Annotated in this window: 45 protein-coding genes and 1 riboswitch (1 of these 46 running past the window's edge); of the genes, 33 read left to right on the top strand and 12 right to left on the bottom strand. The window is 41.1% G+C overall.

Annotated features, from left to right (window positions below; translation table 11 throughout):
• Positions 1-570, top strand: the 3' portion of a protein-coding gene (gene spoIID, locus ACFSO7_RS22690; RefSeq protein WP_377879734.1) for a stage II sporulation protein D. Its footprint begins 465 nt before the window's first position; the window shows 570 of its 1,035 coding nt (coding positions 466-1,035); the start codon falls outside the window, past its left edge; the stop codon is at positions 568-570.
• Positions 571-599: 29 nt separating this feature from the next.
• On the opposite strand, the gene ACFSO7_RS22685 is transcribed toward spoIID, so the two are convergent.
• Positions 600-1,001 (bottom strand): VanZ family protein, encoded by a 402-nt coding sequence (locus ACFSO7_RS22685; protein ID WP_377879733.1) that lies wholly within the window; start codon positions 999-1,001, stop codon positions 600-602.
• 136 nt (positions 1,002-1,137) lie between these two features.
• On the opposite strand from ACFSO7_RS22685, the gene spoIIQ reads away from it, so the two are divergent.
• The 3 genes from spoIIQ (at position 1,138) to ACFSO7_RS22670 (ending at position 4,400) form a co-directional block, all read left to right on the top strand.
• Positions 1,138-2,013, top strand: coding sequence for a stage II sporulation protein SpoIIQ (gene spoIIQ / locus ACFSO7_RS22680; RefSeq protein ID WP_377879732.1), 876 nt, complete (start codon positions 1,138-1,140; stop codon positions 2,011-2,013).
• A 164-nt stretch (positions 2,014-2,177) separates the two neighbouring features.
• Positions 2,178-3,782 carry a gamma-glutamyltransferase family protein gene (locus tag ACFSO7_RS22675; protein WP_377879731.1) on the top strand — a complete coding sequence of 535 codons (1,605 nt, stop codon included), beginning with the start codon at positions 2,178-2,180 and terminating at the stop codon, positions 3,780-3,782.
• Positions 3,783-3,803: 21 nt separating this feature from the next.
• Complete coding sequence (locus ACFSO7_RS22670) at positions 3,804-4,400, top strand: pyroglutamyl-peptidase I (protein ID WP_377879730.1); 597 nt, start codon at positions 3,804-3,806, stop codon at positions 4,398-4,400.
• A 189-nt stretch (positions 4,401-4,589) separates the two neighbouring features.
• Here ACFSO7_RS22670 and ACFSO7_RS22665 read toward each other — a convergent pair whose 3' ends face one another.
• Positions 4,590-5,561 carry a BsuPI-related putative proteinase inhibitor gene (locus ACFSO7_RS22665; RefSeq protein WP_377879729.1) on the bottom strand — a complete coding sequence of 324 codons (972 nt, stop codon included), beginning with the start codon at positions 5,559-5,561 and terminating at the stop codon, positions 4,590-4,592.
• 516 nt (positions 5,562-6,077) lie between these two features.
• On the opposite strand from ACFSO7_RS22665, the gene spoIIID reads away from it, so the two are divergent.
• The 8 genes from spoIIID (at position 6,078) to ACFSO7_RS22625 (ending at position 11,494) form a co-directional block, all read left to right on the top strand.
• Entirely contained in the window at positions 6,078-6,350 is a 273-nt protein-coding gene (gene spoIIID / locus ACFSO7_RS22660; protein WP_377879728.1) for a sporulation transcriptional regulator SpoIIID, read from the top strand.
• Positions 6,351-6,562: 212 nt separating this feature from the next.
• Positions 6,563-7,564, top strand: a complete 1,002-nt coding sequence (gene mreB, locus ACFSO7_RS22655) for a rod shape-determining protein (RefSeq protein ID WP_377879727.1) — start codon at positions 6,563-6,565, stop codon at positions 7,562-7,564.
• Between the two features lie 273 nt (positions 7,565-7,837).
• Positions 7,838-8,656, top strand: a complete 819-nt coding sequence (locus ACFSO7_RS22650; RefSeq protein WP_377879726.1) for a flagellar hook-basal body protein — start codon at positions 7,838-7,840, stop codon at positions 8,654-8,656.
• A gap of 58 nt (positions 8,657-8,714) precedes the next feature.
• Positions 8,715-9,557, top strand: coding sequence for a flagellar hook-basal body protein (locus ACFSO7_RS22645; protein ID WP_377879725.1), 843 nt, complete (start codon positions 8,715-8,717; stop codon positions 9,555-9,557).
• Positions 9,558-9,570: 13 nt separating this feature from the next.
• A complete protein-coding gene (locus tag ACFSO7_RS22640) occupies positions 9,571-9,855 on the top strand; it encodes a DNA-directed RNA polymerase subunit beta (protein ID WP_377879724.1) in 285 nt (94 codons plus the stop codon).
• Positions 9,856-9,946: 91 nt separating this feature from the next.
• Positions 9,947-10,369 (top strand): 3-hydroxyacyl-ACP dehydratase FabZ, encoded by a 423-nt coding sequence (gene fabZ / locus ACFSO7_RS22635; RefSeq protein ID WP_377879723.1) that lies wholly within the window; start codon positions 9,947-9,949, stop codon positions 10,367-10,369.
• Positions 10,370-10,575: 206 nt separating this feature from the next.
• Entirely contained in the window at positions 10,576-10,878 is a 303-nt protein-coding gene (locus ACFSO7_RS22630) for a hypothetical protein (protein WP_377879722.1), read from the top strand.
• Positions 10,879-11,104: 226 nt separating this feature from the next.
• Positions 11,105-11,494, top strand: a complete 390-nt coding sequence (locus ACFSO7_RS22625; RefSeq protein ID WP_377879720.1) for a hypothetical protein — start codon at positions 11,105-11,107, stop codon at positions 11,492-11,494.
• A gap of 202 nt (positions 11,495-11,696) precedes the next feature.
• Here the strand turns inward: ACFSO7_RS22625 and ACFSO7_RS22620 are convergent, their stop codons facing one another.
• Entirely contained in the window at positions 11,697-12,128 is a 432-nt protein-coding gene (locus ACFSO7_RS22620) for a YwpF-like family protein (RefSeq protein WP_377879719.1), read from the bottom strand.
• 323 nt (positions 12,129-12,451) lie between these two features.
• Here ACFSO7_RS22620 and ssb point away from each other — a divergent pair, with 323 nt between their 5' ends.
• Both ssb and ACFSO7_RS22610 read left to right on the top strand, forming a co-directional pair.
• The gene (ssb, locus tag ACFSO7_RS22615; protein WP_377879718.1) at positions 12,452-12,895 is read left to right on the top strand and encodes a single-stranded DNA-binding protein; all 444 of its coding nucleotides are present in this window, start codon (positions 12,452-12,454) and stop codon (positions 12,893-12,895) included.
• Positions 12,870-13,055, top strand: a complete 186-nt coding sequence (locus ACFSO7_RS22610; RefSeq protein WP_377879717.1) for a hypothetical protein — start codon at positions 12,870-12,872, stop codon at positions 13,053-13,055. Before ssb ends, ACFSO7_RS22610 begins: the two co-directional genes overlap by 26 nt.
• A gap of 234 nt (positions 13,056-13,289) precedes the next feature.
• On the opposite strand, the gene ACFSO7_RS22605 is transcribed toward ACFSO7_RS22610, so the two are convergent.
• Positions 13,290-13,697, bottom strand: coding sequence for a helix-turn-helix domain-containing protein (locus ACFSO7_RS22605; protein ID WP_377879716.1), 408 nt, complete (start codon positions 13,695-13,697; stop codon positions 13,290-13,292).
• Between the two features lie 199 nt (positions 13,698-13,896).
• Between ACFSO7_RS22605 and ACFSO7_RS22600 the strand changes: the two genes are divergently transcribed.
• A complete protein-coding gene (locus ACFSO7_RS22600) occupies positions 13,897-14,298 on the top strand; it encodes a hypothetical protein (protein ID WP_377879714.1) in 402 nt (133 codons plus the stop codon).
• A 393-nt stretch (positions 14,299-14,691) separates the two neighbouring features.
• Here ACFSO7_RS22600 and ACFSO7_RS22595 read toward each other — a convergent pair whose 3' ends face one another.
• Both ACFSO7_RS22595 and ACFSO7_RS22590 read right to left on the bottom strand, forming a co-directional pair.
• Complete coding sequence (locus ACFSO7_RS22595) at positions 14,692-17,523, bottom strand: DEAD/DEAH box helicase (protein WP_377879713.1); 2,832 nt, start codon at positions 17,521-17,523, stop codon at positions 14,692-14,694.
• Positions 17,516-19,114: an SWIM zinc finger family protein gene (locus ACFSO7_RS22590; protein ID WP_377879712.1), complete on the bottom strand. Its 1,599-nt coding sequence runs from the start codon at positions 19,112-19,114 to the stop codon at positions 17,516-17,518. The genes ACFSO7_RS22595 and ACFSO7_RS22590 overlap by 8 nt, the downstream gene beginning before the upstream one ends.
• Positions 19,115-19,624: 510 nt before the next feature.
• A riboswitch (cyclic di-GMP riboswitch) is annotated at positions 19,625-19,728 on the top strand.
• 91 nt (positions 19,729-19,819) lie between these two features.
• Between ACFSO7_RS22590 and ACFSO7_RS22585 the strand changes: the two genes are divergently transcribed.
• The 4 genes from ACFSO7_RS22585 (at position 19,820) to ACFSO7_RS22570 (ending at position 27,973) form a co-directional block, all read left to right on the top strand.
• Entirely contained in the window at positions 19,820-21,445 is a 1,626-nt protein-coding gene (locus tag ACFSO7_RS22585) for a DUF5667 domain-containing protein (RefSeq protein WP_377879710.1), read from the top strand.
• Positions 21,446-21,868: 423 nt separating this feature from the next.
• Positions 21,869-24,049: a 5'-nucleotidase C-terminal domain-containing protein gene (locus ACFSO7_RS22580; RefSeq protein WP_377879709.1), complete on the top strand. Its 2,181-nt coding sequence runs from the start codon at positions 21,869-21,871 to the stop codon at positions 24,047-24,049.
• 317 nt (positions 24,050-24,366) lie between these two features.
• Entirely contained in the window at positions 24,367-25,758 is a 1,392-nt protein-coding gene (locus ACFSO7_RS22575) for an N-acetylmuramoyl-L-alanine amidase (RefSeq protein WP_377879708.1), read from the top strand.
• 595 nt (positions 25,759-26,353) lie between these two features.
• Entirely contained in the window at positions 26,354-27,973 is a 1,620-nt protein-coding gene (locus ACFSO7_RS22570) for a S8 family peptidase (protein WP_377879707.1), read from the top strand.
• 45 nt (positions 27,974-28,018) lie between these two features.
• Here the strand turns inward: ACFSO7_RS22570 and murJ are convergent, their stop codons facing one another.
• The 3 genes from murJ to csaB form a co-directional block, all read right to left on the bottom strand.
• Entirely contained in the window at positions 28,019-29,551 is a 1,533-nt protein-coding gene (murJ, locus tag ACFSO7_RS22565; protein WP_377879706.1) for a murein biosynthesis integral membrane protein MurJ, read from the bottom strand.
• 85 nt (positions 29,552-29,636) lie between these two features.
• Entirely contained in the window at positions 29,637-30,809 is a 1,173-nt protein-coding gene (locus tag ACFSO7_RS22560) for a glycosyltransferase family 4 protein (RefSeq protein ID WP_377879705.1), read from the bottom strand.
• 724 nt (positions 30,810-31,533) lie between these two features.
• Positions 31,534-32,643 (bottom strand): polysaccharide pyruvyl transferase CsaB, encoded by a 1,110-nt coding sequence (gene csaB, locus ACFSO7_RS22555; protein WP_377879704.1) that lies wholly within the window; start codon positions 32,641-32,643, stop codon positions 31,534-31,536.
• Between the two features lie 492 nt (positions 32,644-33,135).
• Between csaB and ACFSO7_RS22550 the strand changes: the two genes are divergently transcribed.
• From ACFSO7_RS22550 to ACFSO7_RS22530, 5 genes are all read left to right on the top strand, one after another.
• Positions 33,136-34,071, top strand: a complete 936-nt coding sequence (locus tag ACFSO7_RS22550) for a C40 family peptidase (RefSeq protein WP_377879703.1) — start codon at positions 33,136-33,138, stop codon at positions 34,069-34,071.
• Positions 34,072-34,398: 327 nt separating this feature from the next.
• Positions 34,399-35,382 (top strand): nuclease-related domain-containing protein, encoded by a 984-nt coding sequence (locus tag ACFSO7_RS22545; protein WP_377879702.1) that lies wholly within the window; start codon positions 34,399-34,401, stop codon positions 35,380-35,382.
• A gap of 452 nt (positions 35,383-35,834) precedes the next feature.
• Positions 35,835-36,851: a hypothetical protein gene (locus ACFSO7_RS22540; RefSeq protein ID WP_377879701.1), complete on the top strand. Its 1,017-nt coding sequence runs from the start codon at positions 35,835-35,837 to the stop codon at positions 36,849-36,851.
• A 346-nt stretch (positions 36,852-37,197) separates the two neighbouring features.
• Positions 37,198-39,111, top strand: coding sequence for an S-layer homology domain-containing protein (locus ACFSO7_RS22535; protein WP_377879700.1), 1,914 nt, complete (start codon positions 37,198-37,200; stop codon positions 39,109-39,111).
• 183 nt (positions 39,112-39,294) lie between these two features.
• On the top strand, positions 39,295-41,316 hold the full coding sequence (locus ACFSO7_RS22530; protein ID WP_377879699.1) for an S-layer homology domain-containing protein: 2,022 nt from the start codon (positions 39,295-39,297) through the stop codon (positions 41,314-41,316).
• A 59-nt stretch (positions 41,317-41,375) separates the two neighbouring features.
• Here the strand turns inward: ACFSO7_RS22530 and ACFSO7_RS22525 are convergent, their stop codons facing one another.
• Positions 41,376-41,576 carry a hypothetical protein gene (locus ACFSO7_RS22525; RefSeq protein ID WP_377879698.1) on the bottom strand — a complete coding sequence of 67 codons (201 nt, stop codon included), beginning with the start codon at positions 41,574-41,576 and terminating at the stop codon, positions 41,376-41,378.
• 1,778 nt (positions 41,577-43,354) lie between these two features.
• Positions 43,355-44,950, bottom strand: a complete 1,596-nt coding sequence (locus tag ACFSO7_RS22520) for a putative periplasmic lipoprotein (protein ID WP_377879697.1) — start codon at positions 44,948-44,950, stop codon at positions 43,355-43,357.
• A 433-nt stretch (positions 44,951-45,383) separates the two neighbouring features.
• Here ACFSO7_RS22520 and ACFSO7_RS22515 point away from each other — a divergent pair, with 433 nt between their 5' ends.
• The 9 genes from ACFSO7_RS22515 (at position 45,384) to ACFSO7_RS22475 (ending at position 56,490) form a co-directional block, all read left to right on the top strand.
• A complete protein-coding gene (locus ACFSO7_RS22515) occupies positions 45,384-46,661 on the top strand; it encodes a nucleotide sugar dehydrogenase (RefSeq protein WP_377879696.1) in 1,278 nt (425 codons plus the stop codon).
• 19 nt (positions 46,662-46,680) lie between these two features.
• Positions 46,681-47,394: a WecB/TagA/CpsF family glycosyltransferase gene (locus ACFSO7_RS22510; RefSeq protein ID WP_377879694.1), complete on the top strand. Its 714-nt coding sequence runs from the start codon at positions 46,681-46,683 to the stop codon at positions 47,392-47,394.
• A gap of 441 nt (positions 47,395-47,835) precedes the next feature.
• Positions 47,836-48,936 (top strand): glycosyltransferase family 4 protein, encoded by a 1,101-nt coding sequence (locus ACFSO7_RS22505; RefSeq protein ID WP_377879692.1) that lies wholly within the window; start codon positions 47,836-47,838, stop codon positions 48,934-48,936.
• A 78-nt stretch (positions 48,937-49,014) separates the two neighbouring features.
• A complete protein-coding gene (locus tag ACFSO7_RS22500; protein WP_377879690.1) occupies positions 49,015-50,391 on the top strand; it encodes an O-antigen ligase family protein in 1,377 nt (458 codons plus the stop codon).
• Between the two features lie 549 nt (positions 50,392-50,940).
• Entirely contained in the window at positions 50,941-54,663 is a 3,723-nt protein-coding gene (locus ACFSO7_RS22495; RefSeq protein WP_377879688.1) for an S-layer homology domain-containing protein, read from the top strand.
• A gap of 310 nt (positions 54,664-54,973) precedes the next feature.
• Positions 54,974-55,315, top strand: a complete 342-nt coding sequence (locus ACFSO7_RS22490) for a transposase (RefSeq protein WP_377879687.1) — start codon at positions 54,974-54,976, stop codon at positions 55,313-55,315.
• Between the two features lie 20 nt (positions 55,316-55,335).
• Positions 55,336-55,482, top strand: a complete 147-nt coding sequence (locus ACFSO7_RS22485) for an IS3 family transposase (RefSeq protein WP_377879685.1) — start codon at positions 55,336-55,338, stop codon at positions 55,480-55,482.
• A gap of 328 nt (positions 55,483-55,810) precedes the next feature.
• Positions 55,811-55,984: a hypothetical protein gene (locus tag ACFSO7_RS22480; protein WP_377879684.1), complete on the top strand. Its 174-nt coding sequence runs from the start codon at positions 55,811-55,813 to the stop codon at positions 55,982-55,984.
• A gap of 20 nt (positions 55,985-56,004) precedes the next feature.
• The gene (locus ACFSO7_RS22475; RefSeq protein ID WP_377879682.1) at positions 56,005-56,490 is read left to right on the top strand and encodes a recombinase family protein; all 486 of its coding nucleotides are present in this window, start codon (positions 56,005-56,007) and stop codon (positions 56,488-56,490) included.
• Positions 56,491-56,840: 350 nt separating this feature from the next.
• Here ACFSO7_RS22475 and ACFSO7_RS22470 read toward each other — a convergent pair whose 3' ends face one another.
• Entirely contained in the window at positions 56,841-57,248 is a 408-nt protein-coding gene (locus ACFSO7_RS22470) for a hypothetical protein (protein ID WP_377879680.1), read from the bottom strand.
• Positions 57,249-57,671 lie beyond the last annotated feature (423 nt).

Genomic DNA, 57,671 nt, shown 5'->3' with positions numbered 1-57,671 from the left:
AAAATCCAAGAGGCAGTGCTTGCGACAAAAGGACAAATATTAACTTATGAAGGGTCACCTATCTTTACGACTTTCTTCTCGACAAGCAATGGCTATACAGAAAACTCTGAGGATTACTGGCAGAATGCCTTTCCATATTTACGAAGTGTGAAAAGTCCTTGGGATGTGGAGGAGTCACCGAAATTTACAGATCAAGTAGTCATGACCATCGCAGATTTTGAGCAAAAGCTTGGAGTTAAATTAAATGGAAGTGAACAAATTGGTCAAATTATTGAAAAAACAGAAGGTAATCGGGTAGCAAAAGTAAAATTTGATGGCAAGACGTTGAGTGGTAGGGATATACGGGATAAATTAGATTTAAAATCATCAGACTTCTCGTGGGTAAGAAAAGGCAACCATATTGTGATTAATACAAAAGGCTATGGACACGGCGTCGGCATGAGCCAATACGGCGCCAACGGAATGGCCAAAGAAGGAAAAAACTATGAACAAATCGTTAAATACTACTACCAAGGCGTTAACATCCAAACAGCAGACCAGCACCTCAACACCATCACCGCTAAAAAATAAACTAGTTTAGTGCTTTAAAGGAATGGGGGTCAGTCCCCCGACACGTTAATGCGGTGAAGTGTGCGAATGTTCTTTTTTATGATGTAGTAGGCGATGGCGACGCCGGTGAGGTCTTTTATGACGTCGATGAGGGTGGCGGAACGGGCTGGGACGAAGGATTGATGGATTTCGTCGGTGATTCCGTATAGCCCCGCAATGACCGCAAATGAAAGATTTATCGCTGGTGTCAACCTTCTATTGAAAAATGCCGCTAACACGAATAAAAGATAAAGAATGGCGAATTCGACTAAATGTAGCGATTCTTTAATCATTCGATCGGTTTTTGAGTCTGGCAGCTCAACAAATGTGTTATCGGGCAGGCTCGACATGATCCAAACCATCGCCATATAAAAAATCGGTAATATCCATAAACCCTTTCTCAATAACTTCAAAAAAATCCCTCCAAAGTAATTATTCAAATCATGCATAAAAGACTTCTCTTTGTCGAAAAATAAGTCTAAAAAAAATTTTTAGAACATTGTATATAATCACCAAAATGCGTTAAGACTGATTGCTGAGGTGATGAAAATGAGAGAGGAAGAAACTAAACGATCTTCTCAAGACTCCAGCATGAAACGCTTTATCAAAAAGCGTTGGGTATTTCCAGCCATTTATATTGCAAGTGCAGCCATTATTTTAACAGCGGTCCTTTGGTACCAAACGAGTAGCAATAATGCTGCTAAAGACAAAGATTACGACTATAATGCTACGGACATTGCAGGTAAAAAATACAATCAGCCAGCAATCGAAGTAAACAGCAAGTTAGAAAATATCGGTTGGCCTGTGAATGATCCGGCAACAGTTGTGATTCAAAAAGAATTCTACGATGCAGATGCTAAGCCTGAAGCGCAAGAAGCTGCATTAATATCTTACAACAACTCGTTCCGTCCGAACACTGGTATCGATATTACGATGGAAAATGGTGAAACATTTGACGTCGTAGCAGCACTTAGTGGTACTGTCACAAATATTCAAGAAGATACCCTTCTTGGAAATGTCATTACCATTGAACATGACAAAAATGTAGTGACACAATATTCATCGGTTAAGGATTTTGCCGTTGAGGTTGGCGCTCAAGTAAAACAAGGACAAGCCATTGCTAAGGCTGGGCAAAGCTTGTACAATGAAGAGGCTGGAGTACATGTACACTTTGAAATCCGTAAAGATAATAAACCTGTAAATCCAAATGCTTATTTCAATAAGCCGGTAAGTACTTTACAGGAAGAGAAGCCTGCGGAAGACAAAGCAACAGATGAATCGAAAAAAGAAGAATCTGCTGATGAGTCAGACAAAGCAGAAGAAGGCGCTGAAACTGATAAAAATAAAGATCAGGACGGCGAAACTTCTGAAGATCCATCCAAAGAAAAAGAAGAATCTACAGATTCAACGACAAACCCATCTTAATATATTCGAAACAGTGAATACAAAGAGTAAGTACCCATGTGTACTTGCTTTTTTTTGCTTTTATAGGAAAACTCTACACATTTCCCCTATTCAAAATCTTTCGACAAATCTTTGCTAGCTTGGTATAATATTTCGCAAGACGAAGAAAATGAAAGGGGATTTATATGACATACCATAACTATCCATATGCCTCACAGAGAATGGCGACAATATCGCGAAACGGAATGGTCGCTACCTCGCAGCCTCTAGCGGCTCAGGCTGGTCTAGATATACTTAAGAAGGGTGGAAATGCCATCGATGCTGCCATCGCTACAGCGGCTTGTTTAACGGTTGTAGAGCCAACCTCCAATGGAATTGGCGGCGATGCTTTTGCCCTCGTTTGGGTGAAGGATCAGCTTTATGGGTTAAACGGAAGCGGTCCTGCTCCGATGGACATCTCGATTGAAAAAGTAAAGCAGCTGGGGCATGAGAAAATGCCTGTACATGGCTGGATACCTGTAACAGTTCCAGGTGTTCCTTCGGCCTGGGCAACCTTGTCTAGTCGCTTCGGACGTCTTCCGTTAACGAAAGTATTAAAGCCAGCGATTGATTACGCAAGGGGCGGATTCCCACTTTCACCGATTCTTGCGAAGTATTGGAAGCGTGCGTTTGAAATTTATAAACAGCGATTACAAGGTCCAGAGTATGAAGAGTGGTTCCGTGTGTTTGCACCGAATGGAAAGGTACCAGAGGTTGGCGAGATGTGGAGTTCGGAGGACCATGCAAATACGTTAGCAGAAATCGCGGAAACGAATGCGGAAAGCTTCTATCGTGGCAACCTTGCGGAAAAAATAGTGAAGGCTTCTGCGTCGGCTGGCGGATTTTTAAAAAAGGAAGATCTTGAAGCTTATCAAGCGGAGTGGGTCGATCCGATTTCGGTTCACTATAAGGGCTATGATGTGTGGGAGATTCCGCCGAATGGTCAAGGTTTGGTTGCTCTTATGGCGTTGAATATATTGAAAAATGATCGCTTTAGTCACCGTGAGGATGTTCAGACGGTCCATCTCCAATTGGAAGCGATGAAACAGGCGTTTACGGATGGAAAGGAATATATTACGGACTCGAAGTTGATGAAGACAAGGGTGGAAGATTTATTGTCAGAGAAATACGGTCAGGAGTGTCGTGACCAATTCACGGATGAGGCTCGTTTGCCGGTACCTGGAACACTTCCAAAGGGTGGAACGGTATATTTAGCAACGGCTGATGGAGAAGGAAATATGGTTTCCTTTATTCAAAGTAATTATATGGGCTTTGGTTCGGGGATTGTTGTTCCTGGTACAGGGATTGGCCTGCAAAACCGTGGACATGATTTTTCACTGGATTCTTCGCATGAAAATTCGTTACAGCCAGGGAAAAAGACGTTCCATACGATTATTCCTGGATTTTTGACTAAGGGGAAAGAAGCAGTCGGTCCGTTCGGTGTTATGGGTGGATATATGCAGCCGCAGGGACATGTTCAGGTAGCGATGAATATGATTGACTTCGGATTAAATCCACAAGCAGCATTGGATGCACCAAGATGGCAGTGGCTGGAGGGAAATAAAATTGAAGTGGAGCATCATTTCCCGAATCATCTTATAAAGCAGCTTGTTCAAAAAGGGCATCAAATGACTGTTGCACATGACTCAGGCGGGTTTGGTAGAGGACAAGTTATTGTTCGCAATCCTGAAACAGGCGTGCTAGTAGGCGGAACAGAGCACCGTACAGATGGAAGTATTGCAAGTTACTAGAATGACAGGGAGGTTTACACATTGAAAAAGCTTTTGTTAAGCGGTTTTGAGCCGTTTTTAGGGTTTCCTATTAATCCAACTGAATCGATCGTAAAGGAGCTAGATGGGAAGGAAATCAGTGAGTATGTGGTTCATGGTTTACTGCTTCCAGTAGATTACGAGACAGCAGGACCAAAGATTCTTGAGGAGATTGAAGAGCTTCAACCAGATGCGGTCATTTCGTTAGGGTTGGCGGCAGGTCGTACCTCAATTACTCCAGAACGTATAGCTATTAATTGTCGGGATGGGGAAGCAGATAATAGTGGAGTGGCTTTGCAGGATGCTCCGATCGTGGGCGAGGGACCTGATGGCTATTTTTCGACGCTTCCAATTCGGGAAATGGTCAATGTTTTGAATGAAAATGGGTATCCAGCCCGTATTTCCAATACAGCAGGAACGTATTTATGCAATAACATGATGTATACGGTTTTGCATGCTACAGGCGGAAAGATTCAAGCGGGATTTGTCCATATTCCTGCTTCCCATGAGCTAGCAATTGCGTCGAAAAAAGATATGGCCAGCTGGTCGTTAAGAGATTTGACAGAAGCTGTGGAAAAAATAATTGAAACTCTTAAATAGTTTCAATTTGAATCGACAATTTCTCGGGAAATAACAGAAAAAAGGCCAGGTTCCGACTTGTTTCGGATCTGGCTTTTCGTTTATTTATTATGAATGGATTGTTGGAAATAAAGTTGAACCTCGAATACTGGTTGATTAAATTGCTAGAATTTAAAATTTGTAATTAGCGATCCAGAGTGGCAAGTAGAATTATTTCACTTCAAAGGTGATAGTTTTTTTGGCGTTTGGCCAATTATTATCAATTAGCCAGATTTCAAGTTCATACATTCCTTTTGCCAATCCAAGGAATTCTCCTGTATAAGTTAATTCTTCCCCTTGCTTTAAGGTTTGTTCTTTATAAATCATGATAAACATTTTATCATCCGTATACTGTTCGACCTTTTTCCCGTCTTTTTTCAAAATATAATCAAATTGGCTGCCGCTAACATTGACGATTTGCTCTTTTTCAGTTTGATTTTTGACGGTAAAGGTCCATTTGTAATCATTGTTTTTTGTATTGCTGATGGTTGCTTTCGGCTCTAAGCTTCCAGCTATGATTCCCCCTTCTTTAGGATGAAGGAAATGATAAACCTCGTATAGGCTATAAACTAAATGTGATCGTTTTGCATCCACACGATAATCATCTTCTTTACTTAAGAATCCTTCTGTTAAGGCTGCTGCCATATAGCTTTGTGCCCAATTACTTGCAGGCAACCAAATGGATGCATAATCATTTTCATTTAGTTGAGTGGCCTTAACTAATACTTTCGCCACTTCCTCAATAGTCAGTTTTTGATTTGGATGAAAATTTTTTCCTTTTTCTCCTTCCATCCATCCCTTCTTTGTAATGGCAAGGATGGCATCCTTTGCCCAATGCTTTTTCACATCTTGATAAGGGGAAGTGTCCTTAACTTCTTCTAGCTTAAATAAACGGAAGAGACTTACCGCCAATTCAGCTCGTGTTAAAGAGGAATCAAACTGTGCTTTTCCATCCTTTTTTCCTTTTAATATCCCATTTTCAAGTAAAAAGGCATAACGTTCCTCTAATGTCACGGCGTGAGGAGCCTTCACCTCTAAACGAGAGCCCTCTCTTTTGATTGAAGTCCCTTCTCCACTGGCAAAACCAGAAGTAGCTGGAACGAGCATAACCATAGTCGAAAACAAAACAAACCACCTTTTCAACCTACAACACCTCCGAGTATTTACACCAATAGACGAAACCCAAGCATAATCAGTTACAAAAAAAGATAAAAAATTCCTTTACCACATTAACGTGCCGGGGGTCAGTCCCCCGGCAGATTAACGCTTCACCGTAATGGGGGACTGACCCCCAGTGCTTTAAAGGGGTGAAGCGAAATGGCTTTTGGTGTCCAATTTTCAAAAAACTTTCATTAAACCTTGTCCCTATTGACTTTTTTGGGCATATATCGCGAACCAAGCTAATAAAATGTTACAAACCTTACAAAGAGGGGTTTGAGGTGAGGGGTCGTTTAAATCAAACGGGTATCCAGTCGGGGACATGATTATTTATGGCAATATCGGAAAGTGTTGGTTTAAGTAGGCACTTTCTGCCGCATGTACGAAAGAAAAGGCTATTCTAATAAGCTAAAGGCCATGCGGAACGGTAGTAGGACGTCGGAGCGAAGAGCGAGTCTCATTTCACACTTCTCACATCCGAAACCAGGGAGGGCGAGTGGTGTGCACGATTACATCAAAGAGAGAACTATCAAGATTGGAAAGTATATCGTGGAGACGAAGAAAACAGTTCGCACTATTGCGAAGGAGTTTGGCGTATCCAAAAGTACAGTCCATAAAGATTTAACGGAAAGGCTTCCTGAAATTAATCCTGAATTGGCAAACGAGGTAAAGGAAATATTAGATTATCATAAATCAATTCGTCATTTACGTGGTGGTGAAGCAACAAAATTAAAGTATCGTCGTGAAGAAAAAGAAGGGGAAATTGTAAAATAACCTGAAATTCGCTTCGAACAGACAAATTTCCACAATAATTAACAAAAAATTAGGGTATTCCTCCTGAATATGATAAAATATTCAATTAGGATAATCACGGTTCGTCTAGATCATTGAACAGACTAAAATGGAACATAAATGGATTAACTTAAGTAGAGCCTTTCATAAGTTCTAGCAGCTAGACAACCCGTTTCAAGGAGGAAAGAAAGACAATGTTTGCTAGAGATATCGGTATTGATTTAGGAACAGCCAATGTTCTCATCCATGTAAAAGGACGTGGAATCGTTTTAAACGAGCCTTCTGTTGTGGCCATTGATAAAAATACAAATAGAGTCTTGGCAGTTGGAGAAGAAGCTCGTCGCATGGTGGGACGTACGCCTGGAAACATCGTAGCGATTCGACCATTAAAAGACGGTGTAATCGCAGATTTTGATGTAACAGAAGCAATGTTAAAGCACTTTATTAATAAATTAAATGTGAAAGGCTTTCTCTCTAAGCCACGCATTTTAATTTGTTGCCCAACGAATATTACAAGTGTCGAGCAAAAAGCAATTAAAGAAGCGGCTGAAAAAAGCGGCGGGAAAAAGATTTATTTAGAAGAAGAGCCAAAGGTTGCTGCTATCGGCGCCGGGATGGATATTTTTCAACCGAGTGGAAATATGGTAGTTGATATTGGGGGAGGAACGACCGATGTAGCAGTTCTGTCAATGGGTGACATCGTAACCTCTTCCTCCATCAAAATGGCTGGCGACAATTTCGATATGGAAATATTGAATTACATCAAGCGTGAATACAAGCTATTGATCGGGGAAAGAACGGCTGAAGATATTAAAATAAATATCGGTACCGTATTCCCTGGTGGTCGTTCAGAGGAAATGGAAATTCGCGGTCGTGATATGGTAAGTGGTCTGCCACGTACATTAACTGTACGTTCCAAAGAAATTGAACAAGCACTTCACGAATCAGTGGCTGTTATCGTTCAAGCAGCGAAAAGCGTCTTAGAGCGCACTCCACCAGAACTATCCGCAGACATCATTGATCGTGGTGTCATCCTAACAGGTGGTGGGGCATTGCTGCATGGTATTGATATGCTCCTTTCTGATGAACTGAAAGTGCCAGTCCTTATCGCAGAAAATCCGATGGACTGCGTAGCAATCGGTACAGGAATTATGCTTGACAATATTGACCGCCTACCACGAAGAAAACTTGGATAAAACTGAAACCCTGTGGCAACAGTCACAGGGTTTTTTGTATGGAAAAACGCGCTTTAACGCATTAACGTGTCGGGGGTCAGTCCCCCGGCACGTTAATGCGTTAAAGAGGTTGGCAATATTTAACGATAGTGGCTAATGGCTTATCGTTTCTACAATATTTATGGTTTTAGGGAGATCTTTTTCAAAAATTGACGTTTTTCGATAAATAGTTAATGTCGAAACGTGATTTTTTTTCTATAATAGAGAGTAAGTAAATGGACGGGGTGAGTGGCAATGTTTAGAGGGTTTTATACGGTGGCTTCGGGAATGCTTTCCCAGCAGCGCCGCACTGAAATGTTAACGAATAATATGGCCAATGCGAATACACCTGGTTTTAAAGCGGACCAGTCGGCAATGAGGGCTTTTCCTGAAATGCTTTTAAAGCAAATGGGTAAAACGACCATTCCGACGGATAAACCTCTTAACTTGCCCTATAACCAATTAGTTGGGCCAATTAATACGGGAGTGTATATGCAGGAAACGATTCCGCAATTTAGGCAGGGTGATTTGCAAGAGACAGGGAATAAAACAGATATTGCCCTTGTAAACGGAAATCTTCCTGATAATGGTTCCATCTTTTTTGCGGTTCAAAATTCAAGTGGGGATATACGTTATACGAGAAATGGAAATTTTACGGTCGATGGCGCGGGATATTTAACGACATCGAGTGGCCAATATATTTTAAACGAGCAAGGCGAACGGATTGCTTTAACAAGTGACCAGTTCACAATAAGTGAAAACGGAATTTTGACAGATGCAAATGGGCAACAAACACGTCTAGGTGTAGGGTTTGCTGAGAACTCTTTACGGATGGTGAAAGAAGGAGACGGTCTATTCCGAACGGAAAATGGGGCTGTCCTTCCGAACGCTTATACGACAGTTGACGGTCAATTTAAGCTTCAACAAGGATTCCTTGAGCGATCGAATGTGGATGTAAGTAGGGCAATGACGGATATGCTAAGTGCCTATCGTGCCTTTGAAGCGAATCAAAAGGTACTTCAAGCCTATGACCGAAGTATGGAAAAAGCGGCCAATGAAATTGGAAAGCTTTAAACTAAAGACTTAAATATCGTATAAAAAATTGATGACCAATCGTAAAGGGGGGATACGGATGAATCGTTCCATGATTACAGCAACTAACACACTTGCCCAGCTGCAGAAACAGATGGATATTATAAGCAATAACATGGCCAATGTCGATACGAACGGTTTCAAAAGAAGAGAAGTTCAATTTACTGATTTGTTAGTCCATGAATTTCAAAATCAACGAAAGGCTGATGCGGAGACGAATCGCTTAACGCCCAATTTTATCCGCCAAGGAACAGGTGCGAAGCTAGGCCAAGTTCAATTGAATATGACGCAAGGCTCTATAAAGCCGACAGAACGTTCTTTAGACACAGCTTTTACCAAAGAGGGACAGTTTTATCGTGTACTTGTACAAAATGAGAATGAAAGTGAAATTCAATACACTCGTAATGGTGCATTATATTTAAGTCCTATATCCGATACAGAACTCATGCTAGTGAATGCAGATGGACATCCTATACTTGATGAGAATAATCAACAAATTATCGTTTCAGGTGATGCAAAGGATTTCACGATTACTGAAAACGGGTCCTTCTTTGCAAAATCTCCAAATGGTCGTGAACAGTCCTATAACCTAGGTGTTGTTCAGGTGAATAAACCTCAGTTTTTAGAGCAAAAAGGGAATAACTTATTAGGATTGCCAGCAAACTTTGCTGAACTTGGGGTTACAGTGGATGAAATTTTGACAGCTTTAAATGGTCCACAACGAGGGCAAATAGGCATTAATCAACGTGCATTAGAGCAGTCAAATGTAGATATGTCAAAAGAGATGACACAACTCATGAATGTTCAACGTTCCTATCAGTTTCAAGCTCGGTCCATCACTATTTCGGATCAAATGATGGGGCTTGTAAACGGAATTCGTTAAAGGAGTACAAACCATGACTTTAGACCGTAAACAGGTAAAGACCCGTGAGGAAATGAGAAAAATTCGTGCAGAGGAAAAGGGAAACCTTACCTTGCGTGAATTGCGCGAAAGACGGAAGAACATTCGTGTCCGTCTCATTCCTGTGTGGGTGAAAGTCATTATGGTTGTTCTTTTACTATTTGTGAGTGTTATAGCTGGAACTGTCGTAGGCTACGGCTTTATTGGGAACGGTAAACCGTCCGAAGCCCTTCAAAAGGAAACATGGACTCATATTCTTGATATGATTAATAAAAATTAATTTGATGGCAGGAAGGGAATTTTCCCTTCCTTTTTGTATGATTATTTTAGTACAATAAAATGGAACCTAATATTAGGAGGAGGTCATAAAAATGTTAGATGTGACTCAAATAAAAGAAATCATTCCACACCGATATCCATTTCTATTAGTTGACCGTATTTTAGAAATAGAAGAAGGCCAAAGGGCGATCGGAATTAAAAATGTAACAGCCAACGAAGAGTTTTTCAATGGACATTTTCCAGACTATCCAGTTATGCCTGGGGTATTAATTGTCGAAGCGCTCGCACAAGTAGGAGCGGTAGCGATGTTAATAAAAGAGGAAAACCGAGGACGCTTAGCCTTCTTTACAGGCATCGATAATTGCCGTTTTAAAAGACAGGTCAAACCTGGTGATCAGCTGCGCCTAGAAGTCGAAATCATTAAAATCAAAGGACCTATAGGTAAAGGAAAAGCCATCGCCACCGTAGACGGCGAACTTGCCTGCGAAGCAGAAATTATGTTTGCCTTAAAATAATGCCTACTTTAGCACACCACCGCGCTGGGGGTCAGTCCCCCAGTATGGTAACGCATTAACGCGCCGGGGGACTGACCCCCGGCGCGTTAATGCGTTAAAGTGCGCAAAAAATTCGTAAGCAAATGCAATTTTTTTAAAGTTATGGGGCAATATAACAGCAGACCAATTCTTAGGTCGAACATTCAATAAGAAAGGAGCTGTTATACATGGGCAAAAAGCTTTTAACTTTGATTGGAGGATCCGCATTAGCTGCGATGCTGCTTGTGGGTTGCGCAAACAATGATGACGACCAAAACCCTCCTCCAGAAGATGTGGATAATGGTGTTGTAGATGATAATAATTTAGATAACGATGTAAATGATAATAATTTAAATAATGACCATTATCCTGAAAGTGAAGACATCAATACGGATAACGATGGGGATGCGACTAAAGACAATAATACCCCTCAAGAAGATGTTGTTGAAGACAGAATTGATATGAATGATAAAGACAATAAAGATGAATAAAATTGAGGGGGCAGGCTAAATACCTGCTCCTTTCTTATTTTTTACTTGGGTTTAAATATACTAGATGAATAATATTTGTATATTATTTGGAATTTTTAAAAATTTTATTTAAAAAGCATACCATTATTCGAAACTTTTTTTGTACCTTGTCGATTTTTGTGGTAAGGTATATATAGTTTCATGGTTGGCAGGGTAGAGATAAAGTTTGGGAGGTACTTTTACAAGTATGTTTAAAGATCTTTCACCAGGCATTAAAAGTAGTATTACACGCTCGATTACGACAGCGTTTGAACAATATATGCACAGTATTGACTGGAAGGAATCGAAATTTGATTTGCCAGCCTTTATTGCTGACTGGCGTGATTATATTCAAAATCAAGCTTCTTGGTATGAAAAAGTAGATACAGAAACGAAAATCAATCCCCAATTCCATCAGGAACTGGCTGAAAAAATTAACGAAACCATTGATAAAATCCTATCCGAAAAACCAACTGAAGCTCAAATGGATGAAATTGAGAATTTGCAAAAAGAAGTACGCGAAGAATTCGATTATTCCTGTAAAACAGAAGCTAAGTATGTCATAGAAAAGCTAAAAGAAGAGCTAAAAAAAAAGTAGAGTTACTAGGGCCAGCCTCTGAAAAAGAAGTAAAGTATGCGTCTTTACTCTATTTTAAAACATTTGAAAAAGAGCTTCCGAAGCTCGATTATCGAAAGCAAGACATCGAGTATATCATTCAGCAGCTAGAAATACATTCCGGTGAAGACGTCTTTATGAGTGTCTTAGTCCATTAAATAAAACTCCCAAATCGATGGGAGTTTTATTTTTTTACTTCTTTAAGAATGGGCTTTGACTTCATTTTGTCTTTAAACTCCATTAGTAAGGTATCACCGCTGAGTCCTTTATCCAGCAGATGGTCCAGTAAAGTTTCAGCATAATTGCTTTTGGAACGTTTTAATTTCCCTTGAAAAAGAATGCTCACACGATCATCCAGTTTCTTCACAGAAGAAACTTTCGTTTGAAAAGCGGCAGGGTCGTTCTCCTTTTTCGAAATAACAACCTGTACAATTAAGTCTTGCTGACGATCAAAAGCTTGTTGGAATAAATGCTGATGTGAAAGATCTGTATAGGCTTCGATCAGCCAAGTATTCAGATCATCCTCTTTATTAATAATCAAACCGTCTACTAAAGCAATATCCACTAACCGATACTCTTCAACAACTTGTAACGAAATGAGCTTAAAGGTCTTCATCACAACCTCCTCCAACCATATTGCCCCCATTATAACACAGTAGAACAATGGAATGAATTCGCTTTCACACATTAAAGCGATGGGGGTCAGTCCCCCAGTGCTTTAATGTGCAAAAGCAGCGCGCTGTTCACCAATTTGTCACATTGTCGAAAAAAGATAAGTGGTTATAGCAAATTTGCAAAAACTGGATTTAAAATGTCATTTTCGTCTAGAGAAAATGACATTTTAAAACAAAAAATCCCTTCAAAATGACATTTTTGACATTTTACGTGATTGGGTATAACAAGCTATGATGAACACATTAAAAGGAGAGGAGAAAAGACATGATCAATCAAGTCACACTTGTAGGACGTTTGACAAAAGATCCAGATTTAAGACTGACCCCAGATGGTATACCAGTTGTAAATGTCATTTTAGCAGTCAATCGTCAATTTAAGAATCAACAAGGGGAATACGAAACGGATTTTGTCCACTGTACCCTATGGAGGAAAACGGCAGAAAACACATCTACCTATTGCCGAAAAGGATCAGTCATTGGGATTACAGGCAAGATTCATACACGAAATTATACGAATCAGGAAGGAAAGAAGGTTTATGTGACAGAGGTAGTCGCCGAGTCAGTCCAATTTTTAAGTCGTAAGCCAACAATCGAAAAAAACGGAAGTACCGATTGGGATACACCAAATGACGGAAACTTACCTTCAGGAAATTGGACAAATCATGTTCCAAGGGAGGAATCCAATGCTACAACAACAGGAAACTTTTAATCGTGTAGAAATGCTCTTAGGCAGTTTAATTAAAATGCTTGGAAAAACAAATGAAAGGGTCGATCAACTGGATAGGAGAGTCCAGCAATTGGAGTGGATTATTCGTGAATCTCAATTGCCGTCTAGGGATGAGGTGGAAAAAGATTATATGCTTATCTAGACCGCAATTAACGTTATTAGCCCCAGTATTCCTCATTAGAAAAAATCAATAACTCCTCTGTTTCCTCTAATTTGGCAACTATTAAGTAGTGCAGAGCGTTAGCTCACAATACTAGTTTGCCATTTTTTTTAAAGTAATTGCCCTATATTCTTGGTGGAAATGTAGTAAATACGTAGTTTAAAAAGAAAACAAGGTACTAAACCTTTTACGTTTTAGTACCCTGTTTTTATTGAATTAATACCTTTTCTTTATTTCTTTCATAAATGCTTGGGTTGCCCGAAGAACGGCGGTTCTTGTTTTTTCATCTAGTAAATGCAGTTCAAGAAAAACATCTTTTACTAGCTTTTCGTTTTTGGCAAGTTGACAAATAATCTCTATTTCAGGGTCCGAACCTGTTTCCGACTCTTTTAAAATGTAGGGTGCCTGTCCTGTTTGAATCATTTGGTCTAATTCTGACACTAAATACTCTTTATCCACTTTATACATATCCGAAAACTGAAGGACTGTTTGATAGGTAGGGACGTTCTTTCCAGTCTCATAACGACTGATCATGGACCGATCCATTTTTAATACTTTTGATACATATTCTTGAGACCAGCCGTGTTTTCTTCTAAGCTGTTGTAATTTTTCTGAAAGAGACAATCCATCACCACCCTACACATACTTACTTTTAGGGTAACGGTTATCTATATGAAAAATAATGATATGTGAATAATCAGCACAGTTAATTTTGTTTATATTACTCACAAATGTTACGACAAATTTCGTTGCAATTTGTAAAAATATCGTCGAATAATAAAGGGGTAGGTAAAATTTACTAATTAAGGGGGCCTTTTATAAAATGGATGATGGAAAACGAGACAATACACAGTTTGAAAAAGCTATGACTAGAATTATTTTTATTGGAGAAATCAAATCATCCTCAGAAATTCATATTCATATTCCTCCTACTTTCTATGATGCAATTCAACTATCAAGTAATCAATCCTTCATCAAAGAGCAGAAACAACCTTATCAATACTTACAATTAGATCCTAATAAGTTGCTTCGTTTTTATTATTACGATGGTACAGAAAGAAAATGCGGACAGATATATTTACAAAAAGGAACATGGAAAATTCAAATGGAACAGCCAGCTAGCACCTTTTGCACACACTTTATCCTCCAAAAAGGAGACAAACTTTTTTTCCTATTCTACCCACCCAAAAAAGGGGGAAGCCACTGCAGAAAAGTACCGCGTTAAAGCGCCGGGGGTCAGTCCCCCGATGTGGTACCGCGTTAAAGCGCCCGGGGTCAGTCCCCCAATGTGGTACCGCGTTAAAGCGCCGGGGGTCAGTCCCCCGATGTGGTACCGCGTTAAAGCGCCGGGGGTCAGTCCCCCAATGTGGTACCGCGTTAAAGCGCCGGGGGTCAGTCCCCCGATGTGGTACCGCGTTAAAGCGCCCGGGGTCAGTCCCCCAATGTGGTACCGCGTTAAAGCGCCGGGGGTCAGTCCCCCGATGTGGTACCGCGTTAAAGCGCCGGGGGACTGATCCCCAATGCAATACCGCGTTAAAGCGCTGGGGGACTGACCCCCAATGCGATACCGCGTTAAAGCGATAAAAGAGGGGCTGCAAGTTTGCGGCAGCCCCTCTTTTTATGATAGATATACTAGTTCGCGTAGGTCTTCGGTTGTGAGTTCGGTGATCCAGTTTTCGCTTTGGATGACTTGGTCGTTTAGCATTTGTTTCTTTTCGAGCATGCCGTCGATCTTTTCTTCGAGCGTTCCGGTGCTGATCAGCTTATGAACATGCACGAAACGCTCCTGACCGATGCGGTATGCTCGGTCGGTTGCCTGATTTTCGACGGCTGGATTCCACCAGCGATCATAATGCACAACATGATTGGCTGCCGTTAAATTCAGACCCGTTCCACCTGCCTTCAACGACAACAGAAACACCGGGAATTCACGGTCCTGAAAACGCCCAATCATCTCATCTCGCTTCGCCTTCGGAACACTTCCATTTAAAAATGGGACATCGACCTTAAATTTCTGCTGAATCAATTCACGAATCATTTCACCCATTTCAATATACTGGGTAAAAATAAGACAGCTTTCCTCACGATCCAATACATTCCCAATAATCTCTACCAACTTCTCCATTTTCGCAGACCGATCAATCAAATCCGCAGCAGGTCTCTCCTTCAAATACAATGCCGGATGATTACACAGCTGCTTCAACCGTCCGAGCATTTGCAGCACCAACCCTTTGCGCGCAATTCCGGACACCGTTTCAATCTCCGCAAACGTATCCTTAATCAATTGCTCATAAAGGGAAGCCTGTTCCGCCGTCAGTGGGCAATATTCCTTCTGCTCCAGCTTATCCGGCAAATTCAGCGCAACCTCTTCATCCTTCTTCGTTCGCCGCAGCAAAAACGGTCGAATCAACCCTTGCAGCTCGCGAATTTTCTTCTTCTCATCATCCTTTTCAATCGGAACAATGAAACGCTTCTGAAATTGCCCCAAACTTCCCAAATACCCGTGATTCGTAAAGTCAAAAATCGACCAAAGTTCCGCCAATCGGTTCTCCATCGGCGTCCCCGTTAAAGCAATATGATGCAGACCTTTCAGTTTTCGAACCGCCCGCGACTGCTTCGTTTGCGCATTCTTAATATTTTGCGCCTCATCAATCGCAATCGAACTCCATGTCAACTCCCCAAAATCTTCTTCATCTAAATGGGTCAGCCCATACGAAGTCAACACAATATCACTACTCGAAGCTTGCTCCCGAAAAGCCTTATCCTTCAAACGATTTGACCCATAATGTAAATACACATTCAAACTCGGCGCAAACCGTTCCAGCTCCTTCTGCCAATTGCCCAGTACCGACGTTGGACAAACAATCAGCGCCGGCCCCGTTTCGGCTTCTGCCTTCACCGCAAGCAAATACGAAATCAACTGAATCGTCTTCCCAAGCCCCATATCATCAGCCAAACAAGCCCCAAACCCATACTTTCGTAAAAAAATCAGCCAGCTCATCCCTGTTTGCTGGTAAGGCCGCAATTCCGCCTTTAAATCGTTCGGCACGGGCACAACAGGCATCTCCTTAAACTCTGATAACTGATGAATCATTTGTTTCCACTGTCGATTCAGTTCAATTTGGATCTTTGCGAACGCTTTAGGGTTTTCGTGCTCCTCGTTTTCTTCGTCTGTCACCATTTCCTGCTCAAACAAATCACGAACATGTAAGCCTTCTTTTTCCGCTTTCTTCATTAAATCTTGAATTTGGCGGATGAATGCGGGGTCCAATTTTACCCAACGCCCGCGAATATAAACAAGTCGTCTCTTTTCTGAAACGAGCTGTTGAAATTCATCCTCTGATAAATCAACGCCATTCATCGAGAAGCGCCAATCAAAATCAAGCATCGCCTGTAAGCCGACAAACGATGGACGGTGACTTGAAGCGGAACCCTTCACCCGAGCCTTCACTTTCAAGTTCGCATTTTGCATCGCTTCCCACCAAGAAGGAAGGAGAATTTCTACGCCGAGACTTAAGAGCGTTTCACTCGCTTCGGTTAAGAAAATCCAAGCATCTTCCTCTGAGAGAGTCCGTTTTAAGCCTTCTTCGCCCTGTAACCATGGGAAAATTCTCACCCAACGCATCTCAGTTTCGCGAATCGTGTCAGCATACTTTCGCCATTTCGCTGGAAGCGCCCCCGTATCAAACATTTGCTCTGGGTTCGCTCGGTCGCGTACGAAAAGGTCGAGCGTCCAATCAGGATTGGGCGACATTGATGGATCGTGTGCTTCAAGCTTCCCGAAAGATTCCTCCACAGCTGCACTAAACTCGGGTTCGTCTAATCGAAGACCAATCGTGAATGGAGCTGCATTTTCCTTCAACCCAATCCATTCAAGCCAAGTATCCTCATCAAAAAAGGCCGACAGCATGCCAGGCGGGAAGTTTTGTTTTTGCAATAAAGAAAGCTTTTCGCCGAGCCATTTTTTCGTTTCTTTATTTTGATCTAGGTGGGCATTTAATGCATCGTGAAACCAATCAGAAATATAAGCTTCGACCTCTTCTTCCCAAAAAGAAGGATCAAATTCTTCCACCACTCGTTTTGGAAGCTGCCAACGAAATTCTCCTGATTCTAATGCTGAAAAATCGGGCAGCCAGTCTTTCTCTGTAATCGCTTCGAAAATTGATGGAGCGGCAGTAAGGCATAGCTCAGCCTGTTCATCCCATTCCCATTCGATAAAGGGGTTGAACTTTTCATGGGCAAAAAGGGTCGCAAGCCGCCAGGCATCCAGCAGCACTGCTTCATTTTTCACCTCTAAAAAGGCGCCGTAATAGCTTTCGCGGTGACGCCCAAACAGCAAGTTCTTCCACTCATGGACAGGGAGGTGGACACCATCATCCAGTGCACTCACGGCAAAAACGCCGTTATCCCATTTTTCTACCGTAATCATTAGTTTCTTCGTTCTAAGCATGGATTAACTTACCCCTTTGGCATTCTTCATGAAAGGCGCGCAGACGCTTCGTTTTTTCAATCAACTGCTCGAAAAATTCGTCCCATTCTGGAGTGCGCTTCAACTTTTTGTAAACCGTCCGAAGCTTTTTTAACTGGCGGACCGCCTGGCGATAGCCTTGGCGGTTTTTTAAATCAATTTGTGCTTGAATCGATTGATGATACAGAATGACTAATATTTCAGGGTTTTGCACAGCGAGTACGTTGACACGGTCTTTTCCGACCCATTCTAAATCAACACCGATATACGCTTGCAACTCACACCAGCGCTCATAATCCCCGCCTTCAAATAGAAACGTATCATAAGAAACATAACTATATGGCAGCAAAACTTTTAGTGCTTGTTCGTATAGGTCATTGTTCTTCGTTTCCGAGCAGTAAGGAAGGATCGTTTGGATGACGGCTCTCGTAAAGTGGCGACATTGTTGGTCGTCACGCTCTACATTCATATAGGTTTTCGAGAATTCCACAAACAGCTCGATATAAGGCTTCAATCGTGACCAATCCTTTTTCGCAGTCAATAAATCAATCCAATAGAATAGGAAAGTGACAGCCGAGGGACCGACAGTTTGGATTTTTTCGAGCGCTTCAGCGTCCCGATTTAAGAGATAGAGCTGATGAATTTCCGCTAATTGATATACAAAGAGCTGGCTACCGGCAAGTTTTCCTAGCTCTTCCTCGCGCCACTCTTTTCGTTTAAAAAGATTCGTCCATAGCACACGGTACAGTATCAATCTCTCAATTGGATAGGTTGCGGCACCTTCAAGTATATGACTGGAATCTGCCCGCAAACTCGTTAAAAATTCATCAAAAGCAAAAGGCATCGTCTGAATTCCGAGCTTATGAACGAATTCCTCCGCATCTTCTATCAGTTCGTCGAGGATAGGAGAGAAGTATTTTTCGAATTGGTCTAGATCTTCAGCCAACTGGACCAGTTTTTGAAAGGAAAAGATCGTCGCAATCAGTTCATAAAGGAGCTTCCATTCTGCCTCAATTGGTGCGGATGCCCGAATCCGGCGCTGGTAAACTTGAAATAGCTCCTTTAATACATAGGGATTGGGGATCTTCTTCGGTGTTAAAATCGCCTGAAAGCTTTCATCAAAAGCTTCAATCCAGCGGTCATAGTTCGGCTTCAACGTTCCACTTGCCTTAAACAAATCCTTGGCCCGCTGCAACCCCCATTTGGCCGCCGCATTTTTTTTCATTAAAGGTTCGCGCCACTCATCAACCCATTCTGAAACACTACGTATTTTTGCATAGGCAGCAAAAAAAACAGCAAGCTTATGGCGACATAAACCGAAATTCGGGCAAGCACAATCACTCATATCAAAAAAAGACAAATCAAGCCGAACCTTCACAGGAGTGACATCTTGGACCGTCGCAAAAACTTGGTCACTTTCAAATTTCAATTGATACACCAAGCCTTGACGATACAAAAGCATCCCCTTTTGCACAAGCTTGGCATCCTCCTCTGCACCCGGCTGAAGTGTCGTCGCCACCGTCTGCGCAACAAACTTCAGCCCCTGCTCCACATTCGTAGGCAAAGCCTCCATCTTCCTGGCCCCCATTTCTGCGCCAACTCTGTTTGGCACATCCCGTTTCCTGAAAAAAATATATTCTATTATTATACCCAAAAAAAGGGTGGCTGACATCACTGAAACACGTGGCGCGGAAAATCTGTCAGGAAAATTTGTTGTTTTGCTGGAGATCGTTTGTCGGATGGGAATCAGAGTTGGGGCAGGTTGAACGCGGTAGGCAGACCGTTAAACCCTGTGATTTGTGACAAAGTCCGATAGAAATGTGAACTTGTCCGATAGGCTGGATGCTTTGTCCGATAGGAAACTAAATGAGTCCGATAGACTCGATAATTTGTTCGATAGCACCCCATTTTAGTCCAGAAGTCAGTTCGCCTGAGTCCAATAGGTATCAATTTCAGACCAAAATGCTGTCTGATAATCCCAATCTCCCTTTGTTAAATGCGCCAAAAGTACTGTTTTCTGAAGAGTGTGTCGAATTTTGTATACAGTTTAGGTCAATGGGAGTAGAATTTAATTAACATTTAAAATCCGAAAGGGCAAACCTGAGGAAATTCAGGGACGCAAAACTAGAGGGGCTAAGGTCATGATGGGGAATACACCGGAAATGATGATGCCAGCCAGTTACCGAAGATCGACCGGTTTATTGCTAGTCTTCGGAGTAGCTTTTTTTTGTTGGATTTTAATTTGTAAAAGACATGTTAAAACCAAGGGGGAATAGTGATGAAGAAAGCAATTTTGACTACCGCACTGGCGTTCACATTAAGTATGGGAACATCAGCATTTGCGGAAGAGAATGGGACAAGTACTTCTACTACCGAGGAACAAGGGGCAAATGTGGAAGTCACTGACAAAGTCGAAACAGTAACCAATCAGGAAACAGTCGTAGATTCAGAAAACACCGTTGAACCTGGAATGACGCCAGATAAATTTTTCTATACATTTGATCTTCTTATGGAAGATTTGAAGTTATTGGTGACGTTTGACTCACAGAAGGAGGCCGAGCTGCTCCTTCAATTTGCCCAAGAGCGATTAGCGGAAGCAGAAGCGATGACAGCAGAGGAAAAGAAATCTTTTGTCGAGCAGGCGGTGACAGATTATCTTGCATTGCTTGAAGAGGCAGGAGATAAGGTGACAGAGGTTATCACAGATGAAAGTGTAGCGGGTGAGGCAAAAGATGAGCTCACGAATGTTTTGGAAGAAACGACGGTTGTAACGGATGAGGTTACTGATCAGCTTGATCCAGAACAACAAGAAGACGTGGCCACGAAAACAGATCAAGCCTTATTAGTTGCGCAAGTGGTACAAGGATTTGACGTGGAGATTGTGAAGAAGTTAAGACAAGAAGAATTAGGCTACGGACAAATTGCCCAAATTATATCATTATCCAATATTAGTGGAAAATCGATAGAAGAGGTTACTAAGTTATTAGAAGAATCAGGTTTTGGTCAAGTCATGAAGGAGCTTGATATTAATATCCACCAATTGAAGCAGCAAAGGCTTGTCCAAAAAATAGGCTCTCTAGAAGCATCATTGGAATCAGCACAAGCCAGTGGAGACACAAAAACTCTCGCAAAGCTTGAAAGACAATTAAACACATTAAAAAAGAAAAATGATCGATTTTTAGCGGCAGCTGGTACATCTGAACAGGAGGAAACGCCTGACAGCGAAAAGTCCAGCGAAGAAGGTACCACAACAACGGAGGAAACACCTGTAAGTGAAAAGTCCAGCGATGAAGATACCACAAAAACAGACGAGACAGTAAACGAAGCTTCAGTTTTAACAAGTGCGGAAGAGGTAAAAGGAAGTATTACAAAGACCGTAACAACAGCGGCGATTTCTAATCAAAAGGCGAAAGGCCACCAGCCGACAACACTGGCATCTTCAGGAAAAAAAGAAATGGCTGAGTCAAGTAAGAAGGAAGATATACAAGTCGTTGCGACTGCCAACAAGGTAGCGAAAGGTCAAGAAAAGCGTGATGAAGGTAAAAAAGAAGCAACGAAAAAAAATGAGGTAATCATAAAGAAAGAATCAAAAAAGCAAGCGGAAGTTCAAAAAGAAGAAACAAAGAAAAGTGAAGTAGTTCAAAAAGAAGAATCAAAGAAAACCGAAGTAACTCAAAAAGAAGAACCAAAGAAAAATGAAGAATCCAAAAAAGAAAAGCAAAAAGAGGAGCAAACGGATGCTACGGAAGCTGAAAGCAGTAAGGAAGAGGCAGAAGAAGTGAAGTCCGAAAAGCAAGAACCTGTTGAACAGAAAGAAAAAGGAAATCAAGACAACGGCAAAAATGAAGATGCTCATGAAAACAAAGGAAACGGAAAATCAGAAGAGAAAAAAGGGAAAAAGTAAATGTACTTCAAAGAGTAGTGGGTCTTGCCGCTACTCTTTTTTTAAAAGATAAGAAAGTATAACATTTTCGGACTTCGAAAATTTTCCAGCGCAAGCGTCCTAGCCCCGACGTACAGGATGTACTAGTGTCGACAATGCGACAGGACGCCCGAGCCCTTGTCGACCTCGAGGTCAAATGTTCGCCAGCCAAAAAGTCAAAGAACGACTTTCCGGCTGGCGAAGCATTTGCTTGTCGGGGCTGATCAAGGCGCTTGCGCTTTTCTTTGGAATTTGTTAGATCTATTTACATTCTAGGAAAATAGTTTCATTTCCGTTAAATTTGTTATTAATTTCTGTACTTTTATACTATTAAAATAATATTCTGTTAAAATAGTCTTTGGTTCGACAAAAAATCTAAACTTCTAGAAGAAAGAGGTAGAATGAATGTTACGTAAATACCGTAAACAATTAATTAGTGTGGCTTTGACTTCTGCGCTTGCAGTCGGGGCTTTTGCAGCGCCATTCAGTACTACATTTGTACAAGCTGAAACGAACAATATTAAGGTGCAACTTTTAGGTGTTAATGACTTACATGGTCAACTAGACTATAAAGAATCTTTCGATTTAGATAAAGATGGAAAAAAGGAAACGCCAGTTGGTGGAATTGAATTTTTAGCGGCGTATTTAAAAGAAGCTGAAAAAACAAATCCGAATACATTAATCGTTCATTCCGGGGATATGGTTGGAGGAAGCCCGCTGATTTCCGCTTCTTTCCAAGATGAGCCAACGATTGAAATTTTAGAGGCGATCGGATTCGATGCGGGAACACTTGGTAACCATGAGTTTGACGAAGGGATAGCAGAATTACTTCGTATGGTTAAAGGTGGCGAGCATGCGAAAGGAACAAAGAACTATGACGGTATTAATTTCCCAATGATCTCGGCAAACGTGTATGACAAATCGACTGGAAAGCTAATCTTAGATCCTTATGCGATTAAGGAAATTGGCGGAGCTAAAATTGGTTTTATTGGCGTAACGACTCAAGAAACTCCATCGATGATCGTTCAAACTGGAAATGAAAACCTTCAAATTACCGATGAAGTAGAAGCAATTAATAAGTACGCAAAGGAATTAAAGGATAAAGGCATTCAAGCAATCGTTGTGTTAGCTCATAATCCAACATGGCAAGATAACAATAATTCCGAATTTGATGCAGGGGCAATGGCAGAAAAAATGGACGATGCAGTGGACGTCATTTTTGCGGCTCATAACCATGTAGAAGTGAATAAAGTAGTCGACAATAAATTAATTGTTCAAGCTCAATCTTATGCAAAGGCTTTTTCTGATGTGGATTTAGAAATTGACCCAGCGACAGGAGATATTGTTAAAAAAGAAGCGAAAGTTCATCAAGTCTTTCAAAATGTTTATGAGGCAGATCCAACAGTTAAAGAGATTTTAACCAAATATGAAAATGAAGTAAAAGCGATTAAAGAGCAAGTTTTTGGTGAAACAACGATTGAGATGACTGGAAAATATCCGAGTCGTGGACCAGTCGGTGACCATGGAATTGGAAATATGATTGCTGATGGCATGAAAGCATCTATGAATGCTGACTTCGCTCTTATGAATGGTGGAGGCGTACGTGCGGGTATCGACAAAGGGCCGATCACATTAGGTGACCTATTCACGGTGCAGCCATTTGGAAACACACTTAACAAAGTCAGCTTAACAGGTGCGGAATTAAGAACCGTTTTAAATGCACAAATTGACCCAGTTAAAGGATTAGACTTCCAAATCGCAGGTTTCAAGTACACTTGGAATGGTAAAACAAATAAAATTGTCGATATCATGTTCCCGGACGGTAAGAAAATTGATGAAAGCAAAGAGTACACGGTGGTTGTAAACAACTATATGTACGGAAACGCGAAATACCGTATTGGCGAATTAGCTGGATTTAAGTTTGAACAGGGCGTTGACGATCTTCAAGCATCTATCGATTATGTAAAATCATTAAAAGGGCCTATCGAATATAAAGCAGAAGGTCGTATTAGTGAAGTAACTGTAACGTATCCTGCATTTACGGATGTGAAAGCTGGATCGTGGTCAGCTGAGTATATTAAACAGCTTCAGGAGCTTGAAATTGTAACGGGTACAAGTGCAACAACCTTCTCTCCAGGTAAAAATGTATCACGTTCACAATTTGCTTCCATGCTTGTTCGTTCTCTAGGATTAACAACATCTGAAACTAGTAAATTTACTGATTTAGGTAATCTATCTGCAACCGTAAAAGCAGAAGTAGCAGCTGCAGCAGCAAACGGGATTGTATCTGGTAAAACAGACACGACATTTGAACCATTAAAGCCAATTACACGTGCAGAAATGGCAACGATGTTAGTTCGTGCCTACAATTTAAAGAACAAAACGGAATACAAAGCGAAGGAAACTACTTTCACTGACATCGGTGGCTTAAATGAAGAAATGAAAAACGCAGTCGCTTCTGCTGGGGAACTTGGCTTTGTTAACGGCTTTGACGCAGCAGGAACACAATTCAAACCAAGCAACACAACGACTCGTGCCGAAGCAGCAAAAGTAGTGGGCTTATTTTTACAACCCAAAAAACAATAATAGATAAAAAGGTTGAGAGCATCGCTCTTGGCCTTTTTTCAATAATATAACTTTTTTGGACTTCGAAAATTGTCCAGCTCCAGCGCCTAGCCCCTCGAGGTCAAATGGCGCCCCAAAGATGAGGTTAAAGAGCAAACCTCCCCTTTGGGACGGCATTTGCTTGTCGGGGCTGATCAAGGCGCTTGCGCTTTTCTTCCTACCAATCTCCTATTTTCCAATTTCGACAGGTTTCGGGTGGAACGTGTCGTATGATTAATGCTACAATGTAGAAAAATGTAAAGTAGGAGGGACAAGCAGTTGTGAGGAGAATATTTTTTGTGAGTTTAATAGTTTTGTTGTTATTTCCGTTGTCGGGTTTGAAATCCGAGGCTGCTGTTACCTTTCGGGATGTGGCAACGGATTTTCGTGCGTATAAGGAGATTGCTTATTTGACAGAAGGGAAGATTGTCCAAGGGGATGGAAGCAATTTCTACCCATATCGTGAAGTGACACGGGCGGAAGCGATAGCGATGCTTGGACGGGCGATCGACTTAAACGGAACGAAGCGAGTGACTGATTTTTCAGATGTTCCAATGAATACCTTTGCTTCAGGTTATATCCAGTCAGCCGTGGAAAAACATATTATTACCGAATCGGGCACCTTTCATCCAAACCAGCCGATTAAAAGGGGAGAAATGGCTCTTTTTATCAGTCGGGCTTTTAGATATGAAGGCCAAGCAACAGAGATTGAAGCGGCTAACGAATTGAAGACAAGAGGAATTGCTTCAGGAATTTCCTCAACTGACTTCGGCTATAGCTTAAATATAAAGCGTGCCGACTTTGCTGTATTTTTAGCAAGAGCGATCAATTATCAATTACGTTCGATCACAGATATTACCTTTAGTGGAGAGCGATATGTGAAAGCAAGTGACCATCTGAATGTTCGAACAGGACCTTCGACTAGCTTTCAAAAGGTCGGCGAGCTTCTTCCAGGAACGAAAGTCGAGACAGCCTATGACGTAGGAAGCTGGACGTATATCAAAGCGGAACATGTGGAAGGACTTGTCCATCGGGATTATTTAGTAGAAAGTTCCACAACTACCCCACCAATAGATCAATCCTTAAGCTCCCAAGTGGTTATGATTGACCCTGGACATGGGGGAACGGACCCGGGAGCAATCGGATTTGGCTTACTTGAAAAAAATGTTGTTTTAGATACTGCCCTAGAGGTACAAACACTGTTGAAAAATACGCCAATTCAAATCAAGCTTACTCGAGAGACTGATGTTTTCCCTTCACTACGAGATCGTGTGAGTATGGCGAAGGCGGCAAAGGCCAATGCCTTCATTAGTATTCACGCCAATGCTTCCAACGGAAAAGCATCGGGGACAGAAACGTTTTACTATCGTTCTGCTGCAGTAAATCCGAATTGGGAAGACAGCAGTCTTTTAGCTTCCTTCATTCAAGAACGAATGGTTCAGGCTTGGAATCTACCAGACCGCGGGATTAAAAACGGAGACTTACATGTTCTTCGTGAAAACACGATGCCAGCTGTACTTGTAGAACTTGGTTTCATCGACCGAGCGACGGATAATGAGTATTTAAAATCTCCAGAATGGCGAAAAAAGGCGGCAGAAGCTATTTATTTCGGAATTCTCGATTACTACCAATCGAAAGGGTATGACGTCGAAGAATATTACGATTATCAAAATTTAGCAAGTGAGGAATAGATTTTAAAGTACCTTTTAAAATGAATATCTATTAAAATGAAGGAGTCTAGTTTTTATAGACTCCTATTTTTAAAGATAAGAATGTATAACGTTTTATGACTTTGAAAATTGTCTAGCTCCAGGCGCCATCGGCTCGAGGTCAAATGTTCACAGCCATGCAAATTCAAAGTACGACTTTGATGGCTGTGAAGCATTTGCTTGTCGCCGATAGGCGGGCGCCTTGCGCTTTTCTTATAAGGGAGACTTCAGCATGAATAAATGGTTATCAGCACTCCTCATTTTAGGTTTATTTTTCGGCATGTTGCCGGTATCGATACAGGCGGAATCAGGGACCGAGCAGGAACATATTGTTTTGGAATCTAATTCTGTACAAGATAGCGGTGATTTAGAGAAGTCCGCTCGCTATATTGTTTTTTTTGAAAAAGAAGTGGACACGAAGGCGATCGAGGATTTAGGTGGAAAGGTGATTCAAGAGTTCCCCTTGATCAAGGCCGCGACGGTCGAGGCTGGCCCAAACGAGGTGGTGGAGCTAAAACGATTGCCTTTTTTTCAAAAAATAGTGAAAGAAAATAAGGTGGAAGTGCAGGGGCAGAGTGTGCCGTGGGGGCATTCGAATTTGAATTTGCAGGCGAAGGAGCCATCGACTCTTACGGGTAAAGGGGTGAAGGTGGCGGTGATTGATACGGGTGTGGATATGGATCACCCGGATTTGGCGGTGAAGGGCGGAAAGTGTGTCCTTGATGAGATTGGTGCTTGTGACCGCTCGTATGATGATGAGGAGGGTCACGGGACGCATGTGGCTGGGATTATTGCGGCCCAGGACAACGGAATAGGGGTTGTCGGAATTGCGCCAGAGGCTGAGATTTATGCGGTGAAGTCGTTGGATGATGAAGGGACTGGGACGTCGACGACGATTATGGCGGGTATTCAGTGGGCGATTGATCATCAGATGGATATTATTAATTTAAGTTTGACGACACCTTATGAGGATTATGGCATTAAGCAAATGGTCGATAAGGCGTATAAGAGCGGCATTCTCGTGATTGCGGCTGCTGGTAATGTCGGGACAGCTTCAGGTTATGGAAATACGGTTCAGTATCCGGCGAAGTTTCCAAGTGTCATTGCGGTGGCGGCAACGAATCAGTTCAATGTCAGAATTCCGACCTCATCAACGGGAGAGGAAGTGGAGCTGGCTGCACCTGGGGACGCGATTTATAGTACGGTTTCGGGTGGCGGATATGGAACGATGCGAGGTACGTCAATGGCGGCACCGCATGTAGCAGGCTTGGCAGCGCTATATATGGAGAAATATCCAGATGCTTCGAATATTGAAATTCGCAAGAAGCTAGAAATGAATGCGAAGGATTTAGGTGTGCCTGGAAAGGATTCCTTCTATGGTGCAGGGTTGGCGCAAGCGGATACGACCGTGGATTCGAGTGAGGAATTGCCAGTTACGTATACAGCTGATGATAAGGGAACGATTCGTCTAAATCTGAAGTCTGTTCTTGAAAAATATGAAGCTTATAATCTTTATCGCTTTGATCGATTGATTATGGAGAAATCATCGGACGCTTCGGTGGTGGATTATGCAGGTCAAGGGCCTGTTTCTTATAGAGTTCATCCCGTTGAATACGGTGTGGAAAATCGTGATGTGGAGATTTCGATTGAGGTGGATGTAGCGGGTCCTTATTTTTCCGACATGAGTAATGAAGCTTGGTATAATCGTTATTTAACGTATTTATATTCGGAAAAAGTGATCAATGGCTATGGGGAAAATAAGATTAAGCCTGGTCAGCTCGTAACGAGGGCGGAAGCAGTGACGATGTTAGGGAGAGCGCTGAATTTGTCTGGAACGGCTCGACCTTCGCGCTTTAAGGATGTTGGTGCTGCGAGCTTTGCGTCGGGATACATTGAGTCAGCTGCTGACTTGGGGATCATTAAAGGGCGCCTTGATGGGACGTTCCATCCAGAGCAGCCAGTCACCCGTGCGGAAATGGCGATTTTGTTAGCGCGGGCATACGAGTTTGCGAATGTGAAGGATGTACGTTTTAGCGATGTGAAAAGCGGGATGGCAGGCTATAAAGAAATTCTTGAGCTGGCAGGAGCGCAGATTACTGAGGGATATCCGGATGGTACGTTTAGGCCTAGTGAGACGATGAATCGTGCGACATATGCTGTGTTTTTGGCGAAGGCGCGTCAAGAGGAGTTTAGATGAAAAAAATGGTCCAGAGCATTGAATGTGCTCTGGACCATTTTTAATTTATACAGTGGCTTTTGTAGTTTTTTTCCGTCTCACAATTTGCAGTAGCTGTGTAAATCCTTCTCTGTAAAAAACATAAATGCCGCCAGCGTAAAAAATTACTCCTAGTGGAACGAGGATGGCCAACTGCCATAACGAATACCATTCGGAAATGGGTGTGAAGGCTTTTAGTAAATAGATTGGAACAGCCATGATGACAGATGGCACAAGCACCCGCAAGAATAACTTCGCCAGTCTGAACCGTTCTTCGCGATCGAAGTCTTTATAGACGACAAACGTGGAAACGGCTAAGTAATATACTGAAACGAGCGAGCTCGTTAACGCAAGACCCGGGTAGCCAAATCGATCGACGAGCAGCCAGTTGAAAATCAAATTCAAGGCAATAGTTGTGACACTAATTCGGAAGACAATCGCCGTCTTACCGCGGGCATACATCGATTTTGACACGATGTACTGCATCCCTTGGGTAACGATCATCGGCAAATAATAGAGAAGCGCTAAATAGGCATTATGCGTATCTTCTGGTGTATATTTCCCACGCTCATAAACAAATGAAATCGCTTCTTCACCGACAAGTAGGAGTCCAACCGCGATCGGCATTAAGGTAACGAGGGAAATTTGCATCCCCATAAACACCGTTTGCTGAAACTTCTTATGGTCATCCACTTGCTCTGATAATAAAGTGAAAATAATCGCTGCCACAGTGGTTGCGTAAATCGCCTGCGGAATGCTGACGAGTAGGGACGCATTATTCAAATACGTAACGGCGCCATCACCAATGCCACTGGCAAAGCTTTTATTCACGAACATATTAATTTGGCCGACAACTGAATTTAATAGTGACGGGACTAGTAAAACAAGAAAGGCGCTGCGGAATGCTTTTTCCACACGTATGGTTGGCTCCCAGCGGTACCCCGTTTTAAATAAATAGATGAATTGAATAATCGTTCCTAATAAGGTTCCGAAAATAAACCCGTAAGCTAAGCTGTAAATTCCCCATTGTTCGGAGAAAAACAGGGCGAAAACGGCACCCATTAACGTGGCAACGAGCTTCGAAATTTGTGACGGTACAAATACGCGTCTGCCTTGCAAATACGATTCTAAAATTCCATTTAACGCAATGACACTCATAAACAAAAAGAAAAATTGCGTCAGGTCAACAGCGATTTCCTCTGTCTTCGGCGTCATATTTCCATAAATCAATTTTGCTAAGTCGCCTGCGAAAAAATAGCCTAAGAGAGAAACAACAATGAATAGGAGAACAGTCGCATTCATGACCCCATTGGCATTTCGTTCCGTTTCCTTCGGTGAATCTTTTCGATTTTTGACATACATAGGTAAAAAGACGTTGTTAAAGCCACCGGAAATCATCGCTAAAACTAAAGTAATAAACGGAAAAGCCAAGTTATAGCCGTCAGTCAGATCATTCGCACCAAACTGCCTCGCCATCACACTCTCCCGCAAAAAACCCGAAAGCTTCAACACAATCGCCAAGAGCGTAATCCAAATCGCCGTCTTCTTCAAACTAGCCATAAACCACTTCATCCTTTACCACTTTAAAGCACCGGGGGTCAGTCCCCCATCGCTTTAACGCGCTGGGGGACTGACCCCCGCCACGTTAACGTCCTAAAGCGCTTAAGTAAATTTCTTCGTATTTTTTTGCTGCGGCTAAATGGGAGTATTCTGCCTCGATTTTCGCACGGGCAGCAGCAGCCATTTCTTCGCCTCTCTCAGGGTTGTCTAGCAAGAAATTCATCGCATCAGACAATTGCTCCACATTTTTCTCTTCTACTAATAAGCCGTCCTTCTCTGGATCGACGATCTCCTTCAATCCGCCGACCGCACAAGCAATCAGTGGGGAACCAGATCCCATCGCCTCTAAAGCCGAAATCGACGTCGCTTCCTCAACCCCAGCGGAATACACACTCGGCACTAATACAACGTCACATAGGTTATAATAATCTCTTACTTTTTCATGAGGCACTGCACCGAGCAGCTCCACATTTTTCTCCAAACCATTTTCCTCAATGATTTTTTTAATCTCAGATAATGCTTCGCCACTTCCCGCATAAATCAACTTCGCATTCGGATGCTTGGCAAGAACGGCTGGTAGCGCTAACGCCGGATAAATAACACCATTCTTTTTCGTCAAACGTCGCGGACAGAAGAACACTTTATCGTCCTTATTGATTCCATATTTTTCGCGAAGGGCATCTTTTTTGTCCTTTTCAGGCTTAAAACTGTTAATATCGATGAAATTACGAATCGCAATCCCGTCAATCCCCGACATTTCCTTCACATATTCCTTCAAACGCGTATCAACCGTCACAATCTTCCGCGTCCCTTGATAAGCACGAACCTCAATATCCTGCATCGCCTTCGCCTCAGGACTATTCTCGATCACCGAGCCCTTACTCACCGCTTCAAACGCCATATACCCATGAACCGTCGACACCGTCGGGATTCCAGTCTCAAGCGCTGCAAGCGTTGTAAACGGATCCTGCGCATTAATAATGTCGTAATTTTTATGCTTATTCTTTTCAATAAGAGACTTTAACAAACGCTTGCGGACATGGTGACTCCACAGAATCCCTTGCCCCTTCTTCAACTTCTGAATCACAAAACTCGGCCCCTGCGCATACACCTTTCGCACCACAGGCGGCACATCCGTAAACGAAAGCACATCCACCTCATGGCCGCGCTCCTCAAGCCCAGCCTTCAACGTCGCCACATGTACAGATAACCCACCCGCATGCGGATAATCATAAGCGGTCGCAATCAAGATCTTCATCTTGACCCCTCCTTTAGTATGTATAAAGGCTTCCACTCGGTGAAAGCCTTTTTTTTTTGAAAAATTGGCCAGCTTGCCGGGTTCAGTGTGAGTGAACTTTAAAGCAAGCGCGGACCTAATGGTTTATTTTTACATAAAAAGCGAACAAATTGTGACAAAGTCCGATAGACTTGTGAACTTGTCCGATAGAACGTGATAAATGTCCGATAGACTAGGTTTAGAGTCCGATAGGCGGCTGAATTTGTCTGATAGACAAGTCCAGCGGCCAAAAAGTGGCTCGAATTTGTCCGATAGATAAGTTCAGTGACCAAAAAGTGGCTCGAATTTGTCTGATAGACAAGTCCAGCGGCCAAAAAGTGGCTCAAATTTGTCCGATAGATAAGTTCAGTGACCAAAAAGTGGCTCGAATTTGTCCGATAGATAAGTTCAGTGACCAAAAAGTGGCTCGAATTTGTCTGATAGACAAGTCCAGCGGCCAAAAAGTGGCTCGAATTTGTCCGATAGATAAGTTCAGTGACCAAAAAGTGGCTCGAATTTGTCTGATAGACAAGTCCAGCGGCCAAAAAGTGGCTCGAATTTGTCCAATAGATAAGTCTAGCGGCCAAAAGTTAGTCAAATTTATCCGATAAACTAGTTTTAGCCCCCTATAAAAAGCAAGCCTAAACGGAAAAACAAGTTTCGGCTGAAAAACTAAGTAGCCACCTGCTAAGACTCATCAACGCTCCTAGCGCAAAAAGTTCTCTTTCAACAAATCCACGTTGCGAACGGCTTTTTTTCGCATGCCTTCCGCATTCTTTTTGATGTTTTCGCTGTATTTGGCACGATTGTCGAGCAATTCGAAGCCATTTTGCGTTAGTGTGTCTACTTCCATCTCTTCTAGCACCGCAGAAAATTCCCACATGCCGCTACGCTTTAATAGACTTTCAACCTTTTTATCATAGCTTAACCCAATATGGGGAATTCCTAGCAGGGTTGAGTAGATTAATGCGTGCAAGCGCATTCCAATCGTCATTTGGCACTCACCAATAAAGTTCAAATATTGGTTCGGTGTGAACTTTGTGCCGAGAATTTGACATTTGTCGGCATGTTTCATATGCGCCAACACTTTTTCGCTTGCTTCATCATCGTGATGACCTTCCATTGGTACGAAAATCGGTGTCACACCGCGTTCTTCAATCCAGCTGTCCAAAATTTGTGCGACCTGCTCAAATTGTTTTATTTTTTCAAACCAAGGACGAACCGAAACGGCAACGAGATTGTCACGTCGCTCTAGGTTCAGGCTGTCGATACAAGCGGTGTCAGGCTTTTTCTTAAAAGCGAAGACGATGTCAGATGTTACGACTGTTTTCGGGCGAGTAACTCCAAGCTTCTCCAAATAATCCTTGGAATACTGATCGCGGACAGTAATAAAATCGGCCATATTAGCGAAAATCTTCATTAATATTTTTCCCCATGTAGAGGTCACTGGTCCAATCCCTTGTGAGAAGAACATGACCTTCGTCCCGCAAAGCTTCGCTAGGAAGACAATCAATAAATAGTACGGAAGTGGACCGAAAATAAAGCGGGTTGGGTACGTATCCTGCAGCAAACCGCCGCCACCGCTCACGAGCAAATCGGCTTCCTTTAAAGCACGAACCTTCCCTTTAAAATCATGGCGCCAACCGCGGTACACGGATTTTACATTATGGTCCTTTGCCGTTAGCTCCGGTGATAGGGAAAACACCGTTATATCTGGTTTGTCTAGATGATCACGTAAATTATCAACAATGGATTCCAAAATCGCTTCGTCACCAGTATTGCCGAGGCCATAGAATCCGGAAATGACTATTTTCAAGAAAAAAGCTCCTCCTTAAAAAATCAAAGGTATAAAATAAGGTGCCCACAGCTGTGTCGCACCACCAAACATTTTATCATTATCGACCCAACCATTCAATGTACAACTAAGCAAACTTCGACATTGATTGAGAAAAATGGGTGGAAACGACAATATGTGTTGGAAACTCAGGATATATTTGTTACCAATATGACAAACATTACATGGTCACATTTGTTACGCTTTTCCTCATCTAAACCTAAGCTACATATAGCTTTCTCCATCCATTAGCAAATCTATCAATCTACTCTTCGACAAATTTCACCGCCGCTTTGTTACCTCTCGTAAACTTTTTGTAATATAAACGTAAAATAACATTGGCGAATTTTCTGATAATATAAATCTTGTAAGTTTCATATTTCGATTCCGTTCGTGATAGATGAATAAAATTCTACATAGAGGTGACGTATGAAAAAGGCAATCTCGAGTCTCTTAATAACAACTTTGATGGTGATGATTTTACCATTTACATCAGCGCAAGCAGCATCACAACAAGAGGAAATAATCGCAACCGCTAAAGATTTATTAGGGGTAAAATACCAATATGGAGGAACAACTCCAAGTGGATTTGATTGTTCGGGATTCTTAGTCTACGTTTTTGGTAAAGCGGGCATCGACCTGCCAAGAAGATCAGCTGACCAATATCAGATTGGACAAGCGGTATCAAAAGCAGATCTAGAGCCAGGTGACTTAGTATTTTTCGGTAAATCAGGAATTACACACGCAGGTATGTACGTTGGCGACAATAAATTTATCAGCGCAACTTCAAGCCGCGGAATCAAAATTGACTCCTTAAGCGACAGCTACTGGGGACCAAAATATGTTGGTGCAAAGCGCGTTTTAGAAGTAAAAGTAGGCATATTTAAAGATCTTCCAGTCGATCACCCAGCATACGAGGCGATTGACCAACTAAGCAGCCAAAACATCATTAAAGGGCTTGCTAACAACACATTCGAACCAGAAAACCCTGTTACTCGCGGACAAGCAGCAGCAATCGTGAACCGAGTATTAAAATATGAACCAACGAATTTAGAATCTTTTGCTGACGTACCAGCGACTCACTCTTTTGCAAAAGACATTGCAGCGATGAAAGAATTAGGGATTATTAATGGGAAATCAGCTGATACCTTTGCTCCTGAAGATTTCATGACTCGTGCCGAAATGGCTGTTATCGTTGCTAGAGCATTCAAGCTATCGAACGACCAATATACAAAGGCTAGCGAAATCTACACAGACATTGCTCCTGGAACTTGGTACTACGATGCAACGATTGTTATGCATAATATCGACAAAACAGGCATCTTCAAAGGCGATCGCTTCCAAGCAACAAGCAAAGCGACACGCGCTGTATTCTCAGCGGCAATCTATAATTCTATTAATTTAAAATAATGATGTGAGAGACTAGGGGAAACCTAGTCTTTTTTGTTTGCATTAAACAATTGCCCGATTAGCCCAATATGGTCTGATCAAACTCTCAAATCTGTGACAAAGTCCGATAGAATTGTGAACTTGTCCCATAGAACGCCTAAAGTGTCCGATAGGCGCCGAGATTTGTCCGATAGCCGACACTTTCTGTCCGATAGATCGGTGCAATCGTTCGAAATAAGGCGAAATGGTGTCAGATGACGTTTATTTTTTAAAAAAATATGCCATTTTTGAAGGAGACGATGAGCTTTTTAAAGAAATAATCCAAATCAAACAATTGGAGGGATAAAAATGATCATCAATAAACATCCGCGGGCAACAAAAATGATCGTTTGTGAAGCTTTATCAAGGAGAATCATCCCGCATCATCCTAAAATAGGTATCATTAAAGACGATTTAGCGGCGGAAATTTCAGGACATAAAGGAGAACAAAGTTTAGACTACTATCTAGAGCCATTATCTGAAAAAAGGTATCAAATTCTGCACGGACTTCGCCTACCAAACGGGCAGCGCTTCTTCCAAATCGACTCTCTTGTCATTTCCCCAAACTTTATTCTCCCGATCGAGGCAAAAAATCATACAGGTACCATTTATTTAGATTCAGATTTTAACCAAATGATTCAAGAAAAACCGGATTATAAAAAAGTATGGCCAGACCCCGTATTACAAGTGGAACGGCAGCAATGGGAGCTCCGAAAATGGCTGCAAACCCACCGTTTTCCAAGCATCCCAATCGTGCCTCTCGTCGCTTTTACAAATAAAAATTGTCTCCTAACCACCGCACCGGGAAACGAAAAAATCTACGAGAAAGTATGCAAACCCGGTGATCTGTTCAACCGAGTGAACCAATTGGAGAAACAATTCCAAGAAGAAAAATACTGCCCGAAAACCATTGGGAAACTCACTCGTCTCCTTTTAAAAAAACACACCCCTCACACGGCAAGTTCAATCCTAGCCCAATACAACATAACTAGTAGCGATATTCTTACCGGAGCCCAGTGTCCAAATTGTTTCAAAATTCCTATGAGTTACTATAGAGGAACTTGGATTTGCCCGATTTGTCGTACACAATCGGAAGTTGCCCACATACAAGCCATTCACGATTACTTTCTTCTCATCAAACCAACGATAACCAATATAGAACTCCGACAATTCCTCCACCTCCCAAACGAAAAGGCGGCCCAGAGGATCTTAATTTCATTAAAGCTACCTTTTTTTGGAGACAAGAGATGGCGGGTTTATCATGCTAATGGGGTGGACATTCTGGGGTTGTAGTTCGATTGCCTTATATTTTGCTTGATAAACTTTGTATGGTTATATTGCCTTGGTATGCTGCCTGATAAACTTAGTAAAGTTCAATACCTTTAATGTGCTTGCCAGATCTGATCAAACCCTCAAATTTGTGACAAAGTCCGATAGAATTGTAAACTTGTCCGATAGAACGCCGAAACTGTCCGATAGGCGCCGATATTTGTCCGATAGCCGACACTATTTGTCCGATAGAAAGCAAACACAGTTCAAAAGCCCAAATATATCACCACAGAAATTTGCTTTTATCCCAAAAAGGGTCGCTAAAAAGGTGTATATACTTCATTAATAAGATAAATGCACGTAATACGCTTCACTTTTCGAAAAACCACCACCAAAAACTGGCCAATTTTCCCGCCATATAAAATGAAACAATTCCACCCTACCTATCGTCAACTAACTAAAGAGGTGTGTATAACATGAAACTTTGGGGGATTTTAATTTTCTTCGCACTAATACTTACGCTTCAAGGCTGCGGCTCATCAAATACATCGATCTCAGATAGGAAAATCACTAATTCATCGATTCCAGAGAATGCAAGGATCATCCAATCGGTGGATGAGGACCGGATTCTTGTCGGTGCCACTTTCTATAAAATTAGCAACCAAACGAAACTGAAATCGACCACAGGGAAGCGTATTACAACGGGGGATCTAAAACCTGGTGACATCATCACCCTAAAGGATAAGGGTTATGTCATGGAATCCTTTCCAGCGCAAGGGGGAGCAGTGAAAATAACATTGCATGATGACAGCCGAAGCACGGAAATCAGTAAGGGTATCCGTTACATCCTCAATAATCAACAAATGGGTGACATCATCGACCTGCATTTCCACCAACTAAATGGTGACCAACTGACCATTCGTTTTTATGAATGGGCCATTCATGGAAAAAAATACGAGGCCACCGTAAACTTGAAAACGATGGAGATGAAGGTTATCGAAATCGAAAATGAGGAAGCTAAAAAAATCAAAGAACAGCAGGAGAAAATGGCGGAAAATCGTCGAGACGCCACCTACGCAGGATACATTACAAAGATCCTTCCAAATGGTTTGCGGATTAATCGAATCGATTTCACTTTCGATTCATCTATCTATTTTCAAAATCAAAATCAGCAAAAGCTGACACAACAAGATTTTAAAGTCGGTACCTTTGTAAAAGCCTACTATTCTGGCAAAGCAGAGGGAGGTTTTCCTTTGAAGTCGACTCTTTACGGACTCGAACGGCTAACAAACGAGGAAAATCCAATCATTACTAATTGGATCCGCACCCAAACAGAATTTATCGAGCCAGTTATCATGGATTTCTATATCGATCTAGACAACTCTTATAATTTTAAAATACTCGACCTAGGACAATCGAGAGAATTCCTTTATTTAGTCGAGTTGGACCTTGAGACGGGGGGACATACGATTGAAAGAATTCCTAATAAATAGCGTGCGTACAGTTGAATTTGTGACAAAGTCCGATAGAGCTGTGAACTTGTCCGATAGAACGCCTAAAATGTCCGATAGGCGCCGCGATCTGTCCGATAGCTGCGACCTTTTATCCGATAGGCGCTACTTTCTGTCCGATAACCGACCATCTGTTATCAAAACAAACCGCTATTAGCCAAAACCTGTCCGACCAACTCACCATCTCCACCCAACAATACCGCTTTACTCCAAAAAAAGGTCGCTAAATACTAAAAAAGCATACCTATCATCCTACTAACGTATGATTTCCAGTAAAATGGGCGATATGCTAGAATAATAGATAGGAATTCGACAGAAGGAGGACAATATGAGAAAAAAGATAAATCTATTCCTTACCTTACTACTCCTGCTGGCATTTGCACCAACTGCTTATGCCAAGGACGACATTACTGGAATCAAGCTCGAGCCCGAAATGCGCGCGATGATTGAGCGCGGTGTCATGCAAGGGGTCAGTCCGGGTCACTATGATCCAAACAATACGGTAACAAGGGGCCAGTTTGCCACGTTTCTCACGCGTGCCCTAAATTTACCCCCAGGCCCAGCTGTGTTTACTGACGTTGCAGCAACATCTAGTTTAGCTGCAGGAATCAATAGTGCCAATGCAGCTGGAATCGTCACAGGCCGCACAAAAACGACCTTTGCACCGAATGAAGTCGTGACAAGAGAACAGGCTGCTGACATGATCGACCGTGCAATGGAATATAAAGGCATGGAGCGCACAGATGCCGACCTGAATTTTACTGACGCTGCGGACATCGACCCGAATTTTAAAGCAGCAATTGCCCGAAATGCGAAAGACAATATTATTCAGGGGCTTCCAGACGGACGCTTCCTTCCGAAAAAAACAGTCTCCCGTGCCGAAGCAGCTGCTTTCATGGAGAGAATGCTGAAAATCATGGAAGCAAATGATACGGCGTATAAAATTGGAACGATTGAAGATGGGAAATTGGTGAAGGTTGAAGCGCCTTATGATAGCTTCAATACGGCTAAAGCAGCGATTTCCAATAACAATCAAGTCATCATGAAGCAAGGGAAATTCGTGTATATGAAAGAAGGACTCGTGCGATCCAATGCGTCCGCGATCACACTATATGCGGCGGAGAATTTTTCAAAAAGCGATAAAAACCTGTCGCTCGATGGCAATCAGGAAATGAAATATCTCGATGCCACTGATCAATATGTGAAAGTGCAGATTGCAAATACAACAGCGTACGCCAAACCAAATGAAGTGACGCTCGTACCGATCCAGCTTGTAGATGGCCGCAACTACTACAAGAATGAAGCGGGCGAACTGAATCACTATGTTTACAAACCAGCGTCCAAAAATTATGATGTCTATCCAATCGGAAAAGCGCCATCCTTTTTAACTCAAGGGGAAGTTTACCATAGTCTGGATGGGGTCGAATTTTTTAACAAAGCGGGGAAATCGGTAGGGAAAGCATATCAGTATTTCAACTATTTATCAGCTCGCTCGACAACAACGTATTCGGCTGATGATCTCAATAAATATATTAATCAGAGATTAATAGAAGTAGAAAATAAGTACAAAGAAAATCCTACAGCCAATGCGCGTTATAAAGACGCAACAAAGCGCAGTAAAATTTACGGCTTAGGTACTTCCGTGAAGGAAGCGGAAACGCAATATGGAATTAACGCGTTACTGATTCTCAGCATTGCCATGCACGAAAGCGATTATGGCATGAGCCAAAACGCTCAACAGAAAAACAATCTGTTCGGTTTATCTGCGGTAGACTATAATCCTGGTCAGGCGCAAACCTTCACAACTGTTGAAAAAAGCATTGAAGCACTGGCAACGAATTTTTTAAATAAAAATTACATCGAGCCGCAAAGTGGTTATTATTATGGCGCGATACTTGGCAACAAAAGTGCCGGCTTCAACGTGAAATACGCATCCGACCCGTTCTGGGGGCAAAAAATTGCTGGTCACATGTACAGAGTTGATAAATTCCTAGGTGGCAAAGAAATCGGCAAATACCGCATCTTTGAAACGAAGGTCGAAAGCGTGAACGTTCGCGTCAACGTCGGAACCAATTCAACCTTGCAATTCGAATATAATAACGCAGGATCACCTGTCACGATTAAAGCAACAGTCAAACATAGTGACGGCTACGACTGGTATGAAGTCGTTTCCGATGTGAAAAAGTTTGAAAAAGCATATATCCGGTCGGATGTGTTGACGGAATTGACAGTGGCAAAATAGGAATGGAGAGCTAACCTTGGTAGGTTAGCTCTTTTTTTAGTCCAAAACTACTAATTTTCCCCGAAATCCACCATTTCTTCCAAAAATCTAGGAAATACAATAATCTACCTATTTTTTTCTAGTGTCGAAATCTGCTAGAATAAGAGTAACGTTTTCGACAATGAATCTACTAGGGGGAAAAAAATGAAGAAAAAAGTCAATATGCTCGTTTGTTCACTTATGTTAAGCGGTGCCTTAGCATTACCCCATACAACCGCATTTGCGCAAAGTGACGACATTACAGGAATCAAACTAGAGACAGAAATGAGAGCCGCGATTGAGCAGGGCATCCTAAATGGAACAGCGCCTGGTGTATATGAACCAAACGTTAATGTAACAAGGGGCCAATTTGCCACGTTCATCACACGGGCACTTAAACTTCCTGACGGACCACCTGTTTTCAATGATGTAAATGTTAATTCCAAACTAGCAAAGGGAATTTACAGTGCAACAGCAGTGGGAATCATCAATGGCTACTCGGCAACGAAGTTTGGTCCGAATGATCAAATTACGCGTGAGCAGGCAGCAGCAATGGTGGACAATGCGTTTAAATATTTACAAATTCAACGAGCTGATGCGACAGCGAATTTTTCCGATGTGACTGAAATAAATTCCGGATTTAAAATGGCTGTAGCTAAAAATGCCAAGGATGAAATCATTAATGGTTTCCCGAACGCCGATGGGACGTTTCGTTTTGCGCCAAAGGAACCAGCAACACGTGCCCACGCGGCCGCTTTTATTAACCGGATGCTTATAAAAATAAAAGAAGCACCGCCAAGTACGGAAAATCCAGAGACGGATAAGCCGGAAACAAACCAACCAGGGACAGGGGCAAAAGGCTATCAAATAGCATCAATCGGAACAGATGGAGCCTTAAGCTATCAAGCAACTCCATTCGATTCATTCGACTCTGCCAAAAATGCAATTAAAAACACCAACACACAAGTAGTCACTTTAGACCAGAAAATCGTTAAAATGGCTTCCGGACTTGTTTATTCCAAGCCAGATGTCGGACGAGCCTTAACTCTGATTTACAGCGACGCTGGTTTAAAAAATAATGTCACTTACGTCACAGGTCAGCAGGAAATGAAATATTTAGATGCGACCGAAAACTACGTAAAAGTGAATGTTGCTGGTATGACAGCATATGTGAAGCAAACCGAAGTAACATTAGTGCCGCTTTCCATGGCAAAAGGCCGAAACTATTACTCTACAAATAACGCACGTGATTTAATTCATTCCATCTACAACCCGTTAACGAATAGCTCGGTTTCCTATTCAATGGGACTAGCACCAAGCTTCTTCGTACCAGGGGAGAAATATTATAGTTGGGACGGAGCGGAATTTGCAGACGCAGGCGGTAAAGTTTTAGGAAAAGAGAAGCAATACTTTAATTACTTGCCAGCTCGTACAAAAACAAATTATACCGCTGAAGAACTAGATCAATACATTAATTATATTTTGGCTGAGAAGCAAGGATTATATACAAGTAATCCGACGACATTTGCACGTTACAAAGACGCGACAACAAAAAGCAAAATTGTCGGCTTAGGCGCAGTCGTAAAAGAAGCAGAAGCAAAGCACAAAATCAATGCATTGTTGATCTTAGCAATGGCCATGCACGAAAGTGACTTCGGAATGAGCAAATACGCGCAAGACCGTAACAATCTGTTTGGCATTAAAGCATACGACAGCAACGAAGATGCAGCAGAAAATTTCATTTCGCCTATGGCTTGTATCGATGCCCTGGCAAATCGCTATTTGAATAAAAACTACATCAATCCACAAGGTGGCTTTTTCAATGGCGGCGTCACAGGAAACAAAAGCTTAGGCTTCAACATGAAATACGCATCCGACCCATACTGGGGCCAAAAAATTTCCGGCCACATGTACCGTGCCGACAAATATTTAGGCGTAAAGGATTTCGGAACATACCGAATCGGAACAACCAACACAGCTAGCCTAAACGTTCGCACAACACCTGATTCAGTTGATAAATCAAACTTATTATTTACCTACAAAAACTCAGGTAACCCAGTCGCTATCATCGACTCCGTTACCCAACCAGATGGATCCATCTGGTACAAAGTACTATCCGACTCACACACATACGACGAGGCTTATATTTACTCGCCGTTTGTGGACGAACTGATTGTAGCGAAATAAGCGCACTTGATTCAGCAGAGTAAGAAGTAACTGTCCATTTCTTTTTGAAGAAGTGGTGGTTACTTCTTTTTGATTACGCCGATTTGAATTCCATTTCCCATCCAAATTTGTGACAAAGTCCGATAGAAATATGAACTTGTCCGATAGGCTGACAAATGTGTCCGATAGAATTTCATTCCAGTCCGATAACCGACCAAATCTGTCCGATAGAACTCCATTCCAGTTAGATAGATCATCTCAATTGTTCGATGGAACCCCACACCATGCCGCCCACAGTTCCCGACCCATCCAATAAACCCTCCCAAACCACAAATTAAACCACCCAGCCTTATTAATCCCCCAAACCACCCCAAAAAAACAATCCAAATCCCACAAAAAAACGTCCAAGATCAAGCCTTGAACGTCACAACCATACGAACTCTACAACCAAAACCACTGCTCACTCAATTCCCGATGCACCTCCTCCAGCGAAACGACCTGTTTTCCCAACTATATACTGCATTATAGATCGAATCACTCTATCCATCACAGCACTGCGCTCGACAGGGGAGAAGTTACCTCTTTTAGGAATGCAGCGCCTATTGCTTCCAATGCATAAATTGCTTTATAATAGAAATAATTAAAAAAGACCAGATGCGCTAACATCTGATCAGTCAACTACAGCCGCAAGTGAGCGGCTAACCTAAAATTTTTAAGTATTCATAAAAAAAGAAGTAACTACCCGAAAACCTTAGGTGAGGAAGGGGCGGTTACTTCTTTTTGTTTGCGACGATTAAAAAAACGATTGTAAGGACACCAACTAAAACTAAATTAGATTGAAGTGCCACCATAATTGCTTCATACGCCGTCATCTATCCACCTCCCTTCAAAGGGAAATGGCAAACCGCCCACCTGCTTATGTAGTTAGCATAATAATATCACGCTTTTTATTAGCAGAACTCCTGGATTTCATCGAATTTGTGACAAAGTCCGATAGAAATGTGAACTTGTCCGATAGCCCATCAAATGTGTCCGATAGAACGCTTTAACAGTCCGATAGCCGACTAAATCTGTCCGATAGAACTCCATTCCCACCCGGTCATCGCACACACACGATCTAATTAACCACCCAACCCCATCAAAAATCCAACCCCCACCAAAAAAAGCAAGCTAAATACACAAATAAGCGTAGAAAAACTAGTCTCGTACGTCGTCATTATACATTCTAAAACCTAAACCCCTGCCCACTTATTTCTGGCTGTACTTCTTCCAGCAAAACGACCTGTTTCCCCAACAAATACAACTACTTTTTAATTGAATCACTCATCACTCATAGAACTGCGCTCGACAGGGGGGAGTTACCTCTTTTAGGAATGCAGCGCCTATTGCTTCCAATACATAAATTGCTTTATAATAGAAATAATTAAAAAAGATCAGATGTGCGAACATCTGATCAGCCAACTACAGCCGCAAGTGAGCGGCTACCAAGGTTACTGAAATACTAAAAAAGAAGTAACAGCCCGTAAACCTTAGGACAGGATGGGCAAGTTACTTCTTTTTGTTTGCGACGATTAAAAAAACGATTGTAAGGACACCAACTAAAACTAAATTAGATTGAAGTGCCAAAATAATTGCTTCATACGTCGTCATCTATCCACCTCCCTTCAAGGGAAATGGCAAACCGCCCACCTGCTTATGTAGTTGTTACCACAATAATAGCATTATTCGAACGATGCATTCAATACAAAATACAAACATTTGTTCTTGTTTTGCGAATCCGATTGGCGAAAATCCCCAGACTTGTGACAAAGTCCGATAGAAATGTGAACTAGTCCGATAGCCGACCAAATCTGTCCGATAGTACTCCATTCCAGTCCGATAGACTGCTTCAATTGTCCGATAGAACCTCACACCGTGCCGTCAGCCACTCAATAAACCCTCCACACAACCAATCAACCCACCCAACCCCATCAATCCCCCAAACCACCCCAAAAAAGCAATCCAAAACCCACAAAAAAACGTCCAAGACCAAGTCCTGAACGCCATAACCACATGAACTCTAAAACCCAAACCCCTGCTCACTCAATTCCCTCTGCACTTCTTCCAGCAAAACGACCTGCTTCCCTAACAAATACTCCGTTTTCGATCGAATCAACTTATCAATCACAGCACTCCGGCCACCGCCGCCAACCTCTTCCCACTTCCGCTGATGATTCAGTAAATCCACAAGAGTCAGCTGCTCATAATCATTCCCGGCAAACGTCAAATCAGGATTAACCTGGTACCAAAGATCGCCCGTTTCACGAATCCACTTCCCGTCCAGCTGCTCAATCCCTTTCCGAATCCGCACAGCTGCATCCAAATACTTCCGATCCCCAGACTGCTTATAACAATCCAACAACAAATTCGCCCCGCCCAACACATGATTCATCGACGCATGCGTTTTCTGCTTCTGACTGTAAGGCGAGAAATAATCCGATATAAACAGCCCATCTCCAGCCTTAATCACATTCCCAATCTTAATCTGCTCAATCAAATAATCCCCGTATTGCAGCTTTGCATCCAGCAGCTCAGGCACCTTCAACTGATCGCCAATTTTCGCCAAATACAACGCGATAAACTCATTATGCCTCGTATCCACATAAGGCGCATTCAACCCATACGCCTTTTTCACCCACGTACTCGTATACTCCGTCTCCCATAACGGTGTCCCTTTAGCCGCACGATACTCATACAAATCCGCCGCCGTATTCACCATTAAATTATAATAATAACGTTCCTTCGTAGCGACAAAACGATCAATCGCCTCACGATCCACCATCATGCCAAGATTTCGGCCATAGCCATCCCTTGAAAAAGGCTCAATCGACCAAGGCAGCTTCTTCATCGGTCCACCAACCGTCAGCCAGCTATTCGTCTCTTTATATTTATCGATCTGAAAATCGACCCAATCCTGAACAGCTTGTCCAGTAGAAAATAACGGCTGCTTAGAAACCATAAACCATTGCTCCACCAGCTTACCCTTCCCAGCCGCCAAATCAAACTGAATCGTCACCGAATCTTCCCCTTGGCTCACGGAATACTTCTTCTTCTCCGCCTCCAACACACGGATCTGACTCATCAATCCCTCACCGTACTTCTTCTCCAAACTACTAGAAACATACTGCTTACTCAACACGAGCTCACTCGTCAATTTTTCAAACCTCTTTAGGGAAAATAGGCCAACCGGCTGAGTTACCTTATCGACACCGGTCGTATTGTCGTGCGGACGTTCCAGCGCCCGCTGGTCCCAGTCCATCAGTTCGACACGATTCGCACTTTTAAAAGTCAACGAAGCTTTTGTTGAAATACTTTTATCAGCCAATCCCTTTAATTGTAAAAATACAAGTTCATCGCCATTGTCGAGCTCTCGTACTTTCACAATCATTTTTCCAGCCTTTTTCTTATTCTCGAGTAAGTCGTAATCAAATGTATGGTCATGGTAGACAGGCAATAAACTGGAGTCAACATTCTTTCCACTTTGAAAGGAAGCGGTGGGTGCGCTTAATTGAAGGGTAGCATTCTTAAGAGGCAATGCTTTATTCGTCACCTTTTCCTCGGACGAACAGGCGACCAACAGAAAAACGAGTAGGACTGCAAAAAACATTTTTTTCATAAACAATTCTCCTGACATTCCATGCTAATTAAAGTCGAGAGTAATGGTAAATACTTACACTAACGCATTATTTACCATTCCAAAAGACCCAAACAAATGAGGGAAGTTATACGTATGTTGTAAATGTTCAAATTTGTGTCTAGCTGCAGCGCCTAGCCCCTCGAGGTCAAATGTTCGCGGGCCCAAAAAGTCAAAGAACGACTTTCCGGGCCCACGAAGCATTTGCTTGTCGGGGCTGATCAAGGCGCTTCGCATTTCGTAGTGGAAATTCCGTTCCAATATCTACCCTAATTTTACCACTAGCATTCGACACATTCAATGAAATTGGTGCAACGTTTGAAGGAATTTGTTATACTATGTAAGATTTAATGAAGAGTATAATAAGATCATTTATATATTGAGAACTATCTATATTAAAAGCGAGGTCCTTCCAATGAAGAAAATTTGTGTCGTAGGCTTAGGATATATCGGGCTTCCTACATCAGCTATTTTTGCCCGTGCTGGCTATGAAATTGTTGGAGTAGATGTAAGCGAACGTGTCGTAGAGAAATTAAATCGTGGAGAAATCCACATCGAGGAAGTCGGTCTTCCAGAAATCGTAAAAGAGGTCGTTGACAATGGGAAGCTTCGTGCGTCACTAACACCGGAGCATGCGGATGTCTTTATTATTGCCGTTCCAACACCGATCCACGAAGACTATACAGCGGATGTCGATTATGTGATTAGTGCAACAAAAGCAATCGCTCCTTACTTACAAAAAGGCAATGTCGTGATTGTTGAGTCAACGATCCCACCACGGACGATGGATGATGTCGTAGCTCCGATCCTTCGTGAGCAAGGCTTCAATACAGAAACAGATTTATACTTGGCACACTGCCCAGAGCGTGTTCTTCCAGGTCGAATTTTAATCGAATTAATCGAAAACACTCGAATCGTCGGTGGAACAACGCCAGAAGCAGCAACAAAAGCGGCTGACGTATACCGTGCAATCGTAACTGGTGAAGTCATTGAAACAGAAGCAGTTACAGCAGAAATGTCGAAGCTAATGGAAAATACGTTTCGCGATGTGAACATTGCGTTAGCGAACGAATTAGCAAAAATTTCCCAACGCCTTGGCGTCGATGCACACAAAGTGATCGAGCTTGCGAACAAGCATCCACGTGTGAACATTCACCAGCCAGGACCAGGTGTTGGCGGCCATTGCTTAGCGGTCGACCCATATTTTATCGTTGAAAAAGCTAAAGAAGAAGCTCAACTCATTAAGCTTTCCCGTGACATCAACAATTCGATGCCACATTTCGTCGCCCAACAGGTTGGAAAATTAACATCCGAACTACAAGAACCAAAAATCGCAGTATTCGGCCTAACATATAAAGGAAATATCGATGACGTACGCGAAAGCCCAGCAATCGAAATCGTTGACATGCTGCGCCGCAACCCACGATTCGATGTGCGCGTCTTTGACCCACATGTACAACAAGAACAAGTCCAATTCCCGCTTTCTTCCTTTGAAGAAGCAATCGATCAGGCGCATCTTGTCGTCATTTTAGCGGATCATAATGAATTCAAAACAATGAAATCTGAGGATTTCCTAGCAGCAATGAAAACACCAGTCGTCTTCGATACGAAGAACTGTACGAATTTAGATGACGCGAAGCTAACTGTTCATAAAATTGGGAATCTCTTGAACTTGAAGGCAATCCAGGAATAGAAAGCAGAGACGTATATATATGAAAAAAGAACAATACTTAGGCGTGAACGTATCCGCCTTAACCTATGATGAAATTCTTGATGACTTACGTTTTCGTATTAAAGAAGGCAAACAGTCCACGGTCATTGCCGTGAATCCGGAAAAAGTCATCACAGCGAATAAAAACCCACTCGTGAAAGAATTAATTAACGAGTCAACCTATCAAATTCCCGATGGGGTAGGGGTCCTTTTAGCATCGAAGCTTAAAGGCGGTACCCTTCGCGAAAGAGTAACCGGAATTGATATGATGGAACGACTCCTTCGCTTTGCAGCTGAAGAAAACTACGGCGTATTTTTCTACGGCGCGAAGGAAGAAGTCGTCTCAGAAGCGAAACGAAAACTAGAAGATCGCTTCCCAACCTTGAATATCGCCGGCTACGAAAACGGCTATATGAAGGACAATGACGCATTAGTGGAAAAAATCAACGCCTCAGGCGCCAATATTTTATTCGTCGCCTTAGGAAGTCCAAAGCAAGAGCTATGGATTCGCGAAAATATGCCACGATTAAATGTCAAAGTTTTTCAAGGAGTCGGCGGAAGCTTCGACGTATTCTCAGGCAAAATCAAACGCGCCCCAGCCTTCTACCGTAAATTCGGCCTAGAATGGCTATACCGCTTAATGAAAGAACCAAAAAGAATCAAACGCCAAATGAACCTACCGTTATTTCTAATGAAGGTTCTATTTAGTCGATAAGAAATCATGCGCTGTTCTACTTGAACGGCGCAATTATCTGTCATTATTGAAAAATTGGCCAGCTTGCCTAGTTCGGTGTAAGTGAACCTCGTAGCAAGCATGGACGAAATTTGCGCTTGCTTCCGTGCTCGAAAAGCGGACAAATTGTGACAAAGTCCGATAGAATGGTGAACTTGTCCGATAGATGAAGAAAAGTGTCCGATAGCCGGCCGAATTTGTCCGTTAGAACGACTTAATTGTCCGATAGCTGACCCAATTTGTACAATAAACAGGGTTCGAATGCAGGTCTGACGTTGAAAAGGATCTTCGATCCAACGACCGATTTGACCGATAAATAAGGTTAGCGTTTGAAAAAGGCCAATAAACAAGATGTAGTGCTAGATAAGGAAACAATTACACTCCGAAAAGGGATCTATTTGAATAAAAAAGGAGGGGAACACGATGAAAATCCTGCATTTTATTAGCGGTGGCGAGACAGGTGGATCAAGGAAGCACGTCATTACCCTTCTTTCCCAATTTCCGAAAGGTCAAGTCACCTTGGCTGTCCTTCAAGAGGGTGCTTTGTCCGAAGAGGCGAAGGAAGCGGGAATTGACGTTAAAGTGTTCAAACAGTCGTCAAGATATGATCTTTCCGTACTAAATCAACTTGTTCGCTTTATCCGCGAAAATCACTTCGACATCCTGCACACGCACGGACCAAGGGCGAATTTATTCGGTGTCTACATCAAAAGCAAAGTGAACATCCAGTGGGTGACAACCGTCCACAGTGATCCTAAGCTCGATTTCATGAAATCGGGAATAAAAGGAAAGGTCTTTACGAAGCTTAATCTATTTGCTATAAACAGAATGGACTATTTTTTCGCTGTTTCGGAAACGTTTAAGCGGAATCTTGTTAGCATCGGCATTGCCGCGAACAAAATCAAAACAGTCTACAACGGGATCCATTTTTCAACTGAAAAAGCAAATCCAATTTCACGGGATGCCCTACAAGTAGAGGAAACCGATTTTGTCATGACGATGGTAGCCAGACTTCATCCGATTAAAGGGCATGAACTTGTTTTCCAAGCATTAAAGCAGTTAAACTTGCCAGATGTGAAACTTTTACTAGTCGGGGACGGTCCAATAAAAGATGAGCTTCTCCATAAGGTGAAGGAAGTCGGAGTGGAGGCCCAAGTCCGTTTCCTTGGCTTTCGTCAGGACGTGGATGCGATTTATACCGCATCCGATTTAGCATTGTTAGCTTCCTATAGTGAGAGCTTTCCGCTTGCCCTATTAGAAGCGGCGAACCAGCATATCCCATTGGTTACGACAGATGTCGGTGGAGTTCGGGAATTAGTAACTGAAGGGGAGACAGGCTGGATCGTGCCAATAGGGGATGCCCTAAGCTTACAAGCAGCCTTTGCCGAAGCTTACAATCAGTCGAAAAATGGCGCACTTAAAGAGATGGGAACTAAGCTTTATCAGCACGCCTCTTCCCATTTTTCACTCGATCAGCTGTATAAAAATACAGTCGAGACGTACGAAATGTTGCAAAATAAATAAAACTTCGAATTGTCTATACAACTCGAATCGTGTAATCTATACAGAGGATGTTGATTTAAGAATAAAGGAGCTTTATTGATGGCAAACAAAAACACTTTGACGTATTATTTTGTGTTAGCTAGTCTTTTCGTTATTCCAATTTTCTATTTCAAAGCTTATCTTGGACCACTTCCATTATCAGCTGAGATTGTATTAATCCCACTCGTTACATTAGCGGCCATTTACGACTATTTCAAAGGCAATATTCGTCTGAATGAATTCAAGCTTTGGCCATTTATCATCGTATTTAGTTTATTTTTAATCGTTTCACTCGTTTCCCTCATCAATGTCATTGATTTAACAGCGGCGATTATGGAAATTGCTCGCTACTTATCGTATGTCGTTCTATTCTTAATTGTCGTGAAAATTAATTTTTCCAAAGAGCAATATACCAACTTCGCGAAATGGTTTGCGGCTTCTGTTATTATTGTTGGTTTATTCGGCGTTTTACAATATGTCTTTAACTTCTCCCTCAATAAAGCAGGTCTTTATGCATTGAAGGAAGCGAAAGGGCGTGTCGATTCCACATTTGTGAATCCGAACTATTATTCCGCCTTTTTAAATTACATTATCCCGATGTTCTTACTAATGGCTGTTGCTTATTTTAAAGATAAAAAAGCACAGTTACTCATGTTTGCCTTTTATGCGATCTTTGTCATTAACGTGATCTTAACGTATACACGTGCCGCTTGGGTGACAATGGTTTGCGCAGGAATATTATTAGTTATTCTTATGCCAAAGCAATTTACCAAAAATCTCTTTAAAATTCATATTCTTATTTCCATTCTTGTATTGGTCACGATTGTTTACTTTATGCCTGACGTCCAATCAAGGACAGGCTCAGCGGTTTTCGCGATCCAAAAGTTGCTTCCGAAGGATAGTAAGATTGCCGAATTCGTTGGTGATAATGTAGAAAATCCCGATGAATTAGATCCAGATGAAATGGAAGAAAACTCAACTACAAACAGAGCCGTTGTTTCCCGTGTCACGCTTTGGAAGACAGGCTGGGTCATGCTCAGAGATAATCCCGTTCTTGGTGTAGGGATGGGGAACTACTATGCTAGATATAAAGAATACGTAACGAAATATCCTGAATTAGATATCGGACATGACGCATACTCTGTTCATAATTCCTATTTGAAGGTCGGAGCGGAGACAGGCTTCCTTGGACTTGTGTCATTCCTTCTTATTTATATTCTGTATTTCTTAACGATTATTAAACTGTATTTCAAGCAAAATTTAATTGGAAGAGTCATGGCAGTTGGATTATTCGTCGGCAGCGTCTGTTACATGGTTCAGAACCTTTCCAATAACATCATCTTCATTCCACAGCTGAACGTCGTCTTCTGGCTCACAGCTGGGTTGGTGATGGGCTTCTTGACGGTGAATCAGAATAGCAGGAATAAATTTATTTAATATGAAGGCAGAGCAAACTTTAAATAATTTGGTTACACTTGGTTCTAATTGAAAAAGTGTAGCGTATATTACTAAAGTTGGCTCGGCCCTTTTTTTATGTTAAAGGAATGGACGATTAAAATAAGTTTTTAAAAAAATTTGCAGAATGTGAAACTTTTCTTAAACTGATTCGTCTTATCATATGTGCAGACTAATAAAAAGGTAGAATTTGAAACTTTTTTATTAAAAAACTTCCATTTTAGGAAACTACTATGTATAATGTAGAGGTGCATTTTAAACTGGTTAACTCTCGATTTTTACTCTATTTTCCATACTTGAATAAGTGTGGGAAAAACTTACATGTGAGAAAAATGTAAAAAAAGGTTGAAATATAGTCGTATTTTGGTAGAATTATGTATAAGTTAAATTTCCAATTCTACCTGGTACATACAAATCTATAAAAATACCAGAAATAGAGTAGAATAGAAGTTAACCTACACAAGTTGTTACTAGTCGATCTTTTGAACGACTTAGAAAAACATTTACACAAAACAGGGAGGAAATATTACAATGGCTTACCAACCAAAGTCTTACCGTAAGTTTGTAGCAACTGCTGCAACAGCTACATTAGTAGCATCTGCTGTAGCACCACTTGCTTCAGCTGCAACTTTCACAGATGTACAAGGTGAAGAGCTTACTAAAGCAGTAGACTTCATCGTAGCACAAGGAATTGCGAAAGGTTATGCTGATGGCAAAACTTTCGGAGCTGCTGATTCAGTTAAACGTATCGACGCTGCTGTAATGTTCGCAAGAGCATTAAAATTAGATACAGCTAGTGCACCAGCTTCTGCTTTCACTGATGTACCAAAAGATCGTGCTGGATTCGTAAACGCTCTTAAAGCAAAAGGTTATGTTGATGGTAAAGAAGCAACTAAATTTGGTGTTGATTCTAAAATCACTCGTAACGAAATGTCTAAAATCTTAGCTGACGCTATGGGCTTAAAAGTTGACACAGCTGCTAAAGTTGCATTCACTGATGTTAACGAAAAGTTTGCTCCATACGTTAAAGCAGTTGTAGACGCTAAATTAATCGATCCTAAATCTGCTACTTCTTTTGGTGCAGAAACTGAAATCACTCGTGGCGAAATCGCAGTTGCTTTCTACAGAGCACTTGGTGGTGCTGAAGTGAACGCAATCTCTGCTGCTTCAGTAGTAGACAGCAAAACAATCGAAGTAACTTTCGATGCAGCTCTTACTTCTGTAGACGTTAAAGATTTCTCAATCGAAGGCGTTGAACTTGAGTCTGCTACAATCAAAGCTGCTAAAGCTGCTGACGCTGTTAAAACAGTTGTAGTTTTAAAAACTAAAACTGAATTAAAATTAGACACTAAATATGCAATCAAATATAAAGGTTTAACAACTGACAAATTATCAGTTGAGTACAAAATCACTACAGCTACTAAAGTTGCGAGTGTAAGTGCAACTAACCTTAAAGAAGTTGTTGTTTCTTTCGACGGTACTGTGGATGCTGCTACTGCTGAAAACAAAGAAAACTATACTTTATCTACTGGTACTGTTGATTCAGCAGAATTAGCAGCAGACGGTAAAACAGTTACTTTAACTTTAGTTGGTGAATTAACTAACCAAGTAGTTAATAAATTAACTGTTAAAAATGTTAAAGCAGGTACTGCTACAGTATCAGTTACAGATTTCGGATTTACACCACTTGATAATGCTCTTCCAACTGTAGTTGAAGTTACTAACCTTGGAACAAAGGCAGTTAAAGTTGTGTTCTCTGAACCAATCGAAAAAGCGGTTGTAGGAAACTTTAAAATTGATGGTAAAGCTTTCTATGGTACCACTACTCAAGGTTCAAGAGAAGTAATCTTGACACCATATGAGTCTGCAACATTAAGTGTTGGTGAACACACACTAGTTGTTGCTGGAGTAGAGGATTATTTTGGTCTTAAAGCTTTAAGCTCAGAACATAAATTTACAGTAGTTGAAGATAAAACTGCACCAACAGTTCTTTCTGTTGAAGCAACTCTTGAGACTGCAGTTGTAACTTTCAGTGAAGCTGTTGATCCATCAACAGTATTAGCTTCTAATGTATACTGGAAATCTGGAGATACTAAGAAATATGCTAATGGAACTGTTAAGAAATTAGCATCTGATAAATATGAGTTCTCTTTCTCTACTAATCCACTTCCAGCATATGAAACTATTTTAAATGTTGAAGGCGTAAAAGATTACTCTGGTAATGCAATTTCTGCAACTCAAGCAAAAGTTACTGCTAAAGTAGATCAATCACGTCCAGAAGTAACTGAAGTAAAAGCTGACAGCTCTATTGCAACTAACATAACTGTTAAGTTCTCTAAAGTTGTTGACGCTGCTGATAAAAAGTATTTCACAGTACTTGACCAAGATGGTAAAGTTCAACCAGTTTCAAATGTAATTGCTGACGCAACTGGAAAAGTATTTACTGTTGTGTTATACAATGCACTTGCAGAAGGCAATAACACTATCAAAGTTGCTGGTGTTAAAGATAAAACTGCATTACAAAACACAATGCTTGATTACCAATCATCAATTAGCGTTAAAGATACTACTGGCCCATCCGTAGTAGGTAATCCATCAGTAAGTAATTCTACTCGTTCAATGATAATTACATTTAATGAAGTAATGGATCTTGCTACTCTTGCAAATGCAAGTAACTACCTAATTGGATGGAGCACAGACGGTATTGCTGCTGCAACAACAAGACAATTACCTGCTGGTACAGAAATTACTCCAGTACAAGGTGGAAAAGCAGTTGTTCTAACATTCCCTGAATACTTAGGAACAACAAAAATTACTTTTGCTGATGCTAGTGCTTCTCCTGCTATAGCTGGAACACTTAAATCAATTCAAGTAATGGGTGTTAAAGACGTAGCTGGAAATGTATTAGCTGGCTTTACTGACACTAAAAATGTATCAGTTTCTGCTGCTACACTAGCTGCGTATGATGCTGCTAACGCTATTAATGAGTTTGCTGCATTAACTGAGAAAAACACAATTAAAGTTAAATTTGATCAAGCTATCGGTACTGCTACTGCAACAGATTTTGTAACTTCAAATCCTGCAGTAACGGTTCAATCAGCAACTGCTGATGGTTCAAACGTTGTTACACTTAAACTTGCTGGTGCTGTTGAAACTTCTACAGCTGGTTATACATTAAGTGTTAAAAACGGTAACGCTTTGAAAACTGTAAATGGTAACGCAGTAGTACCTAATGGCGCTATCGTTACTATTAAAGATCAAGTTAAACCTGAAGTTAAACTTGCTGCTAATCAAGTAAACTTAGTAACAACTGGTAACACTATTGCATTACCATTCAGTGAAAATTTAACTACAACTAACCAAGGTTTAATGGCTACTGATCTTGTTGTTACAAACTTAACTACTAATACAGCAGTTACTTTAGATAGAATTACAACAACAGTAAATAATAATGTTTTAAATATTGCAGTGACTCCAGTTGCAGGGCAATCAACTGAATACTCTGTAAAAGTTAAATCTGGTGCTACTTATATTAAAGATCTTGCTGGTAACAAAGCTGTTGAATCTGCAACTTATGAAACAGTTCGTGGTGCTGGTGATGGAATCGCACCTGTTATCGAAAAAATCACTAGAGCAACTGTCACTACATTAGAAATCGATTTTAATGAAGCTGTTAATGCTGCAACTCTTGATCATACTGGATTTGTTGTAGTTGATAGTGCTGCTACTGCATATGCTGCTTCTAATGCAACACTAAAAGTGGGCACTACAGATGTAGTTGTTCTAACAATTGCTACTACTACAGCTGCAGCTGGTGACTTGAAAGTAACATACACTACTACTGCTAACAAAAATGAAGACTTGAGTGGAAATGATCTTGGAACAATTGCAACACCAATTGTTGTCGATCTTACTGTTCCTACTGCAACTTTACCAGTTGCAACTGGTACTACAAATAATGCAAATACTTTTGTAGTTACTTTCAGCGAAGGTTTATCAATTGCTGGAACACCTGTTGCACACGGAACTGATGTTAAATCATCTTTCACAGCTGCTGGTGGTACACTTGGAATCACTTCTGCTATCTATGATGCAACAAACAAAACAGTAACATTTACTGTTGCAAATGCTGCAAATACAAATACTATTACTCATAATTCAGATGCAACTAAGTTAACTGATGCTTCTGGAAATGCATATGCTGCTAAAGTTTACACTTACACATCTGCAACAACTTTATGGGCAACTAACTAATATTCATATATTAGTAATCTGACTTAACTTCTGAAAAGGCTCTATGGAGAGAATCTCCGTAGAGCCTTTCTTATATTTTATTTTTCTATAAAGTTTGGTGGGAGTTTTCCATAATTTTTAGTCGCAATATTAATTTTTTTGTTCTAAAAGAAATATAAGGTGCCAGGTACCATCCAGATATTTGGAAATGGAACCTGTAATCCTTTTCGAAAAGCTCTGTGGAGTGATATTATCCCCTTTAAGTAGACAGTGTAAAAAAGTCCACACGTATTGTGTGGGTGTTACACTATTACTTGGAGGGGATTTTTCTATGGCTAAAAAAGGACAAACATATCATACATACACCGAGGAATTTAAGAGTAAGGCAGTTGAAAGATACATAAATGGAGATGGGAGTTATCAATCTCTCTCTGATGAATTAGGTCTTAGAAGTTCAACTCAACTGAAAAAATGGGTAAAACAATATGAGGAGGGTAAAACATTGGCAGATCAAAGAGGAAATAATTCCTCTTCAGATAGTCCTTTTAAAGGTCGCCCAAAAACAAAGTTTACAAGTGTTGAAGAGGAGCGAGATTATTATAAGGCTCAGATAGAATACCTAAAAAAGCGGTATCCAAATCTTCATGGGGAGGTGAAATTAAACAAGCATTAAGATATGAGATTATTTATGGAATGAAAGAATTGTATCCTGATTGTAAAACAGAAGAAGAACTAATACAAGCTATCGAGACATACATGTACAAATATAACTATAAAAGGTTCCAAAAACGGCTCAACCATCGTTCTCCAGTAGAATACCGAATTACGATGGCTGTTTAGTCTTTTTTAAAGCTGTCTACTTGAAAGGGATAAGACCAGAGAGAAATCTCTGCAGGGCTTTTCTGTTTTTAACAATACAGGTGCCAGATCGAGCGAAGCGTCTAGGTTGCACAAAATAGTGGGGAGTTCCCAACGAGAAATTACTTGATATTCACTTTTATCGAGTCTTGGAAGCAGGCAAAACCAGATATCATACAAATAAGTACATGAAAAATAAGTAAGATGCGAATAAGGAGAATAATACCTCTCAGGGAATCTATGTTTCTCTAATACTAGTTGCAATAATTAAACTAGTTACAATTATTAATTTAGAGAGGTGTTTCATTTTATGGTAGAGATTAAAAGTGCAGTAACATACGCTAGAAAATCCATAAAAGTAAAGGATTTATCAATAGAAGACAGCGTAAGTTATCAACAGGTAAAAATGGATACATATGCAAAAGAGCATAAATTAGAAATTATTAAGAGTTCAATGATGTTGGGTATACAGGGAAAAATGTAAATCGTCCAGAATTAATCGAGATGATGATGGATCTTAAAACTATGAGGGTTGATTGTTTACTTGTGTATTCTGTAGATCGGTTTGGAAGAGATTTAAAAAATAATATTGAAACGATGTTATGTATTTCTGAATCCGTAAAACAAATTATATTCATTACGGAAAATATCACCAGCACGGGTGAATATTTTAAAATGTTTTTCCTACTATTAACTGCTATGTCACAAGAAGAAAGAGAACGGATTTTAAAAAGAGTATCAGATGGAAGAAAGGCAAAAGTATTATCAAGGCTTGCATACGATGGAAAATATCCATTTGGATACATAAAATCAAAAGATGATGAAAAAATACTTCCAGTTTACAAAGAAATTACATCAGATGAAGAGAAACAAAAAGAAATATATATATTACAATATATTTTTTATGGATATCTAATGAAAATGAGCTTAAGAAATATAGCTAGAATAATAAATGAAAGATTTGGACCTACAAAAAGAGGGAAGAAATAGAGTTATAAATCTGTTCACTATATTCTTAGTAATAAGCATTACAGTGGATATATAACCGGAACATTAGAGAAAACTATCATTATCTAATTGAAACTCAGAACGTGATACCTTTAATTGATCCATTAATCCATGAGAAAATTATTAAAATGCTTGAGCATGAAAAAGTTGGTAGGAAAAAAAATACAAGGTTTAATCCAGGATTATTTTGTATTTGCTATCATTGTGGTGAATTACTTGAAGAAAGTAGAATAATTCTTGAATGAAGAAATTGAAAGTGTTAGATTTTTAGTTTCAGTGATAAACAAAAAAAATATGAGAGTATCCTCATATATAAGTAGTAAATTGGTTAATTAATAAAGTTGTTTAAAATCTGCATTTTGATAATTAGAAAATAGGGTTTCTGGATTCTTATGAATAACAATTTTTAGTTGTTTAGACTCTGTACACATGTTACTGAACCAAAATGCTGTACCTGATTTAAAGGGTACTAACTCATTGCCGTGAGTTTCTAGCATGCTATAAGGTACAGTAATATGTGGGACTCCAAATAGATTTGTGACAAAAAAATAAAAACCGAGATCCCAACTTGGAGATCTTATTATTAGAAATTCTAAACCTAGTTCAATAATAATTTCACTTTCTTTGATGAACAGTATTTTTCCCTCAAATTCTATTTGAATTGTTTTATTATTAGTATCCCAATTATTCTTTAATTTTGGTAATAATTCAGTCAATCCTTTAAGTGTAATTGTGCTCATTAAAGGATTGACAATTTCCTTTTTTATAGGCTTAGACTCTAATTCATTTGAATCTATTTTTTTTTGAAATAATTTTTATTTCTTCTGCCGATATTTCATCATCTTTTACCTTTAGTGATGTTGCTTTTCTTTTTTTTCGGGATTTATCTTTTCTTATCTTTCCGAAATCATTCTCAGCAATCTTCAAGATTATATTAATATTTTCTTTTAAATAATTAGCAATATTATTAATGGCAGCATAACTAGTTTGTTTACCACCAGTTTCATATCCATTAAAGGTTTTAGAAGATATTCCTAGTTCCTCTTGTGACTGCTAGAATAAAGTATACAGATTTTGCTTGATTTGATGAAACACTTATTTACCCAAATATACCAGCAAAGAATATTACCCTCCCCCTGTAAAATGAATAATAGTTTCATTAT

Source organism: Bacillus sp. CGMCC 1.16607, assembly GCF_042683745.1.
GTDB lineage: Bacteria > Bacillota > Bacilli > Bacillales > Cytobacillaceae > Pseudoneobacillus.
This window is presented reverse-complemented; position numbering and strand designations above follow the sequence as displayed.

What these genes read in the sequence shown, in the direction of transcription:
- ACFSO7_RS22620 (WP_377879719.1), bottom strand. Translation starts at nt 12,128, where the DNA reads ATGAAGACCTTTAAGCTCATTTCGTTACAAGTTGTTGAAGAGTATCGG.
- ACFSO7_RS22540 (WP_377879701.1), top strand. Translation starts at nt 35,835, where the DNA reads ATGAAACTTTGGGGGATTTTAATTTTCTTCGCACTAATACTTACGCTT.
- ACFSO7_RS22600 (WP_377879714.1), top strand. Translation starts at nt 13,897, where the DNA reads ATGGATGATGGAAAACGAGACAATACACAGTTTGAAAAAGCTATGACT.
- murJ (WP_377879706.1), bottom strand. Translation starts at nt 29,551, where the DNA reads ATGGCTAGTTTGAAGAAGACGGCGATTTGGATTACGCTCTTGGCGATT.
- ACFSO7_RS22625 (WP_377879720.1), top strand. Translation starts at nt 11,105, where the DNA reads ATGTTTAAAGATCTTTCACCAGGCATTAAAAGTAGTATTACACGCTCG.
- ACFSO7_RS22580 (WP_377879709.1), top strand. Translation starts at nt 21,869, where the DNA reads ATGTTACGTAAATACCGTAAACAATTAATTAGTGTGGCTTTGACTTCT.
- ACFSO7_RS22535 (WP_377879700.1), top strand. Translation starts at nt 37,198, where the DNA reads ATGAGAAAAAAGATAAATCTATTCCTTACCTTACTACTCCTGCTGGCA.
- ACFSO7_RS22530 (WP_377879699.1), top strand. Translation starts at nt 39,295, where the DNA reads ATGAAGAAAAAAGTCAATATGCTCGTTTGTTCACTTATGTTAAGCGGT.
- ACFSO7_RS22590 (WP_377879712.1), bottom strand. Translation starts at nt 19,114, where the DNA reads ATGGAGGCTTTGCCTACGAATGTGGAGCAGGGGCTGAAGTTTGTTGCG.
- ACFSO7_RS22650 (WP_377879726.1), top strand. Translation starts at nt 7,838, where the DNA reads ATGTTTAGAGGGTTTTATACGGTGGCTTCGGGAATGCTTTCCCAGCAG.
- ACFSO7_RS22560 (WP_377879705.1), bottom strand. Translation starts at nt 30,809, where the DNA reads ATGAAGATCTTGATTGCGACCGCTTATGATTATCCGCATGCGGGTGGG.
- ACFSO7_RS22630 (WP_377879722.1), top strand. Translation starts at nt 10,576, where the DNA reads ATGGGCAAAAAGCTTTTAACTTTGATTGGAGGATCCGCATTAGCTGCG.
- ACFSO7_RS22480 (WP_377879684.1), top strand. Translation starts at nt 55,811, where the DNA reads ATGGTAGAGATTAAAAGTGCAGTAACATACGCTAGAAAATCCATAAAA.
- ACFSO7_RS22675 (WP_377879731.1), top strand. Translation starts at nt 2,178, where the DNA reads ATGACATACCATAACTATCCATATGCCTCACAGAGAATGGCGACAATA.
- ACFSO7_RS22475 (WP_377879682.1), top strand. Translation starts at nt 56,005, where the DNA reads ATGATGATGGATCTTAAAACTATGAGGGTTGATTGTTTACTTGTGTAT.
- ACFSO7_RS22645 (WP_377879725.1), top strand. Translation starts at nt 8,715, where the DNA reads ATGAATCGTTCCATGATTACAGCAACTAACACACTTGCCCAGCTGCAG.
- ACFSO7_RS22470 (WP_377879680.1), bottom strand. Translation starts at nt 57,248, where the DNA reads ATGAGCACAATTACACTTAAAGGATTGACTGAATTATTACCAAAATTA.
- ACFSO7_RS22610 (WP_377879717.1), top strand. Translation starts at nt 12,870, where the DNA reads ATGCTACAACAACAGGAAACTTTTAATCGTGTAGAAATGCTCTTAGGC.
- fabZ (WP_377879723.1), top strand. Translation starts at nt 9,947, where the DNA reads ATGTTAGATGTGACTCAAATAAAAGAAATCATTCCACACCGATATCCA.
- ACFSO7_RS22585 (WP_377879710.1), top strand. Translation starts at nt 19,820, where the DNA reads ATGAAGAAAGCAATTTTGACTACCGCACTGGCGTTCACATTAAGTATG.
- mreB (WP_377879727.1), top strand. Translation starts at nt 6,563, where the DNA reads ATGTTTGCTAGAGATATCGGTATTGATTTAGGAACAGCCAATGTTCTC.
- ACFSO7_RS22640 (WP_377879724.1), top strand. Translation starts at nt 9,571, where the DNA reads ATGACTTTAGACCGTAAACAGGTAAAGACCCGTGAGGAAATGAGAAAA.
- ACFSO7_RS22595 (WP_377879713.1), bottom strand. Translation starts at nt 17,523, where the DNA reads ATGCTTAGAACGAAGAAACTAATGATTACGGTAGAAAAATGGGATAAC.
- ACFSO7_RS22495 (WP_377879688.1), top strand. Translation starts at nt 50,941, where the DNA reads ATGGCTTACCAACCAAAGTCTTACCGTAAGTTTGTAGCAACTGCTGCA.
- spoIIQ (WP_377879732.1), top strand. Translation starts at nt 1,138, where the DNA reads ATGAGAGAGGAAGAAACTAAACGATCTTCTCAAGACTCCAGCATGAAA.
- ssb (WP_377879718.1), top strand. Translation starts at nt 12,452, where the DNA reads ATGATCAATCAAGTCACACTTGTAGGACGTTTGACAAAAGATCCAGAT.
- ACFSO7_RS22515 (WP_377879696.1), top strand. Translation starts at nt 45,384, where the DNA reads ATGAAGAAAATTTGTGTCGTAGGCTTAGGATATATCGGGCTTCCTACA.
- ACFSO7_RS22550 (WP_377879703.1), top strand. Translation starts at nt 33,136, where the DNA reads ATGATTTTACCATTTACATCAGCGCAAGCAGCATCACAACAAGAGGAA.
- ACFSO7_RS22485 (WP_377879685.1), top strand. Translation starts at nt 55,336, where the DNA reads ATGAAAGAATTGTATCCTGATTGTAAAACAGAAGAAGAACTAATACAA.
- ACFSO7_RS22505 (WP_377879692.1), top strand. Translation starts at nt 47,836, where the DNA reads ATGAAAATCCTGCATTTTATTAGCGGTGGCGAGACAGGTGGATCAAGG.
- ACFSO7_RS22545 (WP_377879702.1), top strand. Translation starts at nt 34,399, where the DNA reads ATGATCATCAATAAACATCCGCGGGCAACAAAAATGATCGTTTGTGAA.
- ACFSO7_RS22490 (WP_377879687.1), top strand. Translation starts at nt 54,974, where the DNA reads ATGGCTAAAAAAGGACAAACATATCATACATACACCGAGGAATTTAAG.
- ACFSO7_RS22500 (WP_377879690.1), top strand. Translation starts at nt 49,015, where the DNA reads ATGGCAAACAAAAACACTTTGACGTATTATTTTGTGTTAGCTAGTCTT.
- ACFSO7_RS22520 (WP_377879697.1), bottom strand. Translation starts at nt 44,950, where the DNA reads ATGAAAAAAATGTTTTTTGCAGTCCTACTCGTTTTTCTGTTGGTCGCC.
- ACFSO7_RS22510 (WP_377879694.1), top strand. Translation starts at nt 46,681, where the DNA reads ATGAAAAAAGAACAATACTTAGGCGTGAACGTATCCGCCTTAACCTAT.